Raw genomic sequence first — 57,671 nt, 5'->3', positions numbered from 1 at the left:
GACGGAGATTTGCACGATTTGGACCGTTTCCCGCCACATCTGGCCGGATTCGCGACTTATCTCCGTCGAATGGGGGAAAGCGGCTCCCGCCTGAAGCAGGCGAGCGGATGCCGGCACGTGAGCGCGACTCGACCCCGCTGCCAGGGCCTCCCCAGGTCGACTTCCGTACCGTTGTCGTGTCGCGAGTTTTGCTCAACATCCGCGATCGCCTTGCGTCGATTGTTGAACAATCGTATGCTTTTCCAGCATCAGTGGCCATCGGCGCTGACGATGCCCCCAAGGAAGTGAGCACGATGTCCACGACGATTACCACCCCCACGACGCCTCCGAAGAAACTCAAGAACAAACACCGCGGCGCCCTCGTCGGCGCGATGTTCCTCATGGCCACCAGCGCCGTCGGACCCGGCTTCATCGTGCAGACCACGAACTTCACGGTTCAGCTCGGTGCTGCATTCGCCTTCGCGATCGTCGTCTCGATCCTCGTTGACATCGCCGTTCAGCTGAATGTCTGGCGTGTCATCGGCGTGACCGGCAAGCGTGCCCAGGAACTCGCCAACACGGTGTTCCCCGGTGCCGGCTGGTTTCTCGCCGCACTCATCTGCCTCGGCGGACTCGTCTTCAACATCGGCAACATCGCCGGAGCCGGGCTGGGCGTCAACGCCATGCTCGGCATCGACCCGAAGATCGGCGGCGCGGTATCGGCTCTGATCGCCATCGGGATCTTCTTGAGCAAGCGAGCCGGGGTCGCCCTCGACAAGATCGTCGTCGTGCTCGGCGCCCTGATGATCCTGCTCATCGGCTACGTCGCGATCGTCTCGCGCCCGCCGCTCGGTGAGGCACTGCGCAACGCGGTCATCCCCGACAACATCGATTTTCTCGTCATCACCACCTTGATCGGCGGCACGATCGGCGGGTACATCACCTACGCCGGCGCGCACCGGATGATCGACGCCGGTGTGTCCGGCAAGGAGAACGTCGGCGAGATCACGCGTAGCTCGATTTTCGGAATCATCATCACCGGAGTCATCCGCGTGCTGTTGTTCCTGGCAATTCTCGGTGTCGTTGCCGGCGGCGTGACGCTCACCGGCGACAACCTCGCCGCCTCGGCGTTCCAGGCTGCGGCCGGGGACATCGGCCTGGTGCTGTTCGGCGTCATCCTCTGGGCGGCTTCGATCACCTCGGTGATCGGCGCGGCATACACCTCGATCTCCTTCGTGACGAGCGCGAAGACGAAGCCGCGCACCCGCAGCATCGCCACCTGCGTTTTCATCGCCGTATCGACCGTGGTCTACCTATTCCTCGGTCAGGCTCCAGCCACCCTGCTGATCATGGCGGGCGCCATAAACGGCCTCATCCTGCCCGTCGGCTTCACCGTCATCCTCTGGGTCGCCTGGCGTCGCCGCGACCTGCTCGGCGGCTACGTCTACCCGAAGTGGCTGCTGCTGCTCGGTGTCGCCGCCTGGCTGCTCACGCTCTTCCTCGGCTACCAGTCGCTCGGTGGCCTCGCCAAGCTGTGGGTGTAGCCGGCCCATGAGTGCAACGTCCTCCCTCACTCCCGCCGCCGCCCGGGCATTGTTCCGCGGTGGCCTGGTGGCTCCCACGGCCGGTTGGTCGCGGGGGTTCACCCAGGCGAACCTCATCATCGTGCCGCGGGAGCAGGCGGCGGACGTGGCGCTGTTTGCCGAGCGCAATCCGCAGGCCTGCCCCGTGCTCGGGGTGCTCGAGGCGGGCGAAACGAGCGGGCCGCTGCTCGCCGGGGGCGACATCCGCACCGATCTGGCCCGGTACACGGTCTACGAGCACGGCGTGCTCGTCGACACGCCGACTGACCTCTCAGCCTGGTGGCGCCCCGACCTCGTGACGTTCATCGTGGGCTGCAGTTTCACCTTCGAGACGGCGTTGCAGGATGCCGGGGTGCCGATCGCGCACATCGACCAGGGCAAGAACGTGCCGATGTACCGCACGAACCGGCGCTGCGTGCCGGCCGGAACTCTCAGCGGGCCGCTCGTCGTCTCGATGCGCCCAATTCCGCCGACCGGGTGGATGACGCGGTACGCATCACCGGACGTTACCCCGCGGTGCATGGCGCGCCGGTGCATGTGGGCGACCCCGCCGAACTCGGAATTACTGATCTCGGCTCGCCCGACTTCGGTGACGCGGTCGAGTTGCACCCCGGGGACGTTCCGGTCTTCTGGGCCTGTGGCGTCACCCCGCAGGCGGCCGTGATGGAGTCGCGCTCGCTTCTGGCGATCGGGCATGCGCCGGGTCACATGCTGATCACGGATGCCCGAGACTCCGACTACCTGGTGGACTAGCGACTTATCAGCTCATCGGTTCACGGGCTGACCATCCCGGTGATCGAGGAGCAGCCGACGGAGTCGGCCGCATCTCGAGATCCCGTAAGCCGATCCTCGGGCGTGGGTCGCGTTTGAAGGTCGGCTCACTGGGTCTCGAGACACGGGCTCGCTGCGCTCGCTCGCCCTCGACCAACGCGATAGGCGCGCAACCGCCAGCGAATCAACGATAGTTAGGCCGACTCGGCCACCATCGCATCGAGCAGCTGCGCCTCCGCGCGGCGCAGGTAGTCCCCCATCAGCTCTGCGGCCTGGGCGCGTTCCCCGGCGTCGACGAGTTCGGCGATGCGGGCATTCTCTTCGATGTACGGCTCGTGAAAGCCCGGGTCGGCCACCATCGAGTGGAAGACCAGCCGCATCTCGGCCAGAACCTGTTCCATCTGAATGTTCAGCCGTTCGCTTCCGGCGAGGGCGACGACCGCTTCATGGAAGCTCTGGTTCGCCCCCGCCATCTCTGACACCGAACCGCTCGCGCGGGCCAGACGCGCCCGGGCAACGGCAGCGTGCATCGGCCGGGTGTTGCCGTGCGGGGCCCAGAGCAGCGCGGCCGGCTCCAGAAACCGGCGCACCCGGTAGATCTCGCGGATGTCGTCGGCGGTCGGCTGCGCGACGAAAACACCGCGGTTGGGAATCCGCGTCACCACATGCTCGGCGGCGAGGGTTGAGAACGCCTCCCGGAGGGTATTGCGGGAGACCCCGAGCACTTCGCCGAGTGCCTCCTCGGCCAGCTTCGCGCCCGGCGCGAGCTGCCCGGCCGCGATGCGTTCGCGCAGCACTGACGCCACCCAGGTTCCGGTCTCCGCATGGCGCACCTCGGCGCTCTGCTGTCGCAGATCGGTCAGGATGTCTTCGAGAGTCATACGCCCACGATAGGGGTGAGTCAGCCGACGATTGATGCGACAGGGGAGTTCACGCTCACCGTGTCCCCCGTCTGCACCAGCTGGTCCTGCAGAATGCCGGGCCGGTGGGCTCGAATGGTCGACTCCATTTTCATCGCCTCAATCACGAGAACCGGCTCACCGGCGGCGACGGATGACCCCACCGGAACGAGCCATTTCACGACGGTTCCGCCCATCGCGGAGTGCAGTCTCTCCGGGTCGGCGACTGTCGCCGTTGCCGCGGCAAGGGCGGCGGCCGCGCCGATCGGAGCGCCTGCCTCCAGGCTTGCGAGCAGCGCGGCGGGCAGGCCGACCGCCATCCGTCGCCCGTCCAGCTCGATGCTGATCGTGCGGCGCGCGGCCTCGGGCGGCACAACACCGAGCGCCGGGTCTGGCAGGAGCTGCTCGGTGAACTCGGTTTCGATCCAGCCGGTGTACACCCCGAGGCGGTCGGGTGCGGTGAAGGCCGGCGACTCGACGACTGCCCGGTGGAAGGGCAGCACTGTCGCGAGACCCTGGATGTCGATCTCGGCGAGGGCCCGGCGCGCGCGGCGGAGTGCCTGCTGGCGATCGGCGCCGGTGACGATGAGTTTGGCGAAGAGCGAGTCGAACTGCCCGGGTACGAGACCGCCGGAGCGCAGCCCGGTGTCCACCCGGATTCCGGGCCCGGTCGGCGGAGCGAAGGCGGTCACCGTGCCGGGGGACGGCAGGAAGCCGCGCGCCGGGTCTTCGGCGTTCAGCCGGAACTCGAAGGAGTGTCCCCGCGCCTCTGGATCGCGCTCGACCGGCAGGGCGCCGCCGGCCGCGATGGCGAGTTGTGCCTGCACGAGGTCGATGCCTGAGGTTTCTTCGGTGATCGGGTGCTCCACCTGCAGGCGCGTGTTGACTTCGAGAAACGAGATGGTGCCGTCTTGGGCGAGCAGATACTCGACGGTGCCCGCGCCGCTGTAGCCGGCCTCCCGGCAGATGGCCTTCGCCGAGGTGTAGATCAGGTCGCGCTGGGCCGGGGTCAGGAAGGGGGCCGGCGCTTCTTCGACGAGTTTCTGATTGCGGCGCTGCAGCGAGCAGTCGCGGGTTCCGACGACGATGACGTTGCCCCGGCCGTCGGCGAGAATCTGGGCCTCGACGTGCCGCGGCTGGTGCAGAAAGCGTTCGACGAAGCACTCGCCGCGACCGAAGGCCGCCTGGGACTCACGCACGGCCGAGTCGAAGGACTCCTCGATCGCATCCATCTCCCAGACCACTTTGAGGCCGCGCCCGCCGCCGCCGAACGCCGCCTTGATCGCGATGGGGAGGCCGTGCTTCTCGGCGAAGGAGCGTACCTCTGCGGCGGTCTCGACGGTTCCTTCGCTGCCGGCGACAAGGGGCGCCCCGACGCGAATTGCGATCTCTCGCGCAGAGACCTTGTTACCGAGCAAGCGAATCGCTTCGGGGCTCGGGCCCACCCAGGTCAGACCGGCGTCGCCGACGGCCTGCGCGAAGTCGGCGTTCTCCGAGAGAAAACCGTAGCCGGGGTGCACGGCGTCGGCTCCGGAACGCCGCGCGATGGCGAGCAGCTTGTCGACGTTGAGGTAGGTGTCGGCCGGCGCATCGCCGCCGAGGGCGAAGGCTTCGGTCGCCACGCTCACATGCAAGGCGTCGGCGTCGACGTCGGCATAGACGGCAACGGACTCAAGCCCGGCATCGTCGCAGCCGCGGGCGATGCGCACGGCGATTTCACCGCGGTTGGCAATCAGTACTTTTCGCATGGGGGCTCTTTCAGTGCTGGGACGACACGGATGCAGCACGAGGGACTGCAAGGAAACGGATGTGGGCTCCGGTCGGCAATTGAGCCGCCCGGTCGAGGTCGCACTCAAGCACAACGCCAAGCACGGGGTAGCCGCCGGTCACCGGATGATCGGCGAGAAACAAGACGGGGAGGCCGGAGGCCGGCAGCTGGATGGCTCCGCTGACGGTGCCCTCGCTGGCGAGTTCGCCCGTCTTCTCCCGACGCAGCGCTTCGCCGGCCAGTCGCAAACCGATGCGGTTCGACTGCGCGGTGACCGTCCAGCTCTGTCGGCTGAACTCGGCGAGGGTCTCGGTGCTGAACCAGTCGGCGCGGGGGCCGGGAACGTAGCGGAGTTCGGTGACGGTCTCCGCTGACGCCGGATCGGTGGCGCAGGCGGAGCCGGTCTCAGGGAGCGAGGCAGAGCCGGTCTCCGGGGAACCGACGACACTCGTCGGCGGTGCCGGCAGCACCGCCAGGGCACTCCCGGCCACCAGCACCGCCGGGCCGATGCCCGACATCGTGTCGGTGGCCCGGCTTCCGAGCAACACCGGGGTGTCGAAGCCGCCGCGCACGGCGACGTAGCTGCGCACGCCCGTCGTCGGAGTTCCAATGGTGAGTGTCTCGCCCGCGAGCAGGGCGAACGGCGCGAATCCGGGGACCGAGCGCATGCATCCGTCGCCGTCGGTGACCTCGAGCGAAACCGTTGCTCCGGTTACCGCGAGCACCTCGTCTGACACAGCATGCAGCACCAGTCCGCCGAGCGCATTCTCGAGAACTGCCGCGGTGGCGGCGTTGCCGGCGAGCCGGTTCGCCTGGCGCACGGCGCCCCGGTCGAGGGCGCCGGAACCGGCCACACCGAGGCTCGCATAGCCCGGCCGGCCGAGGTCTTGCACGGTGGTCTGCAGTCCCGGATTGCGCACGATCAGGCCGGCGCTCGGCCGAACATCGCGCTGTTCGGCGGGATCGAGAGAGACCGGCGTTGCGGGGGCAGCGGGAGCAGCAGGGGCGGCAGCGGTGAGCAGGCTCGCCCGCACCGCCCGAAACTGCACGCGGTTGCCCGGGCGCACGAGCGCGGGTTGCGGTCGGTCGAGGTCCCACATCGTGGCCGTCGTGTGCCCGATGAGCTGCCAGCCGCCCGGCGATACCCGGGGATAGACGGCGGAATAGGTGTCGGCGAGCGCGACCGAACCAGCGGGAACACTCGGCCGGGGTGTGCTGCGGCGCGGCACCGCCAGCGTGCTGTTCTCCCCCACCAAGTAGGCGAAGCCGGGCGCGAAACCGCCGAACGCGGCGGTCCAAGTCTGGTCGCCGTGCGCGGCGATGACCGCCTCACGGCTCAATCCGGTGAGTCCGGCGACGTCGTCGAGGTCGAGGCCGTCGTAGATCGTGTCAATCGTCACGAGTGTGTCATCGGCGACGACCGCCTCGGTCAGGTCGAGGTGGCGGAGAGCCTCCGCGTAGCCGCGCGCCGCGCGAGCCGAGTCGGCGGTCACGAGAACCGTCGTGGCGGCCGCGACGACATCGACCTGGCCGGCGAGCGGATGCTGCTCCAGGTACGCCTGCAGACTGAGAACCTCGGCGAGGGTGCTGAGTTCAACGAGTACCGCCCGATCACCCACGGGGCGCAGGATCGACACCGGCCTGGTCGCCGCCACGCTAAACGAAGCTCCGGATGCTCACGCCGGCACCGAGCAGGGCCGTGCGAATCGCACCGGCCAGGCTCACTGCCTCGGGAGTATCGCCGTGCAGGCACAGGCTGTCGACCGACACGTCGATCAGGGTGCCGTCGATGGCACGCACCTGGCGGTCGATGGCGATGCGCAGCACCTGCTCGATCACGGCATCCACCGAGTGCAGCACGGCGCCCGGCAGAGTGCGGGAAACGAGGGAACCGTCGGCGTTGTAGGCGCGATCGGCGAAGGCCTCTGTAACAACCCGGAGGCCGGCGTCCGACGCCACCCGGGCGATCTCGGAGTTCGGCAGCACCATGAGCGGCAAGCTGGGGTCGACGGCCAGAATCGCCTCGGTCACCGCTCGCGCCTGCTCCGGATGCCGGGCGATGGTGTTGTAGAGGGCGCCGTGCGGTTTCACGTAGCGCACGGCAGTGCCGGCCGCGGCGGCGAGCGCCTGCACCGCACCGATCTGATAGATCACGTCGTCGGTGAGCTCGCTGGGCACCATGTCGATGAAGCGACGGCCGAAGCCGGCGAGGTCGCGGTAGCCGGGATGCGCCCCCACCGTGACGCCGGCGGCGGCAGCGGCGGCGCAGGTGGCCCGGATGCCGCTGGGATCGCCGGCGTGGAAACCACCTGCGACATTGACGCTGGAGACCGAGGCGATGATGGCCTGGTCATTGCCGAAGGACCAGTTGCCGAAGGACTCGCCTACGTCGCTGTTGAGATCGATAGTGATAGTCGGCATCCGTTCTCCATTGAAAGAAAAGTTCTACTCACTAGCCTGCACCATTTCGACGGATTGTTCAACAATCCTTCATCATTGTCGCCCGAGAGGTTGAGAGATGTGCCGGGCGGTCGACCTACGGTGTGTCGCTGAGCCCGAGAACGACAGCAGCATGCGCAGAATTTGCAGCGCTTCCGAAGATGCCGATACGCAGCATGCTCGAGAGGCCGTAGGCGAGGGCCAGAACAACTTCAGCTCGCGCCGTTGCTTCACCCGGCTCAAACGCTTCAGCCATTGCAGTCTCGATTGCGTGCAGAATGCGCTGATAGAGCGGTGTCAGCGACACGCCCGATCCCGGATTCGACGTGGCGTACGACGTCAGTGCATCCAAGACGATGTCGTCCTGTGGCCGGGCCCCCTGCCAAGTCTCACCGAACAATTCATCAAGAATGACCTGGCGCCTCATGCCGACCGGAGCTGCCTCGACGATGCGTTCTAGGGAGGCGGCGTACCGCTCGATGTAGGAGTCGACAAGCGCGTTCAGTTGGTCAGACTTGTTACCGAGGTAGTGCCTCACGTGCCCCCGGCTCCAGCCGGAACGGTCGGCGACAGCCTGCACGGTCAGGCCGTGGATTCCACTTTCCGTGATACAGGCGGCGAGCGCTTCAAGCATCTCCGCTTGACGCTCCGGGGCGAGGCTGGGTCGCAAACGTATTCCTTTCGAGGACGAAGATCGGGCGCGAACACGGCGGGCGTGCATACGGCGTGAACACAGAGTGTCACATCTTGCCGAATGGCGGCGAAAGACTGCCATGACGAGTTTATTGTCAGATTGACAATCTACTGGATGCTGTGTTTGTATTTCCCCCAATGCCGCAGTGAAGCGGCGCCTATCTCAAGGAGATTGACGTGTCCTCAAAGAAGAGATCTCGTCTGGTGGCCGGTGCCGCGGTACTCGCGGTGGCCCTGGCCGGCTGCGCCGGCACCAACGCGAACCGCACAGAGAAGCTTGAACTCGTCGAAACCACGGCCCCCGCCGTGGCCGGCCTCGACAAGCTGGTTTGGAACCTCCCCTACGGCGAGCCGTTTTCGCTGGACCCCGCCCAATCGGCCGGGGAATCCAACTCGACGGTCATCGGCAACGTCTGCGAGAGCCTCCTGCGGATCAACCCCGACTTCTCGGTTGAGCCGAACATCGCCGAGGTGGAGCAGGTCGACGACCTGCACTACCGAATCAGCCTGCGCGACGGCGTGACCTTCTCCACGGGCGCGCCCGTCACAGTCGACGACGTGATCTACAGCATGACGCGCTATTTCGACGTGGAACTGGGCTCCTCCTGGAGCACGAACTACACGTCGGTGACCTCGATTGACGCGACCGGGGACAGCGAGGTCACCGTGACGCTCTCCGAACCCGACGCGTTCTTCTACAACGGGCTGGCGCTGCCCTCTGGCGTCATCATCGACCGCACCTCGGTGGAATCCGCCGGAGACGCTTTCGGCACTCCGGCTGGCCTACCCGTCTGCACCGGCCCGTACGTGCTCGACTCCTGGGACAAGGGAGAGCAGATCACCCTGACGAAGAATGACGCGTACTGGAATGAGGAGCGAGCAGCCCTCACCCCGACGGTCGAGTTCAAGTTCCTTATGGACACCGCCGCGGCCACCACAGCGCTGAAGACCGGTGACATCAACGGCGCCTTCAACTTCCCGATCTCCTCGATCCCGCAGCTCTCCGGCGGGGCCGGCAGCATCGCCTACGGCCGAGGCCTCGGACTCACCTCGATCATCTTCGTGCACGTCGAGGACGGCCCGCTGGCCGATCCGAAGCTGCGCGAAGCCCTGACGCTCGCCGTCGACTACGAGGGAATCCGCTCCGGCATGTTCGCCAACGCGGCCGAGCTGAACAAAACCCTCACCCCCAAGTCCGCGTGGGGATACTCGGAAGACATCTTCCAGGAGGCCTGGGACGCCCTACCTGAGGTGACGACCGATCTCGAACGTGCCGCCGAACTCGTGAAGGAAGCAGGCCCGCAGTCGGAGCCGATCGTGCTCAGCTACATCAGCGGAATCCCGGAGAGCGTGCAGATCGCCACCGCGATGAAGGATGCCGCAGAAGGCATCGGCCTGAAACTCGAGCTCAACGCGCAGACCGAGGCAGAGAACATCGCCATGTACTTCGATGACGAGGCCCGCGTGGGCACAGACCTCATGCTCTGGGAGGGCTACCTGGATGTGCCGGACCCCGCCGCCTACTACGTGATGTACACAAGTGACACGCTCTTCAACGCCCCCGGCTTCAAGAATGCCGAGTTCGACCAGCTCGTCGCCGACGCCCGCACGACACTTGATGACGACGAGCGCGCTCGCATCATCACCGAGGCACAGCGGATCTACTCGGAGAACCTCAACATCATCCCGCTGGTCTCCCAGTACACCCGGCTCTTCCAGAGCGCGGGCGTGACCGGGGCGTCACCGACGCAGACCTTCCTCTACTCCCCATGGGCGGCATCTGTCGGAAAGGCGGCCGAGTAATGGCTGGACTTGAAACTGTTCCCCAGTCAGAGGCCGACGACCGCGCCCTGCACACCGTCGTCACCACCCGCGACGGCATCCGACTGGCTACGGATGTCTACCTGCCCGGCACGGGCAGCACGCCCGCGCCGACCGTCCTGATCCGTCTGCCGTATGACAAGACCGGGCGCTACACCTTCATTCCACAGATCGGCGCGCACTTCGCTGCTCACGGTTTCGCCGTTGTCACACAGGACGTCCGCGGAAAATACCTCTCCGAGGGTGAACGCAACCCGTTCGTCAACGAGGTGAACGACGGCGTCGACACCGTGGACTGGATCATCGCGCAGGACTGGTCAGACGGCAATGTCGGCACCTGGGGCGACTCCTACTACGGGTTCACCCAGTGGGCGCTTGCGAGTTCAGGACACCCGGCGCTGAAGGCGATCGTGCCCCGGGTGACCGGCCACCGGTTCATGGACATGAGCCCGGGGGGAGGCTTGCCGACCCTGACTCTCCTCGACTGGCTCATCGACGCGTGGTCCATCTCCGACCTCGTCTTGAACGGCGGCACCGACCACAGCAGCGTGCCGGCGATCGACATGGTGCACCCGGAGCTCACCGACGGCGACGCACTGTTCCGCCGGTACGTCCTCACCGAACTGGAGCAGCCGGAGGACCTCGTGCGCCGAGTGTTCCCGAAGGGCGACCCGGCCGCACTGCTGCCGGTCCCCGCGCTGCACACCGGCGGCTGGTTCGACAACCTGCAGTTCTGGCAGCTCGACGACTGGGAGTCGAGCCTCGGCTCCACGGCCGGCGCACACCAGTACCTGCGGATGTGGTCGAGCGACCACGAGGACTACCGTTGGCGGCCCAGGGCGACCCCGCTGGGTGCCGACTTCGGTCTCAGCTCCGACGCGCTCGCCGAGCACATCCCGGCACTCCTGGCCGAGCCGATCTCGTTCTTCAACCACTACCTGCGTGGGGGCGAGGGCCGCTGGGCTGCAGCACAGGTCAGCTACGAGCTCTGCGGTGTCGGCGACCGGGACGCCGCATCCTGGCCACCGGCGAGCAGCCGGATGCGCGTCTTCGGTCTCAGCTCAACCGGTGACCTGGTCGCCGAGGGAGAGGGCACCTCCGGCGGTGTCGTCGAGTGGGAACACCGCCCGGACGCCCCACTGCCATTCCCGATCGAGAGCGAGTGGGACCAGAACCGGGGCGGCGTGCCGGATGAGTCTGCTTTGTGCTCACGCGACGACGTCGCGACGTTCGACAGCGCAGCGATGGACGCGGACTACGACCTCGTCGGCCGCATCGAGCTCACCGCGCGGATCGAAGCGCCGAGTACCCGCACGCACCTCGTGGCCCGCTTGTACGACGTCGACCAGAGCGGTGACGCCCGGTTCATCGTCGGCAACGGTTTCGATGTGCTCGCCGATGGGCAGACCGAGTTCCAGTTGCGGCTCGGTGACACCGCCTACCGGGTGCCGGCCGGTCACCGTCTGCGCCTGCTCGTCGCCACGAGCCTGTCCGGGCAGTACCCGGTGCATCCGGGCACCGACGAGAACCCGTGGACGGCAACCGACCACCGCGCGGCCCGCCAGCGCCTGCTGCTGGATGGCGCCGCACTCACACTTCCAGAGGACTGCGGTTGACCGGCGCAGCGTCGATCATCCGTCTCGTTGCGGGCAGGATCCTGGGCGCAGCCGCCACGATGTTCGCCACCACGATCGTCGTGTTCTCGGCGCTCTACCTCGTGCCGGGCGACCCGCTCTCGATCCTGCTCCGCGGGCGCAAACCCACGCCTGAACTCGTCGAACAGATGCGCCTTGAGTACGGGCTCGACCTGCCGTTCGTCGAGCGGTACTGGAACTGGTTCACCGGGCTGCTCCAGGGCGACCTCGGGTATTCGATCCAGTTCCAGCAGAACGTCGCAGATCTGATCGCCTCCCGGCTGCCGACGACCATCTGGCTCGTCGGGTACACGGCCGTGCTCATCCTGATCGGCGGGATCGCGCTCGGCGTCTGGTCGGCCATCCGCGGCGGCCGCACCGACGCGACCGTGCTTGCCGCGACCTCGGCGATGTCCGCGCTGCCGGCGTTCGTGGCCGCTCTCGTGCTCCTCTTCGTCTTCGCCGGGGCACTCGGCTGGTTCCCCACCTTCGGCGGGGGCGGGCCGGATGTGCTCAGCCGGATCGAGCACCTCACCCTCCCGGCGGTCGCCCTGGCAATCAGTTATGTCGGGCTAATGTCGCGGATCACCCGGTCGGCGGTCCGTGCAGAACTGGGAAGCGACCACGTCGAATCCGCCCGGCTGCGCGGCCTCGGCGGCGCCTACCTGTTCCGCCACCACGTGGCACGGAACGCGACAGTGCCGGTACTCACCTATGCGGGTGTCCTGATCGCGGGCCTGCTCGTGACCAGCCAGCTGGTGGAGTCGGCGTTCGGGCTGAACGGCATCGGCGGCCTCGTCGTCGACTCCGTGAAGAACCTCGACCTCGCCGTCGTTCAGGCGGTCACACTCCTCGTCATCACGGCATTCGTCGTGACCAACCTTCTCGTCGACCTCGCCAACCCGATGATCGACGTCCGCCTCCGACGCACAGGGAGGGCCCGATGAACAGCATGGTCCTGACACGCAAGGTCACCCCGATGCGGACGGCAGGCGGTGGACGCGGGATGTTCACGATCGCAGCGGGCGTGCTCGGCGCCGTCCTGATCGCGGCGATCTTCGCTCCGTTGATCGCCCCGCACAGCCCGTTCGCCGTCAACCTCGGCCTGACGAACGCGCCCCCAGGTACACCGGATCACATTCTCGGCACCGACGGCAGCGGGCGTGACATGCTCAGCCGGCTCATTTACGGAGCGCAAACCAGCCTGATCGGGCCGACCCTTGCGATCGTCGTTTCCGTCGTTCTCGGCGTCGGCATGGGGGCAGCGGCCGCCTGGGCCGACGGATGGGTCGATACGGTACTCACCCGCATCATCGACTTCCTCCTCGCCTTCCCCGGACTGCTCGTCGCCGTGTTCGCGGTCGCGCTCTTCGGCCCCGGCCTCGTCGCGCCGGCGATCGGTATCGCCATCGCCTACGCGCCGGTGATCGCGCGGGTCACCCGCAGCGTGGTGCTGACAGAGCGGGGCAAGCTCTACGTTGTCGCCGACCGCGTGATGGGCTTCTCTTCCTGGCGCACACTCACCACGACGCTCCTGCCGAACATCGCCCCGCTGATCCTCTCCCAGTGCGTCGTGAGCTTCGGTTACGCGCTCGTCGACCTGGCCGCGCTGTCCTTCCTCGGCCTCGGCGTGCAGCCGCCGGCCGCGGACTGGGGCCTCATGTTGAACGAGAGCCTCTCCTCGCTGCTGCTCGGCGCGTGGTGGGTGATGGCCTTCCCGGCCGGATGCCTCGTCATCGTCATCGTGTCCATCAACGCAGTCGGCGAAGGGCTGCTCGAACGTTTGTCCAGGAGGTCGAAGTGAACGCGCTCATCGAAGTCGAGGGCTTCACCATGGAGCTCGGCGACGAATCCTTCCGCCGCCCTGTCCTCGAAGATGTCACCCTGCGCGTCGAGCCGGGACGCTGCCTCGGGATCGTGGGCGAGTCCGGCAGTGGAAAATCGCTGCTCACCCGCGCACTGCTCGGCAGCTTCCCGGCCGGGGCCACCGTCCACGGCCGGATCACCGTCGCCGGCACCGTGGTCACCGATGCCGCACCAGAGGCGGTGCGCGCGCTGCGCAGCAGTGATGTGGGCATCGTCTTCCAGGACCCGCGTGCGAGCGTCAACCCGCTGCATCCGATCGGCGACTTCCTCACTGAAGCGGTCGTGCGTTCCGGGCAGTTCCGTCCGGACGAGGCACGCACGCGAGCGGTGGAACTCCTTACGACGATGCGCCTGCCCGCCCCTGAGACGCTGCTCAAGCGTTACCCGGACGAACTGTCCGGCGGCATGCTGCAGCGCGTGGTCATCGCCGCGGCCATGATGCCGGCGCCGTCGATCCTGCTTTGCGACGAGGCGACCACCGCGCTCGACGTGACCACGCAGGCCGAGATCGTCCGGTTGCTGCGTGGACTGCAGGACGAGATGGGCATCGCACTCGTTCTTGTCACTCACGACCTGGAGCTGGCGGGCGACCTGTGCGACGACCTCTGCGTCCTCTATGCCGGGCAGGTGCAGGAATACGGACCGACCGACTCGGTGCTTGATGCGCCGAAACACCCGTATACGTCGGCGCTGCTCGCTTCCATCCCACGAATCGGCGACTGTGCCGAGCGCACCCTGCCGGTGATCCCGGGCAACGTGCTGCCGCTCACCGCGGAGTCGAAGGGATGCCTGTTCGCGCCGCGCTGCGCAGACTACGAACCGTCGGCCTGCGACCTGTCACGGATCGCGCTGCGACAAAGCGACGACCGCCAGGTCCGCTGCGAAAGGGTCTCCGCATGAGCGTCGTGGAATTCGACCGGGTGACCAAGGTGTTCCGCGGTCACGGTGTCGAACACACGGCTGTCAGTGATGTCAGCTTCAGTCTCGCGGCCGGGGAATCGCTCGGGCTGATCGGTGAGTCGGGATCGGGCAAGTCGACGATCGCGAAGCTCATCCTCGGGCTGGAGACGGCGACGAGCGGGACGATCCTCCTCGATGGGCATGCCCTTGGCGACCCGCCTCGCCGCCGCACCGACCGACTGGCGCACGCCAAACGTGTGCAGATAGTCTTCCAGGACCCGTACCTGTCGCTGAACCCCAGGCTCACCGTCGGGGCCGCGGTCGAGAGGGTGCTGCACCTGCACGGCCACGGCTGGGTAGAGTCACGCAGCCGGGCACGCGCCCTGCTCGCCGAGGTGGGCCTCGGGGAACGCGAGGCGGGCGCACGGCCTGACCAACTGTCCGGCGGCCAGCGACAGCGCGCTGCGATCGCCAAGGCGATCGCCGTCAGCCCGCGCCTGCTCATCCTCGACGAGGCCGTCGCGGCGCTCGACGTGTCGGTGCAGGCGCAGGTGCTCAACCTGCTCAACGAGCTGCGCGCGGCCGAGGGGATGAGCTACCTCTTCATCACCCACAACCTTGCTGTCGTGCAGTACGTCACCGACCGATCGGTCGTGCTCTGCACGGGCGAGGTCGTCGAATCCGGCGACACCCGCACCCTGCTCTCCCAGCCCAAGCACCCCTATGTGCAGGGGCTGCTCGATTCCGTACCCGGACGGGTCGGGGCGCGCCGAATGGTCAGTGCTGACCGCGCCGCCGCCCGAGTCTCGATCATCTAAAAGGAAGGCACCAGATGTCCCACACACCGAAACTCGACACGATTTTCGTCAACGGCAGGGCGTATTTCGGCGGTTCCGAACCGACGAGGAAGTGCGCTGTCGGCGTCGCGAACGGCACCATCGCCGCGATCGGCACCGACGCGGAACTCCTGGACCAGGCAACCGCGAGCACCACGATCGTCGACCTGGCCGGCGGCCTGCTCAGCCCCGGCTTCCGCGACTCGCACGTGCACGCCCTCTTCGGCGGAATCGGCTTGCGCCAGTGCTCCATGTACGACGTCGAGACGGCAGAAGACTGCTTCGACATCCTGCGCGCGTACGCCGACGCGCATCCGGACTCCGAATGGCTTGTCGGCGGCGGCTGGAACATGGACTCGTTCCCGAACGGCATCCCGACAGCGGCCATGGCCGACGAGGTCGTTGCGGACCGCCCGACCTACATGATCGAGCGAGGCGCCCACAGCGCCTGGGTGAACAGCGAGGCGCTGCGCCGTGCCGGAATCACCAGCGACACTCCAGACCCCGCGGACGGCGTGATCGGGCGGTACCCGGACGGCAGCCCGAACGGCATGCTGTTCGAGGGCGCTGCTTCGCTGGTCGCCGATCTGCTGCCCGAGTTGTCCCCGGCGGACTACGAAGCCGGCCTGCTCGCCGCGCAGGACTACCTGTTCTCCCTCGGCGTCACCGCCTGGCAGGACGCCCTGATCGGCGCCTACAGCGGGTTCGCCGACAACTGGGGCACCTACGATGCGGCCGACCGCGCTGGCGTGCTCAAGGCGGATGTCGTGGGCGCGCTCTGGTGGGACCGCAACCTCGGGCTCGAGCAGATCCCCGACCTCGTCCGCCGCCGGGTGGAGGCACACGGCGACCGGTTCCGCCCGACGACCGTCAAGATGATGGTCGACGGCGTCGTCGAGGCGAAGACGGCGTCGATGGTGCACCCGTACCTCGATCTGCACGGGCACCCGACCGACAACCACGGCCTCACGTTCATCGAGAAGGAGACCCTCGTCGAGGGCGCCGTGCAGCTGGACGCCCTCGGCTTCCAGCTGCACTTCCATGCGCTCGGCGACCAGGCCGCGCGGGACGCCCTGGACGCGATCGAGGAGGCCAGGCGCCGCAACGGCACCTCTGCGGGCCGTCACCACATCGCGCACCTCCAGGTGGTGCAGCCCGACGACATCGTCCGGTTCGCTGAGCTCGACGCGACAGCAAACATCCAGGCACTCTGGGCGTGCGCCTCACCGGAACGCGACGAACTACTCGTGCCCTTCCTCGGCCCGGACCGGGTCGACCTGCAGTGGGGTTACGGCTCGCTCGACCGTGCCGGCACGCACCTGGCCGTCGGTAGCGACTGGCCGGTCTCCAGCCCTGACCCGATCCTGGGCATGCACGTGACTGTGAACCGCCAGCCGCCGGTGGAGCTTCTCTTCGGCCACCCGCAGGTGCCCGCATTCCTGCCGGAGCAGGGGCTCGAGCTCGACCGAGTCTGGAACGCTTACACGCAGGGTTCGGCATTCACGAGCCACGCCGATCACCGAAGCGGCAGCATCCAGGTGGGCATGGATGCCGACCTGGTCGCCCTGAGCCGCGACCCATTCCTGCACCCGGTCGATGAGATTTCGTCGGCGACGGTGCAGCGCACATTCGTGCGGGGCGAGCAGGTGTACGCCGCACACTGAACTCGTCGCGCTAGCGTCAGTTGCGTTGCCGGATGCGGAAAACGTCGAAGAGCACGCGCAAAGTGAGCACCCCCGACAGAATCACCAGCATGTAGCCGAAGATCTGGAACAGTGTCAGCGTCGGGCTGACCTGCGGTCCGCCGGTACTGACGAGCAGCATCACCGCCATGATTCCGAAAGCCGCGGCCAGGAAGGTGACGGCGATGAGATTGACGAGATCGCGAATGAGATCGCGGTCGCGCCGATCCGCGAAGGGACGGATGTTGACGGTGAAGCGTCCGTCGACGAGCGCACCGGTGAGCCGGTCGATGCGTGCGGGAAAGCGGCGCACGAGGGGAAGCAGCGACATGACCTCATCGTTGATGCTCGTGAAGAGCGCGCGCGGCTTGAATCCCTCGGCGACCCGGTCGGCGGCATAGCCGCTCGCCTCGGTGAGAATGTCGAAGTCGGGGCTGAGGTGGCGCAGAGTTCCCTCGAGCGTGGCGACGGCGCGAAATGCCAGGGCGAGCTCGGACGGCACCGCGATGCGGTTCAGGGTCAGCATGCGCACCATCTCGGTGAAAACGGTGACGTCGAGGGAGGCTCCCGGGCCGAGTCGGGTCGCCACGAAGACGCCGATTTGGCGTCGGAGGCTGACTTCGTTGATCTCGTCCGGTAATTCGACGAACGCCAGCAACGCGTCGGTGAATGCCCCGGCATCGCCGCGGTAGAAGGCGAGCAGCACATCGCCGATTTGCGCGCGGAGCTGCGAGTCGAGTCGGCCGACCGACCCGAAGTCAAGAAGCACCAGTTCTCCGTCGCCGCGGAGGATGATGTTGCCCGGGTGCAGATCGGCGTGGAACACCCCATCGTCGATGATCTGAACGAGTGTCGAGCGCAGCAACCGGTTGGCCTGCTCGGCCCGCTCGGCGGCCGAGTGGTCGCGGAGCGCGCTCACATCGCTGAGAGTGTCGCCATCGACCAGCTCCATGACAAGCACCTTGCTGGTGCTGATCTCGGGATAGTGCTGGGGAATCCCCACCCGTTCGGCCCGCGCGTGTTTGGCCTGCGCCAACGCCATCGCCGTCATGTTGCGGGATTCCACGCCGTAGTCGAGTTCGTCGTGGAGGCTGGCCGCGAAGTTGTGGGCAAGCTCCTGCACGCCGAGTTCTTGACCCCACGCCGTCGAGCGCTCGAGCTGGGCGGCCAGCCGGAGCGTGATGTCGAGGTCCCGCTCGACCAGATTCACGATCCCCGGTCGTTGCACCTTGACGGCCACCGATTCCCCGGTGATCAGCGTCGCCCGGTGCACCTGCCCGATCGAGGCTGCGGCCAAGGGGATTTCGTCGAACGAGGCGAACACCGTCTCGACGGACTCGCCGAGTTCGGATTCGAGCAGACGGCGAACGTCGGTCCACTCCGCCGGCGGCACCCGTTGCTGAAGCAGGGCGAGCTCCGCGAGGAACTCCTTCGGGAGCAGATCGGTGCGGGTGGAGAGAACCTGACCGAGTTTCACGAACGCTCCACCGGCATCCTCGAGGGCCCCGCGCAGCGCTCGCGCTTGTTTGGTGCGCTCAGTGGCCCCGGCGACCGTCGGATCGGTGTTCAACCGAAATGGAATGAGTCCGTGCCGCAAGGCGATCCGGGAGATCTCGGTGTAACGGCGGGTGCGGGCATAGCGGGCCTTGAGCGACGGCAGCCAAAGGTCGGGTCGGGGAACGGTTCCGGTCGGCACGATGAGTTCGGCGATAACGAGGAACGCGACAGCGACGAAGAAAACGATGCCGATCTGCAGCGGAAGCAGGGCCGGGGTGTACTCCGTCATCCCCCAGACGAACTGAGACTCAAACCCCAGCTCGGCGCCGAGTCCGAGGATTCCGGCAAGAAGAAGCCGAACGATCCCGATCCGCACTCCGAGGATGCGGCGTGTGAACGAGGCAAGCACGATCATGAAGAGGACCGTGAAGGCGGTCATCAGAAGAATGCTCAAGAGTGCTGTCGCCATGTGTATCCCCGTCGTTGGCCGCTGTCGTCATCAAAGTTAGCGTGTGCGGCCGGGCTGCGTCGGGAGGTTTCCCGGAGAGCGGCCAGGATCCGACTTTTGGTTGATCGAAGGTTCAACCTCTTGCGCGATTCACTCGGCGCGCGCGAGTGATGAACTGCCACTATGCCTCTTGCTCCTCGCCCATCCTCGCTCGCCTCGCGCCTGACTTCCCGTCGGGGCGCCTGGATTTCCATCGTGTTGTCCTTGCTGGCCATCGTTGCCCTCTACGGAATGTTCGGTCGCGCCGAGGCGCCGGTCGGCAACGACGCCGCACCCCCGACATCCGAGTCGGCGCAGGTGAAAGCGCTGCTGGCCGAGTTCCCGGGCAGCGACGAGCAGTCGGTGCTTGTCGTCGCAACACGCGACGACGGTGGCGAGCTGACCGACGCCGACCAGACCGCGATCACGGGCCTCGTTCCGGTGGTCAGCGAGCAGACCGGGCACGACGCACGTCCCCCGCTCGTCAGCGAAGACGGCCAGGCGGCCGTCATTCAGGTGCCACTCACCGTGTCGGCCGACACCGGCCAGACCTCGGACGACGTGAAGGCTCTGCGAGCCGCCATCGGCGAGCAGTCGCTCCCCGGAATCACCACGCAGGTCACCGGTGGTCCCGCATTCGGTGCCGACATCACCGCCTCGTTTGACGGCGCGAACATCTCCCTGCTGCTGGTCACGATTGGCATCGTCGCCCTCCTCCTCCTGCTGACCTACCGCTCCCCCGTGCTGTGGCTGATCCCACTCACCGTCGTCGCGTTCGCCGATCAGCTCGCCGGCAAGATGACATCCGCTCTCGGCACTGAGCTCGGTCTGCAGTTCGACACCGGCATCATCAGCGTGCTCGTCTTCGGCGCCGGCACCAACTATGCGCTGCTGCTCATCTCGAGGTACCGGGAGGAGCTGCTCGAGAACGAGAACCACCGCACAGCCCTCGCCATCGCCTGGCAGAAGACCGCACCCGCCATCCTGGCCTCCAATGTCACCGTAGTCCTGGCCCTGCTCACCCTTGTGTTCGCCGTGATCCCGGGAACCCGGGGACTCGGCATCGCCTCGGCCGTTGGCCTGCTCGTCGCCCTGGCCTTCGTGCTTCTGGTGCTTCCGCCGGTGCTCGCCGTGTGCGGGCGCCGCGTCTTCTGGCCGTTCGTTCCGCGCCCCGGCCAGAACAAGAAGGTCGGACGCGTCTGGGGCGCCGTCGCGCAGAAGGTCGTGCGCCGCCCGGTTCCCGCTTTCGTGGCCGGCATCGCCTTGCTCGCCGTCATGGCCACCGGCCTGATCGGCACCACCGTCGGACTCACCCAGGTCGAGAAGTTCCGCGTCGCCTCCGAATCGGCCGAAGGCCTCACCACGTTCGGCGCCCACTTCGACGCCGGCGAAGCACAGCCGATGTTCATTGTCGCCAACACCAGCGAGGCGGATGCCGTGCAAACGGCAGCCGAAAATGTTGCCGACGTGGTTCGCGTGAACCAGATCGGCACGACCACCGTCGACGGAACCGACCTCACCAAGCTGATGGTGACCGGCACCCCGGCCCCCGGAACCGAGGAAAGCCTCAGCCTGGTCACCAACCTTCGTGACGCCGTTCACGCCGTTCCCGCTGCAGATGCCCAGGTCGGCGGCGCCGTCGCAATCGACGTAGACGCCCGTGCCGGCGCGCAGCATGACCTGTGGTTGATCGCCCCGCTCGTGCTCGCCGTCAGCTTCATCATTTTGCTGCTCCTGCTGCGTTCCTTCGTCGCTCCGCTGGTTCTGCTGACGATCAATCTGTTCAGCGCCGTCGCCGCGATCGGTGCGGGTGCGTGGCTGAGTCGGGTGCTCTTCGACCAGCCGGCCCTCGACCTCCAGGTGCCGATCCTCGCGTTCCTCTTCCTTGTCGCCCTCGGCATCGACTACACGATCTTCCTGGTGCACCGGGCAAAGACCGAAGCTGTCGTTCACGGAACCAAGCAGGGCATGGCCCGGGCCGTCGCGTCGACGGGTGGAGTCATCACGAGTGCGGGAATCGTTCTCGCCGGCGTGTTCGCCGCTCTCGGCATCCTGCCGCTGGTCACCCTGGGCCAGCTCGGTCTGATCGTCGGACTCGGCGTGCTCGTGGACACCCTGGTGGTTCGCACGATCATTGTTCCCGCCGTGTTCAGCCTGCTCGGCGACAAGATCTGGTGGCCGGGAAAGGTTCCGGCAGGCCGGAGCGCGGCAGACCAGTCCACGCTAGAGCTGACGACCGATGATGCCCCAGACCAGCCCGTCGACGCGGTTCCGTCCCGCTGACGCCGACGTGGCAACTGACAGGTAGCACCGCAGTGGTGGTGTGCTCGGCACGAGCGCACCAGCACCGCGGTGCTACCGTCGTCACAGGCCCCCTGTGACACCCCGCGCGGCAGGCGCACCGGCCCTCACGCCACTCGCGCATCCCCCTCTTCACATCCACACTTTGGAAGGATCCAGCACCGACGATGACAGTTTCAGTGCTGCTGGTCGACGACCATCCGGTGGTGAGGTCGGGCGTCCGCGCCTTGCTCGCGTCCGAGGCCGACATCGTCGTTGTCGGCGAGGCCTCCTCGGGTGAAGAAGCCGTGGAACTCAGCCGAGCCCTCCACCCGGATGTCGTGCTGTGCGATCTGCGCCTCGGTGCTGGCCTCGACGGGGTGGCGACAACGACCCTCCTGCGCAAGCTGGACCCTGCCCCCGCGGTCATCATCCTCACCACCTACGGCACCGACCACGACATCCTGCGGGCTGTCGAGGCCGGCGCTGCCGGCTACCTCCTCAAAGACGTGGCCCCCGAGACGATCGTGTCGGCGCTGCACGATGCGGCCGTCGGCCGCATGGTGCTGGCGCCGGCGATGGCCCAGCGCGTGCTCTCGAGCATGCGCACGACCCGACCGACGTTGAGCAGTCGCGAAATCGAAGTGCTTCGTCACGCCGCCGCCGGGGAGTCCAACCGGGAGATCGCGCAGACTCTGTTTGTCACCGCGGCCACGGTCAAATCCCACCTTGTGCACATCTACGCCAAGCTCGGGGTCGACAGCCGCACGAAAGCGATTGCACAGGCCCGCGAGTTGGGGATCATCGCGTAGCGCCTGAACCACACCCCGTCGGATGCCCGCCCCGCTGGCGCGGACATCCGTCGTCGGGTGGTGCCAGTGCGTGTCACTCTTCGGGTTCTGTGTGACGCGCTGGGGCCGCGTCGAGCCGGGGCATTTGTCACCGTCAGCCGGGGTACCGAATTCAGGAGCGGAGTGCGTGTCGCAGCATCGGGTGCCCGTCAATCCGCGGGTGCACCCCGGCCGACACACCTCCACTCCTGATTTTGGTACCCCCCACACACGCGCCTGTGCCCCTGACTGCGCCTGGTCCGCGCTGATCTCCCCGTGACCCGAGCTAGGTGAGTGCCCGCAGCAACAGCTCGGCGGTCGCTGCCGTCGCATCCTCGACGGTCACTCCGTCGAGGAGTCCGCCCGTCGCGAGGGACGCGACACCGTGCACGCCGGCAAATACAACGAGGGCGAAGCGCGCCGGGTCGCCGTCGACGACTTCCCCGGCGGCCTGCGCCTCGGCGATGATCGCGACCACGCTATCCATGCTGCTCCGGCCGGCAGCGAGCAGGGATTCACTCGCGCCCTCGGCATGCTTCACGGCATACATCAGCCCGAGTAGCGCTGCGTTGTCCACGGCAAACTGCACGTAGGCAGCGGCAAGTGCGTGGAACCGGGCTTCGAACGACGTGGCGACGGCCGGGATGTCGGTCAGTTCGTGATTCAGCCGTTCGAATCCAGCGAAGGCGAGCGCATCGAGCAAAGCCTGTCGGTCGCGGAAGTGTCGCGCCGGGGCCCCGTGGCTCACGCCGGCATCGCGCGCCAGCTGGCGCAGCGACAGCGACTCGACTCCGGTCGTGCGCACTGTCGTCTCGGCAAGCTCAAGCAGCGTCTCGCGCAGATTCTCACGGTGATAGCTGGGCATCGACATGCATCGAGTCTAGAGATCAATGTTGACATTGACAACATCGCTTGCGTGGCGCATGATGTTGTCATTGCCAACATCAATGGATCGGAAGACAGAAATGCCCTTGAACCACCGCGGCACGACCGCCATCATCACCGGCGCGAGCTCCGGGCTCGGCGCTGAGTTCGCCAGGACCTTCGCCGCACGCGGCGCCAACCTCGTGCTCGTTGCCCGTCGTGCCGAGCGCCTCGCCGAACTCGCCACGGACATCCGCTCGAAGCACGGTGTCGAGGTGCACACGATCGTTCTCGACCTGACCGAACTCGGCGCAACCGACGCGCTCGTCGCCGCGGTCAGGGAGCGAGGGCTCTCCATCGACACCGTGATCAACAATGCAGGCTTCGGCATGCGCGGCGCTCTTGTCGACGCAAATGCTGCCCGCCTCGACGAGCAGGTGCGGCTGAATGTCGGCGCGGTTGTGTCGATCACCCGCGCATTCCTGCCGGAGATGGTTGCCTCCGGTCGCGGTGCGCTCGTGAATGTGGCGAGCACCGCGGCGTTCGTGCCCGTACCGCTGATGGCGGTCTATGGCGCAACGAAGGCCTTCGTGCTGAGCTTCACCGAAGCCGTGGCTTTCGAGACCCGCGATTCCTCACTGCGCGTCACCGCAATGTGCCCGGGCGCCACCCGCACGGAGTTCTTCGACGTCGTCGGCACTGAAGACGCCGCGGTCGGAAGCTTTCAGACTCCACCTCAGGTCGTTGCCACCGCCATGCGTGCCCTCGACGCCCGTCGCACTCCGGCGGCGATCGTGTCGGGTCGTGCGAATCGCGCCACCACCGTTTTTGCGCGGATCATGCCGCGGGGAATCGTGGTGCCGCTGACCGCGCGAATGATGGAGCACTAGCGCCGCGGTTGAACGCGTCACCGGTCGGAGCTGGATTACCACGCCCGGGAGAGGTAGTCGCGCAGCAATGGAAGAACGACATCACCGTGCATCGCACCCAGGTGGTCGAGCCCGGGCAGCACGTCGACGGCCCATCCGGCGGACTCCAGTTTGTCCCGGTCGCGCACCAACGGCTCGGCGATGCGCACGGTGACGCCGCCCCATTTCGGGCTGTATTCGATTGAATCGTCGCTGCCCGCGAAGCAGAGCCGCGGCATCCGGAGGTCCGCCTGAATCGCGGCGTCGTCGAAACCGTCCAGCGCTTCGTAGAGAGTGACGAACTGCCGGGTTTGCGCCTCATCGGTGTGGATGGCGGCGGAATCCCAGTCGCCGGGCGTGACCTCGCCGGCGTCCTCTCCCGTGCCGTCTGCCGCCGTCGCCTCCTGGCTCGTCGACGCCCGATGCGCCGCGCGGGTCACCGCGAGCATCGCCGCATACGGGCCGTCGAGCGGCGGGAATCCGCCCATCACGAGCGCCCAGAGCCGGTCGGTTCGAATTGCGAGCTGCAAACCCGCGAGGGCCAGCCAGGAGTAACCGTAGTAGGCAAACCGGTCGGCGCCCGCCGCATCCGCGATGCTGAGCAGGTCGGCCGCCAGATTCTGCGGGGTCAAGGTGTCGGCGGCGGGGCGCTGCAGCCGATGGCCTTCGTAGTCGGCCGCGATCACCCGAAAGGATGTCGACAGCCCGGCGATCAGCCGCGGTCCCAGTTCCGGATCGGCGCCCCACTGTCGCATAGTCTCGGCGGTGGCCGGATCGTGCGGGGTGGAGCGAACCGGCAGCAGCAGGTTGTTCCCCTCCCCCTCGACGTGGATCCGGATCGTCGAGCCATCGTGCAGAACGGCTTCGGTCTCGTTCACGAGCTCCTCCTTCGCATTTCACCGCTGTGATTTCGGTGCGACCTGCACGGGCGACCGAACGAATCCGCTCGTCGCAGCATCGGTTACCCGTCCGAACCCGCACGGTCCGCGGTCCACGCCCGCGCCATACCCATGGCCTGGACGAGAGAATCTCCCACGCGTGGCTCGGCAACGAACACCCGGTCGGCTCCAATCTCGGCGAGCACGCCGGTGACGGCCAGCTGATCGCGCACCTTCCCGCTCACCCCGACGAGCATCAGCGCGGCACCGGCCGCGGCAAGAGTCGCGGCATACTGCGCGACGATCTTGAGAAAGGTGCTGCCGAGTTCGTCCTTGCCCCGCAACCGGATGATCACCACCGTGCCCTCGCAGCGGTCGGGAACCTGCGGGAGCTGAGCTTCGAAGACCGGTGCCGCGGCGAAGAACAGGCTTCCGTAGGGCACGAGCACCACCAGCTCGCCGGGCTCCAGGCCGGCCGGCGGGTCGGTCTCAACCGGCAGGGGGCGGCCCTCCTCGAACACCCACCGACGGATTGTGATCCGGTTCGACTGGCGAGCGATGTGCAGAATCACCGCGAGGCCGACGCCGATGAGCACGGCGTACTGCAGCGGGATGACCAGGGTGAGGATGAAAGTCACGGCGAGGATCGACGCCTGGACCGGGCCGGTGCGCCACACCATCAGAATGTCGTGCAGCTTGAAGGTGCGAATGCCGACGAGGATGAGCAGGCCAGCCAGCGCCGGCATAGCGATGTAACCGATCGCCGGTCCGAGGGCGAGGATCGTGACAGCCATGACAAGGCCGGCCGTCAGGTTCGCGAGGGCACTCTTCGCGCCTGCGGCCTTGACGAGAGCGGTGGCCGACATGGATCCGCCAACGGGCATGCCCTGGAATAGTCCCGTGGCGAGGTTGGCGATGCCCTGCCCACGAAAGTCGTTCGAGGCATCCGGATAAGTGCCGTCGGGGTTCGGGACCGATCCGCTGATGGCGGCCCCCTGCACCAGGCCGACGAGAGCGAGCGAGAGGGCGGGGATGAGGAGCGTGGTCATCAGGCTGAGATCCGGCAGCACGAACCCGGGCAAAGTGTTGGGGACAGTGGCAACGCTGGCCACCAGCTGAATCGGCTGGCCGGGAAACAGGATGCCGAACAGGGCTGCCAGGCCGGATGCGACGACGATCGCCACCACCATCGCGAGAGCTCCCAGCTTGGTGCGCTCGAGCAGCAGAATCAGCCCGATGGTGACCGTTCCCACCGCGACGGTGGGCCAGCTGAACTGAAACAGGTGAAGCAGCGTGTCGAAGCCCTTCACGATGCGGTTCGCACCCTGACTCTCGTAGCCGGTGAAGTTGTCGAACTGCCCCAACACGATGTTGATGGCGACGGCGTTGATGAACCCGACGAGAACGGCGGTGGGGATGAATCTGACCAGCGAGCCGAGCCGGGCGATGCCGAGGATCAACATGATCACCCCGGCCATCAGGGCGAGCGTGGCCAGCGCTCCGCTCGCGTTGTCACCGGATTGGGTCTGCGGCACATCGGAGATCACGACGGCCATCGCGCCCGTGGCCTGCACCGTCATGAAGGCAGAGCCGGTGGCGAGTGCGCCGCCCAGGGTGCCGGCGAGGTAGCCGTAGAGGCCGTGCAGCGGGTTGACTCCGGCGAGGAGCCCGGCCGCGAGTCCATCCGGCACGCTCTCGACGCCGAGCACGAGCCCGGCCTTCAGGTCGGCGCCCACCGTGCGCGTGGTGCCGAACCGGCTCAGGTAGCTGCGCAAGGTGTGGCGCACGCGCCCCGGCCACGGCATCCGTTTCACCGCCATGGGAATCCGACCAGTGCATTCTGGATCTGCATGATCGCGACGATAGCAAGGAGAACGGCGATAGGGGCGCTGTTTCGGTCCTGAGCGCGATTCAGGGAACGTCGACTGATCCGGTGAGCAGCGCACCCTCCGTCGTGGATGCGGCTTCCCTGAGTGCCTTGACGTACTCGGGGGCCGCGGCCTTCCTGAACCTCGCCGTGGGGATGGCCGTTGTGTAGGCGGCGACGGGTTTTCCGGTGGCGTCCCGAATACAGACACCCAGGCCGGTCACCCCCTGTCTCGTCTCCTCCAGGCTCGATGCGTAGCCGGCCTTGCGGACGGCCGCCAGTTGGCGCTTGAGCGCGGGCAGGGTGTGGATCCTCGCGGCGGGCCACGGCGTCAGGCCTTCGCGGTAGATCTGCTGCACTTCCACGGTGCGGAGCTCGGCCAAGATCGCCTTGCCCCCGGCGGAGCAGTAGGCCGGCATGAGATCCCCCATCCTGGCCCTGACGCTCAGCACCTCTTCGGACTCGAGGCCGTCGATGAAGCGGATGTTGGGGCCGGTGAGCACCATGAGCTGGACCGTGTCGTTGACGTCTTCATAGAGTTTCAGCAAGGCCGGTCGGGCCACCTGCCGCAATTGGTTCACGGAGAAACGGCTCTCGCGGTGAGGCGCCAGCTGGGGTCCCGCGCGATACCGCCGCTCCCGGTCCTGCACCGCGAAGTCCCTGGCGACGAGCGCACCGAGCAGCCTGTGGGCTGTCGACGGCGCCACGCCGAGACGTTCACCGGCGGATTTGACGCTCATCACCTCCCCGTCGCGCAAGTGGAGGAGCAACTGGAGGGCGCGGTCAACTGATTCGAGCTTTGGGACTGTTTCAAGATTTCGCACAGCAGAATGATCTCACACTGTGATTACCCAGTGCCAGGGAAGCTGTTGGAAGTCTGCACAGAATTTTCGGGTTTCTGAGGAGTTAAATTCCGCGAACCTGATTTCGCTGATCGAAACTTCACACAGACTTGTGGACGGTTGCGCGCTGCTCTCACTACGATCGCGATGTTGCCAATGACCTTTTAAGTTTCATGAAAGAAGACATGGACGTCTTAACTCAGATCCGCCAGTCGCGGATGACCCGTTTCCAGGTGATGGCGATCGTGATCGCCCTGACGCTCATCCTCATTGACGGGTTCGATGTCGCAGTGATGGCCTACGCAGCCCCCAGCCTCTCGCGGGCCTGGGGACTGGATCCGGTCACACTGGGATTCCTGCTCAGCGCCAGCCTCTTCGGCATGGCCGCCGGCTCCCTCTTCCTCACCCCGCTCGCTGACAAGATCGGGCGCCGGAAGCTCGCACTGATTTCCCTGGTCATCATCAGCGTCGGCATGATCCTCTCGGTCTTCGCCGCTGACGCGATGCAGCTGATGGCCTTCCGGGTCATCACGGGCCTCGGCGTGGGCGGCATGATGGCGAACCTGAATGTACTCGTCTCCGAGTACGCCTCGGACAAGCGGCGCGGCACCATCATCGGGATTTATGCCGCGGGCTATCCGATCGGCGCCACCGTCGGCGGACTTGTCGCCGCACCGCTCATCCCGCTGTACGGCTGGCACTCGGTCTTCATCGTGGGAGCGGCCCTGACGGTGCTGATGCTGCTCGTGTCCTGGCGTTTTCTGCCCGAGTCCCTGGACTATCTGCTGACTCGCCGCCCCGTAGGCGCCCTGACTAGAATCAACGGCATCCTCGCCAAGATCGGACGCCCGGCACTGAATGACCTGCCCGCCCTCCCCGAAGCCATCCGCCAGCAGAGCGCCGTTTCCGAGATCCTGAGCGGGTCTACCCGGTACCGCACCCTGGCATTGTGGATCGGGTACGCCTGCCTCGTTGCGGCCTACTACTTCGCGAACACCTGGACTCCGAAGATCGTTGCTGCGGCCTCCGGAAATGACTCCCTCGGGGTCAGCATCGGCGTGATCGCCAACGCCGGCGGCATCCTCGGCTGCTTCATCTTCAGCGCGCTGGCCATCAAATTCCGCAGCCGACCGCTGCTGGTCTGGGCGCTGGGCGCCGCGGCGGCAACGTATCTGCTGTTCGGCCTGGTGTTCACTCACACCAACGTCGCCCTCGTGGTGGCCCTGTTCCTGGGAATCCTGACCACGGCCGGGATCGCCGGCTTCTACGCCGTCGCACCCGAGGTCTACACCGCACGGGCACGTGCCACCGGCATCGGCTGGATGATCGGCCTCGGCCGCTTGGTGTCTATCATCGCGCCGATTCTCGTGGGCTATCTCGTCTCCGGCGGGTGGCAGCCCGAGAACATCTTCTTCCTCTTCGCCATTCCGCTGGCCGCTTCTGCGCTCTGCATCGTGGCCCTGGGCATTTCCATCAGGCGGTCCGGATCAGCAGCACCGGCACCCGTCGCGGGGTCTCCCGTCACCAGCGCGGCCTAGACCGCCAAGCTTTCACCTCGTCCAAGAATCGTTCAGAAGGAATCCCATGCGCTCTCTTGAAACCGGCACACTGCTCAAGGCAGCCCCCGCCAGGGAGGACTGGCCCCAGTTCCGGATGGGTGTCTTCCTGGCGGAAATTGAAGCGAGGACAGGACGGAGTTTTGCCGACTATGAGCACGCCTGGCGCTGGTCGGTGGACCACCTTGAGGAGTTCTGGGTTGCGGTCTGGGAGCACTTCGAGATCATCACCCACACCCCGTACGAGACGGTGCTGAAGGAGCAGACGATGCCCGGCGCCGACTGGTTCCCCGGCGCAACGATCAACTACACCGAACACATTGTCCGCGCGGTCGCCGCCCGCCGTGACGATGTCATGGTCACGTCCCGCAGCCAGACCAACGGAAGCACGGAGTGGACGGGTGCCCAGTTGCTGGAGGAAATCGGCCGCATCCAGCAGGGGCTGATCCGTCACGGCATTACCGCCGGTGACCGCGTGGCCGGGTATCTGCCCAACATTCCCCAGACCCTCGCGGCCTACCTCGCGACCGCCGCGCTGGGTGCCATCTGGTGCTCCGTCCCTCCGGAGATGGGCCCCAAGTCCGTCCTTGACCGGATCAGCCAGCTGGAACCATCCCTGATCCTCGCGATAGATGGGTACCGGTGGGGCAATAAAGACCTGTCACGTGCCGACGATCTTGCCCGGATCCGCGAACAGCTCCCGCAGACACCGGTCGTGCTGCTGCCGTACCTGGATCAGGAGTGCGAGATTCCTGCCGGCGCCACCGCCTACGCCGACTTCACGCGCGACCCGGGGGAAATCCGCTGTGAGCCGGTGCCCTTCTCTCACCCGCTCACGGTACTTTTTTCGTCCGGAACCACCGGCAAACCCAAGGCGATCGTGCACTCGCACGGCGGCCTGCTGCTGGAGCATTCCAAAGCCCTGGGCCTGCACAGCGACCTGGGCCCGAAAGACACAGCCTTTTGGTTCACGACCACCGGATGGATGGTGTGGACACTGGGGGTTTCCAGCCTGCTGACCGGCGCCGCCATAGTGCTCATGGATGGCGACCCGAACTGGCCTTCGCCGGGCGGTGAGTGGTCCCAATGGGCAGTGGCAGCCGACACTGAAGCCACCTATCTGGGCACCAGCTCCGCCTACCTCGCCGCGTGCGCGCATGCGGCCATGAAGCCCGGCGCGAGCTGGGACCTCAGCCGGCTGCGGGAAATCCAGTGCTCCGGCTCCCCGCTGTCGGCGGACGTCTCCGGCTGGGTTTACGACGCCGTCAGCCCGGATCTGCTGCTGGCCCCCACCTCCGGGGGTACCGACATTTGCGCAGCCTTCCTCGGCGCCAGCCCCCTGACCGGAGTCTCTGCGGGCGAGATGTCCTGCCGGCCGCTGGGCGTCGCGGTGGAGTCCTGGGACCCGGAAGGCCGGCCGCTGCACGGCGCCGCCGGAGAACTCGTGGCCACCAAGCCCATGCCGTCGATGCCTGTCTTCTTCTGGGGGGACGAGGACCAGGAACGCTACCGCGACAGCTACTTCGGTGCCTATGAAGGAATCTGGCGCCACGGGGACTGGCTCATCGAGACCGAGCGGGGCACCTGGGTGATCTCGGGCCGCTCCGATGCCACCCTCAACCGGGGAGGCGTCCGCCTGGGCACGGCTGAGTTCTACGCTGTGCTCGACGGCCTGGCCCAGGTCAACGACAGCATGGTCCTGCACTTTGAAGATCCCGACGGCGGCATGGGCCGGCTCGTTCTCCTGATCGAACCCCAGGACGGCGCCGACCGGGTGGAACTGGAGACTCTGCTGCGGCGGGCGCTGCGGACTGAACTCTCGCCCCGGCACCTCCCGGACAATGTCGTCTTCGTCCCCAGCGTCCCTCGCAACCCTTCCGGAAAGCGGCTGGAAATTCCCCTTAAGCGCGTCATCCAGGGCGCCGTCCTGGGCGATGTCCTGGACCCCGGAGTGCTCGTGAAGCCCGGCGATCTCGAAGAGACCGTCCGGATCATCACAGAGGCAATTGCCGCATGAACCGAATGTGAATGCCAATGCTTGCATCCCCACCATTCACTTCCGCTCGAGGCCGGAATTGTGTGCTGGCGCATAACGCAAAGTAGGAGATTTCGCGACTCGCCGAACCCGACCGGCGGTTTCACGTGGCGGGTCACAGATTCTCCTCCGATAGGTTCCCGTGGGCTGGGCCTCACCGGGGCGGCCGCGAACGGCCCGCCAGTAAACTGGTGAGCGGAAGCCGCAGGGGCGAATACGGTCCGCGTGACTGCGACAGCTGAGGAGCATCGTGACCACGACCGAAACGGCGCACTCCGACAAGCTCAGCGTCCCCGCTCTCACCGCCTTGGTCGTCGGTTCGATGGTCGGGGCCGGAGTCTTCACTCTGCCGCAGCGATTCGCGGCAGAAACCGGCGTCGTCGGTGCGGTCATCGCGTGGGCGATCGCCGGGGCCGGCATGCTCACCCTCGCCTTCGTTTTCCAGAGCCTCGCCGTGCGCAAACCCCTGCTCGACAACGGCGTCTATGTGTATGCCAGCACGGGCTTCGGCAAATATCCCGGCTTTCTCTCGGCGATCGGCTACTGGGCCAGTTCGTGCGCGGGGAATGCGTTCTACTGGGTTCTGATCACCTCGACACTGAGTCCGTTGATCCCGGCCTTCGGCGACGGCAACACGGTGTCGGCGATCCTCGTCTCGTCGGTCTTCGTGTGGGGCTTCTACCTGTTGATTCTGCGCGGGGTCAAGGAGGCTGCCGGCCTCAACGCCATCATCACGGCGGCCAAGATCATCCCGCTGCTGCTGTTCGTCGTGGTGACGATCTTCGCTTTCAAACCCGACGTGTTCATCGCCAACCTCAGTGGCGGAGCCAGCGCCGGCGGCACCAGCCTGTTTGAACAGGTGAAAGGCACGATGCTCGTCACCGTTTTCGTGTTCCTGGGCATCGAGGGCGCCAGCGTGTACTCGCGCTACGCCCGAAAACGGAAGGATGTCGGGCGGGCGACCGTGCTGGGATTCGTCTCGGTACTCGCCCTCTTCGCAACCGTGTCGATCATCTCCTACGGCATCCTTCCCCAAGACGAGCTGGCCACGCTGCGCCAACCGTCCGTCGGCAGTGTGCTCGAGGCCGTCGTCGGCCCGTGGGGAGCCTGGTTCATCAGCGCCGGCCTGATCATCGCGGTGCTCGGCGCCTACCTTGCCTGGAGCCTGATGGCCGCCGAAGTGCTGTTCGCCGCGGCGAAAGACAAAGATCTGCCGCAGTTTCTGGCGAAGACCACGAAAAAGGATGTCCCCGGGAACGCCCTGCTCCTGAGCACGCTGTTCATCCAGCTCCTGCTGATTCTCGTGTACTTCGCCAGCGGAGCCCTCGACTTCATGCTGGATCTGACGGCGGCCCTGTCGCTGGTGCCGTTCGTGCTCGTCGCCGGCTACGCCCTCAAGATCGCGATCGAGAGGGATGGCTATGCCGGCGTTCCGCAGCGCACACGCACTCGGGAGCTCGTCGTCGCCTCCATCGCCGTCGTCTACACGCTGTTTCTCGTGTTCGCCGCGGGAACGCAATTCCTGCTGCTCTCGTGCATCTTGCTCGCCCCCGCGACGCTGTTGTACGCGATTGCACGCCGTGAACAGTCCGGAAAGCTTTTCACGACGCCCGGCTGGGTGGTCTTCATCGTCGTGTTGATCGGTGCGATCGCGGGAGGCGTCGGGCTGGCGACGGGGTTCGTGAGCATCTAGGCGGCAGGAGCTTGCCCCGGTGCGTCTCCGGCCGCCCCTGCACGGCCAACCTGTGATTGTCTGGAACTGCAACGACCGAGAGGAAGACCATGTCACGCATCGCAATTGTCGGCGGCCACGGAAAAGTGGCGCTGCACCTGACCCACGTGCTGGCCGAAGCGGGCCATTCCGTCAGCGCGATCATCCGCAACCCTTTGCAGAGTGACGACGTGATCCGGGCCGGCGCCACTCCGGTGGTCCTGGATGTGGAGCAGGCCTCGACCCAAGATTTCGCAGCGGCATTTGCCGGTCACGACGCCGTGGTGTGGTCGGCGGGCGCCGGCGGTGGCAATCCAGCGCGCACCTGGGCGATTGACCGGGATGCCGCCATCCGTTCAATGGATGCCGCACGCGCCGCTGAAGTCGACCGGTACGTCATGGTGTCCTATTTCGGTGCGAGCCTCGACCATGGAGTTCCCTCAGACAACCCCTTCTTCGTCTACGCCGAGGCCAAAGCCGCGGCGGATGAGTATCTGCGCAGCACCGCGCTGTCGTGGACCATTCTCGGTCCCGGCACGCTCACCCTCAAGCCCGCCACCGGCTTGATCGACGTCGGCGATGACGCTGCGGGCGGCCGGGTCAGCCGAGAAGACGTGGCGCTGGTGGCCGCGTCGGTGCTGGAGCGGCCGGCCACTGCCGGAATGTTCATCCAGTTCAACAACGGGACGACGCCGATCGACGATGCGTTGGACCTGCTGACCGACTGACCTCGAATCACAGCGTTCATTAACGACGAAGAGCCCGACACTTCGTGCCGGGCTCTTCATCGTTGGTGGAGCTAAGGGGATTCGAACCCCTGACCTTCTCATTGCGAACGAGACGCGCTACCAACTGCGCCATAGCCCCAAACTGCTTATGCAGAATATCACGCGATTCGGAGTACTTTTCGCCAGATCGCCGTTCCCGGCCTACTTCGTGTCGCCAATTTCACCCCAGGAGTCCGATCACGCAGGCGGAGGGAGCGCTCCGCCGCACTTCGGGCACACCCCCACCGACGGATCGTCGACAGAGGCGCCGCACTCCGGGCAGACATTCGCCAGCCAGCAGGCGGGATCCCCGCCCAGATCCTCAGAAGAATCGGCAGGCAGATTGGCCGGGTCTTCGCTATCCGGCTGCACGGCGACGACGCAGCACATCATCGAGGTCGCTCATGCCGGATTCGGTGTCGCCGACGATTCCCATCGAGGCGAACTTGCTTGACGCAGCGGGCGCAGCGGATGCGGCCGGCGCGGCCACGCGGGTCGGCTTGGTGATCGGGGTGACTGCCGCGGCAAACGCAATCTCACGTTCTGCGGCACGGCGGGCCAACTCGGCTTCTGTGGCCGCCTTGCGCAACTCGGCGCCGGCATCCACCGAGGCCATGGCGGTCTGCAACACCGATCCGCGCGTGAGGTACATCGGGCGCGGAAGCGGCTTCGGAGTCCAGGTGGGGGCGGCAACCGGCGCCTCGTCGAAGTGCACCGGCTCGAACCGCTGAACGCGCTGGCGCGGAGCCGGCTGTTCGACAACGACGTGCTGCGAAGCAACTCGCTCGGCGCGGGCAACCCGGGCCAGACGCGATAGTCCGCCAAGCGCCCAGACCGAGGCGACCGCCCCGAGGCCGAACAGCAACCAGGTTCCGCTGACGACACCGACGACGATGCCGGCCACTACCGACACGGCGCCGACAAGGAGGAGGAGCGCACGACGCGCACGTTGGGCGCGCAGGCGACGCTTCGAGGCCTGCGCGATGTCGGGGGTGAACTGGCGTGCAACGGAGCCGGCGGTTGCCGACACGGACGCCGACACCGTCGTAGCGGTCGGCAGCGCTGCGGCAGCCTTGACCACCGCGGCCCGACGCGCTGCGATTGCAGCGTTCGTCGACGCTTTCAACTCGGCACGGGCTTTCGCCTCGGCCTGGGCCAGCAGCTTCTGCTGACTCGACACCGTGCGAGCGTTCGCTTCGAGCCTGACCTGCGTCGGGATCTCGGCCGTCTCGGCAAGAATTCGCAGGGTCTGCTGCAGGCGAACAGCGTTGCGTTCCATTGCGTTGTACTGCCTTCGGCGTGCCCAGGTGGGCATGAAATAGGCAACCCACAAGAGGGCAGCCACCGCCACCATTACGCCCCCGCCCAGCACCTCACCGCTCATGTTCCTTACGGTATGAGTTCCCGGGCAGTGCGTGGCTGATTACCGGGGGTGTGTCATCGATCAATAATGGGCAATTGATGCGCCGCCGCGGCACGATCTTCGGCGGTCACCGTCGCTGCATGAGGCGGGACGACCCCGGCCCGCCACCGCTGCAGCACACCCTGCTGCAGCTCCTCAGCCACCAGCCCGAAACAGAAATGGTCGCGCCAGTCGCCATTGATGTGGATGTAGCGCCGCCGCAGACCCTCGTAGCGGAAGCCGAGCTTCTCGACGACGCGCAACGACGCCTCGTTCTCCGGGCGGATGCAAATCTCCATCCGGTGCAAACCGAGCTGGTAGAAGCAGTAGTCGGTGGCCAGGGCCACCGCGGTCGGCGTGATCGACTTGCCGGCGAACCGCTCCCCCACCCAGTAGCCGATCGTCGCGCTGGAGAGTGAGCCCCAGCTGATCGACGAGACGTTCAGTTGACCGGCAAGCTGCCCTTCATACTCGACGATGAACGGCAGCCCGTGTCCCGAGCGAGAATGCGTGAGCAGGCTCCGGATGCTGGAGCGGGTGTCGAACGACATCGGCGCGTAGGGGTTCGTTGCTTCCCACTTGCGCAGCCAGCTGCGGTTTGCCATCAGTTCGCTGTCCAGCGCCCGCGCGTCGCGCACCCGGATCGGTCGGAGGGTAATAGATCCGTCGCGGAGCGTCGGGATCGTGATCGCCATTGCTGGGTGCCTCTTTAGTCGTTAGTCGAGGGTCGCGGCGAAATCGCGCAGCCACGGACGCAGCTGTTCGCGCAGGTCGTCGCGGTCGACGGCGAGCTGCACGATTGCCTTGATGTAGTCGACGCGGTCGCCGGTGTCGTAGCGGCGCCCCCGGAAGATGACGCCGTAGACGCCGCCGGTGGTTTCCGGCGTGATCGCCATCTCCTGCAGCGCATCGGTCAGCTGAATCTCATTGCCCTTGCCGGGCTTGGTGTGCTCGAGCACCTCGAAGACCTCGGGGCGCAGCACATAGCGGCCGATGATAGCGAGGTTGGAGGGAGCATCCTCAGCCGACGGCTTCTCGACCAGGCCGGTCACCCGAACCACGTCGGGGTCGTCGGTCGGTTCGATGGCAGCCGCACCATACATATGGATCTGCGACGGATCGACTTCGAGCAGCGCGATGACACTGGTGTTGCGGTTCTCCTGCTCGGTCAACATCTTGTCGAGCAGCGGGTCGCGGGCGTCGATGATGTCGTCACCGAGCAGCACCGCGAACGGCTCGTTGCCGACGTGCATCTTTGCACGCAGAACGGCGTGGCCGAGCCCGAGGGGATCGCCCTGACGCACGTAGTGCATGTCGGCGAGGTCGGTCGAGGCGTTGACCTTGGCCAGGCGTTCCCGATCGCCCTTCTGCTCGAGCAATGCCTCCAGCTCGGTCACCCGGTCGAAGTGGTTCTCCAGGGAGTTCTTGTTGCGCCCGGTGACCATCAGCACATCGTGCAGCCCCGCGGCGACGGCCTCCTCGACGACGTATTGGATGGCCGGCTTATCGACTACCGGCAGCATCTCCTTCGGCATCGCCTTCGTTGCCGGGAGGAATCGTGTACCGAGCCCCGCCGCCGGTATTACTGCCTTCGTGATCTTGGTTCCCATGGCCCCTACGTTATCGGCATCTAGGATGAAAGGCATGGTCTCTGACATCGGTCACCGAAAGAGGGCGCTCCGCGCGGAATTGCGGGAGCGCCGTTCTAACCTCACCTCGCGTGAACGCGATGCGGCGACCGCCGGATTCACCGAAAACCTTCAAAGTTTGGTGATCGACCTGTCCGCACGGTCAATTTCCTGCTACCTCTCAGCTCGCAATGAGCCGAACACGCGCCCGTTCCTCAACTGGGCCGAGGCAGAGGGCATCCGCATTCTGTTTCCGGTCTCCCGAGAAGACGGTCTGCTCGACTGGACGGTCGGCGAAGAACAAGAAGAAGTCGAAGGCATCCACGGGATGCCGGAGGCCGCCGGTCAGTTGCTCGGTCCGATCGCCATCAATGATGTCGACCTCATCATCGTGCCGGCCGCCGCCGTCGACGAGAAGGGTGTGCGCATGGGCTGGGGGCGCGGCTACTACGACAAGACCCTCGGGTCGATGGAGAAAAGCCCACCGGTATACGCCGTCGTCTACGACAACGAGTTCGTCGATGAGGTTCCCCACGAAATACACGATCAGGCGGTCAACGGCCTGATCACCCCGACGAGAATTCTCTCGTTCTAAACGTTCGACGCGCACCCGCCCGTCGAGACCCTCAGCTGGAGATTCAGTGCCCACCTATTCTTACCGTTGCACCGCGTGCGACACCGCCTTCGACATTCAGCAGGCATTCACCGACAACTCCCTCACCGTCTGCCCCACCTGCCAGGGCAAACTGCGCAAGGTCTTCTCGTCGATCGGCGTGACCTTCAACGGTTCGGGCTTCTACCGCAACGATTCGCGCGACTCCGGCAAGTCGACAATCAAGGCGTCGTCGGGCAGCTCCTCTTCTGACTCGGCCTCGAAGTCGGCCGCCACGTCAACTACAGCTGCACCGAGCACCTCCGGTAGTGTCTCAAGCTCAGCATCTGCATCAACGAGCACGAGCGCGGCGGCACCTTCAGCTTCATAGGTCCCTCCCGCTCACCGGAGGAACGGCCATGATTCAAGGCTTCAAAGAATTCATCATGCGCGGCAACGTCATCGACCTTGCCGTCGCCGTGGTCATTGGCGCTGCGTTCACCGCCGTCGTCACGGCGCTCGTCAACGGAATCTTCAACCCGCTCATCGCGTCGATCTTCGACTCCAAAGATCTCGCGAAGGCACTGGTTCTCCCTCTTCCGGGCGGCGGAGGACTGGCCTTCGGCCTGGTGCTCGCCGCAGTCATCAACTTCCTGTTGATCGCCGCAGTCGTCTACTTCGTCTTCGTCATGCCGATCAACAAGATGAAGGAAGCGCAGGAGCGTCGTCGCAACGGTGGCAAGCTGCCGGTGCCCGATGCCGCTCCCGCATCCGAGGTCGACCTGCTCGTCGAGATCCGTGACCTGCTGGCAGCCGGCGCGCCAAGCGGGTCGAGGCACACGCTGTAGTTGTCGGTGCCGTCTAGCGGCCGTTGACCGCCGTGATGATCGCCGCCACGATGGCGATCACGACAAAGCCGCCCAGCGCGAGACGCCGCAGCAGCACGTCGGCGAGCGCATAGCGCGAGCGACGACGCTTCTTCGGCGCGGGCTGCGGAGCATCCGACGGATCGGTTGGGGCATCTGCCCTCGGCTCGTCCACGGTTGAATCCAATCTTTTGCCCACACTCAAGCCTAACCGTCTGCGACTGGGCCGAGGCCGGCATCAGGCTCACGGCGCTCAGGGCTCAGTGAGGCCTGAGCTCAGGCCCCGTATGACTCGATCACTTCACGCATTCGCGGCATCCCGAACTGGTCGGCGATCTGAACTCCCGTCGGGGTGCCGAGAGCCGGATTCGCGCCGGCATCGAGCAACGCCCGCAGGATCTCTTCGTTGCCCCGGAACACGGCGCAGGCGATGGCGGTCTGGCCCATTCCGTTGACGACCGAGGCGTCGGCTCCGCGTCGCAGCAGCTCCGCGACGGTGTCGCCGTGCTGCTGGTAGGCGGCAACGATCAGCAGGGTGTCGCCACGACCGTTACGGATGTCGAGGGGCACGCCCGCATCGATCATCTCGCCGAGCTCGTCGGTTGCGCCCACACGCGCCAGGTCGAAGACACCGTCCACGATCTGGGCGTTCAGGTCGACATCGGTGGGTTCAGAATTCTCGTCACGCATGGTTTCTATTATTTCGTTCATTCGGCCGAGCGAACTCCGGCCGTTCGGCCGATGCCGCAACCGAGCGCTCCGGCGAGGCTCGAGCCATGACATCACGCGCAGAAGCCTCGCCCGGTACCTTCCTCCCGATGAAAAGGTCGACGAAGACGACATCGACATCTCGCCGGCCCCAGTGGCTCGCTCCCACCGGGCTGATCTTGCTCAGCCTGATCCCGGTGCTTGCCGGGGCGTCACGACTGACCGAACTGACGAGCGGCGCCACCGTGACAGCAGACAACTCCCGCTTTTTCGACTCCCCGATCCCCGTCGTGCTGCACATCATCGGCGTCACGGTGTTCAGTCTGCTCGGCGCCTTCCAGTTCGTGCCCTCCCTGCGACAGCGCCGGTCCTGGCACCGGATTGCCGGACGCATTCTGGTGCCCGCCGGTCTGATCGCCGCCCTCTCGGGGCTCTGGATGTCGGTGTTCTACCCGTTGCCGCCGAGCGACGGCCAGATTCTCCTCGTCCTGCGGCTGATCTTCGGCGGGGCGATGCTGGCGAGTCTCGTGCTCGGCCTCGTCGCAGTGCGTCGACACAAGTACGTGCGCCACAGCGAGTGGATGACCCGCGGCTACGCCATCGGCGTCGGTGCCGGAACCCAGGCGCTGATCATGCTTCCCTGGATGCTTCTGATCGGCGCGACCGACGCCACGACCAAGGCCCTACTGATGGGAGCGGCCTGGGTGATCAACCTGGCGGTCGCTGAGTACGTCATCCACCGCCGTCGCGCCGGGTCATCGCGCGGGCTGTCTCGTACTTCCGGCCGATCCGCACGGTCCGATGCGCTCGTATCATAAGAGCATGGTCGCTCCGCTGCGCTCGATCTGGCATGCGCCAGGCGCCACCCCACCACCGCCACGGCGTGTGTGGCGGGATTGGGCATTGGTCGCGGCGGTGACCGCTCTCGCGGTGATCGAGGGCATACTTCGGCCGAACATTCCGGCGCCGGTGCTCTCAGTGATTGTGCTGATCGCAGTGGCCCCGACCCTGCTCTGGCGCCGCACGTATCCACTTGCCATGATCGCGATCGCCTTCATCACGACGGGCGTCGTGTCGGCTTTTCTCGGCGGGTCGATTCAGCTGTTCACGAGCGTTTTTCTGCTGCTACTGCCGTATTCACTCGTGCGGTGGGGCAACGGACGAGCCTTGGTCATCGGGCTCCCCCTGCTGCTGGCCAGCGCGGCCGTCCCGCTGCTCACCAGCACGAGCGTCGCGGATGTCGTCGGCGGGTTGACCGTGCTTCTGGTCACGATCAGCCTCGGCCTGGCCTTCCGATTTCGGGCGAGCTCGCGGCAACGTGAGCTGGAGAGCGCCCGGTTGATCGAGCGCGAGCAGCTGGCCCGCGATCTGCACGACACCGTCGCCCACCACGTGTCGGCCATCGCCATCCGCGCCCAGGCCGGACTGGCCATGGCGCCCGGATCCCCCGAAGCGGCGACCGACGCCCTGCGCGTGATCGAAGCGGAGGCATCCAAGACGCTGTCAGAGATGCGCTCGATGGTTCGCATCCTGCGCCAGGACGAGGCCGCAGCGTTGACGCCGAACCCGCGGGTGGCCGACCTTGCTCTGCTCGCTCAGCAGCCCGGGCAGGGCAGCGGTGTGACAGATGGACCCGCCGTCGATGTGCACATCACCGGCGACGTCGAGAGCATCCCTCCCACGGTCGCCGCCGCGATCTACCGGCTCGTGCAGGAATCCATCACCAACGCCCGCCGCCATGCTGTGCATGCGACGCGGATCGCCGTGCTGGTCGACGCCGACGAAGCCCGCGTCAGTCTGAGCGTGAGCGACGACGGCGAAGCCGGCCCGCCCGCTGTGCCGGGCTACGGCATCCGGGGCATGATCGAGCGCGCGACCCTGCTCGGCGGAACCTGCCAGGCCGGCCGCGCGCCGGGAAACGGATGGGTGGTCAGCGCGGTCCTGCCTCGGGCAGGCTGGTCGACATGACAATTCGTGTGCTCGTCGCCGACGATCAAGAGCTCGTGCGCACCGGACTGCGGATGATCCTCAACGCGCAGCCCGACATCGAGGTGGTCGGCGAAGCGGTCGACGGGATTGAAGCCGTGCACCTCGCCCGCGAGTTGCGCCCCGATGTCTGCTTGTTCGACATCCGGATGCCCGGCCAAGACGGCATCGAGGCGACCCGGGCTCTCGCCGGGCCCGGCGTTCCCGATCCGCTCGCGGTGGTGGTGATCACGACCTTCGATCTCGACGAATACGTCTTCGCGGCCCTGCGGGCCGGTGCCCGCGGATTCCTGTTGAAGGATGCCGGCACGGCGCTGCTGGCCCAGGCGGTGCGTGCGGCCGCGGCCGGCGATGCGCTGATCGCGCCGAACGTCACGGTGCGGCTGCTGGAGGCTTTTGCCGGTGCCACCCCGAGCACAACTCGGGCGCAGCCGATAGAACCGCTCACCGACCGCGAAGAGCAGGTGCTCGGCACTGTCGCACGGGGGCTCAGCAACGGTGAGATCGCGAGCGAACTCTTCATCACGCTCAGCACGGTCAAGACGCATTTGGCCAGCCTGATGGCCAAGATCGGCGCCCGCAATCGGGTCGAGGTCGCCATCTGGGCGTATCAGACCGATCGCGTCGACAAGCGCTCCTGATACCTACCTGTGCTTCGCGAGCAGCACGGCGACCGGTGCGGCGACCGGTGCGGCTGTCAGAGCGGCTACCAGTGCGGCGGACGGTCTAGACGGAGGCGGTCGTCGTTCTCGCCCTTCGACGCGGGCTTGTCCCCGCTGACGGATGCGACGCCACCCTCTTCACGTTCGACCGGAACGTCGGGGCTGGGGTCGGTGTTCGGTGCCGGTTCGAGCCGCGCGCGCCGTGAGCGGCCGCCGGCTTTCACGATCGCCTGACGCGGTACGTCCAGCCGCGGGGTGCCGGGCGTCGGGTCGTCGGTGCTCATCCTTCAAGGGTACCGGGACAGCATCGCCATCTCGGTGGTTGAGCTTGACGAGACCCGCCGAGCTTGACCGTTTCGGTCGAGTTTGCCCGGCAAACCGGGGAAACTCGACCGCAAGTGTCAAAGTCGGCGGATTCGACGCGGCAGATTTGGCCCACCACGTCTCGGTACCTTCGACAACCGAGGGCTACTACTCCGGCCGCACCCCGACCAGCGCCGCCACCCGCGCCGCCACGGCATCCGGGTTCGTGAACAGATCGAAACTGTGCACCCGCAGGTAGTGCCAGCCGAGACGGCGCAGCACTTCGGGGCGGAGGCGCAGCGATTCGCGCAGGCTCGAGCGACCGACGACCGCATCGGTTTCGACGGCCACCGCCCGCCCGTTGTACGACGCCGCGAGCGCGAGTTTGCCCCGGTGCCCGAGTGAGACGCGCAGCCCGAGACCCTCGAGCCGTGACGCCAGGTCGACCAGCAGCGCCTCACGCGCATCCGGTGCCGATACCTCACTGGCTGCTGTTTCGGTCTCGCTGAGCACCTGCGCCAGCGCGAGAATCCCGTAGCGCTGGCGATCGATTTCGATGTCCGACGGCCGGAAGCACGACACGATATCCATCGACCGGCGCGCCCGCGTCATGCCGATGGCCAACAGGCGTTCTCCCCCGGGCTCGCCGAGCGAGCCGAAGTTCGAGAGCATCCGTCCGTGCGGCGTGCGCCCGTAGCCGATCGAGAAGATCACCCGATCGCGGCTCTGCGCGACCGCCTGCTCGAGGGTGAGCACGGTGAAGGGCTCGGCCCGGTCTTTCAGTATGAAGTCAGACAGATCGGTGCGCTTGGCAAACGCCGCGAGCACGGCCTGGTGCACCCGCACCGCATGGCGGGCGCTGGCCGTGATCACCATGAGCGACTCGCGTGGGCGCTTCATCGCGTGCTCCATCACGAGAGCGACGACCTGCGTCACCTCGGCGTCAACACTCTCGACGGCGCCGCTGTCGGGGTCGGGCATACCGTGGCCGCCGGCGACGTAGTTGAGGGTGAGGCTGCCGTGACCGAGAAAGCTTCCGGCCCACGGATGCGAGTCGATGCGGCCGCCGTAGAAACGGTGGTTGACGAGCTCGGCGAGGTCTTCGCCGCCGGCCCGGTAGCTGCGCGTCAGCGTGAGCGTCGGCAGCAGTTCGCCCAGCCGGGCCAGCGCCGAGTCGGCGTGCAGCGCGTCGACGTTGGTCTCCTGCGCGGGCGGAGCCGACTGAATGAGGTTTGAGTCCGCGGCATCCGTCAGCGCCGTCGTGAACGGCGACGGCGTCTGCGTGACCGGGTCACCGAAGGCGACGATCTGCTTGCCGCGGCGAATCGCACCGAGGTTCTCGGCCAGGGTCGTCGCGCCGGCGTCGACCAGCAGCACCGAGTCGAACTGGGCCGCGTCGGTCAGGCTGGCGACTTCGTAGGGTGAGGCGAGCCAGACGGGGGCGAGCACGCGTCCGAGGTGCGGAGCCTCGGACTGCAGCAGTTCGGGGGTCGCCCGGTCGGCACGCAGCATCCGGCGCAGCGAGTTCGCCTCGTCTGGCCAGTCGACGACACCGATTTTCCAGGTTTCCCCGAGCATCCAGGCGAGCAGCTGACCGGTGGTGGATGCGTGCGCCTCGTCCACGAGTTTGAAGTCGGCTTCGAGACGGTCGAGCACCTGAGTGTTCGCGTTCAACAGTGCCTTGTCGGCCGAGAGCATTGTCTCCAGCACCGACTGCCACCAGGCGAGTTCCAGCTCGGCGGCGACATCCTGTTCGGAGACGTGACGGCGCGACAGGTCGGTCATCAACGGGTCGAGGTTGCTCTCGCGCAGTGTCGAGAGCAGTGCGGTGCGCTCGTGCAGATTGGCGAGCACCTCGCTCTCGGCGGCGAGACCGGCGATCGTGTGCACGAGCTCCTTGACCGGGCGGTTGGCAAGCTGCCGGGGCGTGCCCGCAATGCCGAGCGGGCCGTCCAGTTTCGCCAGGTCTTCGGCCACCCGGGCGTAGGCGACGTGCACATCGGCGATGCCGACCGGCACCTCGGGTGTCGATCCGGCCACGACGTAGCGCTGCCAGAGCGTGCGCTGCTGCTGGATGCGACGCAGGCTCTCGTTCATGTCGCTGACATGAACGCCGGCCCGCAGGTACTCCTCCGCCAGCTTGCGCAGACGTCGACGGCTGGCGCCCGACATCTCGGGTGCATCGCGCCGGGCCGCCGTCGCGGCGATCAGCTCCGTCAGCGGACGGTCGAAAACGGCCGGTTGAAACCGGTCAAGCGTTTCGCGGATGTCGAGCAGCAGGCGCAGGTAGATGCCCAGCTCGGTGATCGTCTCGAAGGGGCGCAGCTTGGTCTGCCCGACGAGTCCGTTGGCGCGTTCGAGCAGGCGCGGCAGCTCGTGCTGGTTGATGCGCTTGGCCAGCTCGTGCGAGGTCGACGCCTCGTTCGTGTTCGCGAATGCCGCGCCGTACCAGGGTGAGTCGCCGGGTCCGTAGCGGAACTCGCCCAAGGCAGCGGCCTTGATCAGCGTCTCTGCGGCGGTGGCCCGGTCGTGGGCGAGAAGCTCGAGAGCCCGGCGGTCGAGGCGTGCAGTGGTGGCCGGCGGCGAGGGAAGCTGGGCCAGACGAGCCAGCTCGCCCAGGGCGTCGAGCACGGAGACGCCGAGCATCGGGTCGCGCCGGGTCAGAGCACCGCGGTAGTCGAGCAGCACCTTGCGCAGACGCACGAGCGCGTCGTCGACATCGCCGACCTGCGGCTGGGTGACCTTCTCGTTGCGGGTGATCGACTGAATCAGGTCGCGGCGGAGCGTCCGCGGGCTCACCGCGACACCCTGCAGACCGACCTGCTGCAACCGGTGCGCGATGCCGTCGAGGCTCGACCGACGCGCGCTGACCACGAGCACACGCTTGTGCTGCGCGATGAGCGCGCCGATGGCGTTGACGATCGTCTGGGTTCCGCCGGTGCCCGGCAAGGTCTTCACCACGAGCGAGTTGCCGGCCGCGATCTGGCTGACCACGTTCTCTTGCTCGGCGTCGGCGTCGAGCAGCAGCGTGTCGGTGGCCGGCGGGCGGGCATCCTGACCCACCGGGGCGACCGGCTGGTAGGCCGACTCCACGACGCCGCGGGCACGTGGGTTGCCGGCGACCGCGTCGAGCAGCGGGTGCTCGAGGTTGGCCGCATCGGCGGCGAGCGCCCGGCCGACGTCGGCGAACGACGACACGACCAGGCGGGGAACCACGTTGAACCAGGGCAGGTGCGAGGTGAGTCCGCGCAGGCGGTCGATCACCGGCTGCGGTTTGAACGCACCGTTCGTGATCGCCAGGGCCACGAACGCGTCGGCGTCGAGAGTGATCTGGAACTGGTCGTGCAGCGCACGCGCCAGCTCCGGGTTGAGGTAGGGGGCGCCGTTGAGTTTGAGCTCGAAGTCACGGCCGTAGCGACGGATGGCCATGGGCCGCAGCAAGACGGGGGCATTGAAATCGACGTTGCCGTGTCGCCATTCGGCCAGTCCGATCGCCAGGTGCACCGATTCGATGCCGCGCATCGAGCGCAACTCGATGCCCTTCTGAGTGATCTCTCCGGCGGCGAGGCGGGCGTTTCGGAGGGCGAGCTCGTCACGGATCAGGTTCGACAGCAGTGTGGTCTTGCCGGTGATGAATTGGGGCAGACCGCCCGGATGCGAGGCGCTCAGTTCGATGCGTGTGCGTGGACTGTCAGAGAAGTGCAGCAGCGGCGAGCGCCCGCCGACCTGAGCCAGTTCGTCGCGCCAACGCTGCCAGACCGGTTCGGCGATGTTGCCGGCGAGCAGGGTCGGATCGCCCAGGCTGATCGCGTGCGGCGACGTCTTGCCGTTCGGATCGGGTGCAGGCGCGCCCGAGTACTCGGACAGATTGTCGTCGTCTTCTGGTTTTCTATCGAGGCGCCACACAGGCCTACCCTAATTCGCCGAAGCGGCATTTGCCGTGAGGCGGTGCGGGTTTCGCGGTTTCTCGCCCTTATTTACTGGTCGGGCGTGTTGGTTGGAGTCTCGTGAGGGGCCTCCCGGAACGGCCTCTCGGGGGCCGCCGAACCGGCAGAATGGAATGATGGCACTCCCCCTGGTTGAACTGCACCTGCACATCGAAGGCACCCTCGAGCCGGAACTCATCTTTGAGCTCGCCGCCCGCAACAACGTGACCCTCCCCTGGGCGTCGCTCGACGAGTTGCGCGCCCAGTACGAGTTCAGCGATCTCAGCTCTTTTCTCGACCTGTACTACCGCAATCTCGATGTGGTGCGCGAGCGCGTCGACTTCGCCGATCTGACCCGCGCCTACCTGAAACGCGCCGCAGCGGGCGGGGTACGTCACGCCGAGATCTTCTTCGACCCGCAAGCGCACACCAGCCGCGGCATCCCGTTGGCGACCGCGCTCGGCGGCGTACATGATGCGCTGGCAAACTCGGCGGCCGAGTTCGGGGTCAGCACCAAACTGATCGTCACCTTCTTGCGCGATCGCCCGGCAGCCGAGGCGCTCGCGATTCTGCGGCAGATTCTCGCCGGCGACGTGGCCGATGGTGTGACCATCGACGGGATCGGACTCGATTCGGCCGAAGTCGGCTACCCGCCGTCGCTGTTCACCGAGGTGTTCGAGTTGGCCCGCGCGAACGGCCTGCACGTGGTCGCGCATGCCGGCGAGGAGGGCCCGCCCGCCTACGTCTGGGAAGCCCTCGACCTCTTGAAGGTCGAACGCATCGATCACGGCATCCGCAGTCTCGAAGACGACGCGCTGGTCGAGCGCCTCGTCGCCGAGCGCATTCCGCTCACCGTCTGCCCCCTCTCGAACGTGCGCCTGCGCGTCATCGACACCCTGGCCGACCACCCGCTGCTCGGCATGCTCGAGCGGGGACTTCTCGTCACGGTCAATTCCGACGACCCGGCGTACTTCGGCGGCTATGTCGACGAGAACATGGCGGCGTTGACCGCCGAGTTCGATCTGGATGCCGCGCAGCTGGCCCTCCTGGCCCGCAACGGAATCGAGGCGTCGTTTCTCACGGCCGCCGAGAAGGCTGCGCTGGCCGAGGAGGTCGACACCTGGGTGCAGGCGCAGGCCTAGAGCCAACCGCGCTTCTTGAACACGAAGTAGAGCCCGAACCCCATCCCCACCATCAGCGCGAGGGCGAACGGATAGCCGTACTGCCACTCCAGCTCTGGCATCACCCGAAAGTTCATGCCGTAGATCGTTCCGACCAACGTCGGTGCGAAAAGGATCGCCGCCCAGCTTGAGATCTTCTTGACCTCCTCGCTCTGCGCGAGGCTCGTCTCCGACAGGCGGCGCATTTCGTCGTTCTGTCGCTGCCCGACGAGGGTCGAGTGGGTGGTGAGGGCGTTCTGCAAGAGCTGCCGGAACGAGTCGCCGCGGTCGACGAGCCGTATGGTGTGGTCGAGCACGTCGCGCAGTCTTCGCTGCAGTTCCAGGTCGACGGCATATTTGTCGAAGCCGCGTTGCAGAGCTTCGAACATCCCGACCATCGGCTGGGTCGCACGCTGAAGCTCGATGACCTCGCGAGACAGCGCGTAGATGCGCCGGGCGACGGCCGGATCGCCGTCGAAGAGCTGATCTTCAATCTCGTCGATATCGTTCTGCAGGCCCGCCATCACCGGCGCATACTCGTCGACCACCTGGTCGAGAATCGCGTAGAGCACGGCCTCAGCCCCCAAGGCGAGCAGCCCTTCTTCGGCCTCGAGCCGGTGGCGAACCTTCGCGAGATCCGGCGACTCCGCATGACGAATTGTCACCACGAAGTCGGGGCCGACGAACACATGAAGCTCGCCGAATTCCACGCGCTCATCGACATCCATGTACCGGGCGGGGCGCAGCACGATGAACAGCACGTCGCCGTACCGTTCGAGTTTCGACCGTTGGTGACCCTTCAGCGTGTCTTCGACGGCCAGGTGGTGCAGGCTGAATTCCTCGGCCACCGACCACACTTCGTCGTCGGTCGGCCGGTACAGCCCGATCCAGGCGAAGCCGTTGTGGGCCTTCATCACCTCGTACGTCTCGTCGAGGGTGGCCGGCGTTGCAACACGCTTGCCTCCCACATAGATCGCGTTGTCAATCAGCGCCATCGGGTCTCCTCACTCGCGGTACCAGTGTGTCAGGCAGATGAGGTTGTGCCGCGCAGCGGCTTTCGCCGACCGTGCCTCAGCAACTACCCTGAATCCATGGCCGACGGGGGATGGACGCGCACTGCGCTCGTCGTCGAGGACCAACCGTTCATGCGTGCGCTCATCGCCGATGCGTTGCGTCACGCCGGATTCATCGTGCACGACCGGGACTCGGCGAGCCGAGCACTGGCCGACCTCGACGATCTCGACCCCGATGTGCTGATCACCGACATCGATCTCGGATCACGCCCGAACGGCATCGAACTGGCGGTGATCGTGAATGCGAAGGCCCCACACATGGCAATCGTCTTTCTCACCAACTACCCGCGGGCCGGCACCGCACCCGGCGCGGCCAACGCGCCCGTTGGATCGGTGTTCGTGAACAAGGCAGCGATCGAGTCGGTTGATGCCCTCATCCAGGCAGTGAATGCGGCGCTCTCCGCGACTCCGACGTCACCCTCGTCGGCGCCGTCGATCGAGGCTCCGATCGATCGGATTGCCCGTCTCACCCACACCCAACTCGACACCCTGCGGCTCGTGGCGCTCGGTTCGTCGAACGCGGAGATCGCCCGCCGGCGCGGAACGAGCCTGCGCGCGCTGGAGAAAACGCTCACCCGCACCTTCGACGCTCTGGGCTTGACGCACGACGCATCGATCACACCGCGGGTCGCTGCGACAAACCTCTACCTGCGGGTCTTCGGCTTTCCGCTTCCGGTGGCCGCCGACGTCGCATCGTCAGAGTCGCCCGGATGACCCGCCGCTTTCGGTGGCTCGACCGGGCGTTCGGTTCCAACGTTCTGACGATTTGGTCGTGGTTGCTCACGTTCCCGTTCGCCGTGACCGTGATGGGCGGGTCAGAGTACGTCGACACGACTCCGGTGCGCGGAGCCGAGTTCGCCGTTGCAGCGATCGTGCACGTGCTCACCGGGGCGGGAATGTTCGCCGCCCGCTACACCGTGCTGCGGCCCGGCCAGCGACGCCATCGTCGAGCACGGGCGCTCATCGTCTTCGCCGTTCTCGGCGCCTCGCGGCCGTTTCTTTTGATCGTGGTGTCGGATGCCATCGGGCTGCAGATGCAGCCCGGCGCCGTGTTCACCCGCGTGGCGATCAATGTCGTGTGCACGATCACGATGCTGACCCTCATCGCGTTGCTGATCGATGTGCTCCGGCGGCACCAAGCGGTGCAACGGCGTTTGCGCTCAGCCCTGACCACGCTGAATCTGCAGCGCGAATTCGATGAGCAACAGTTGGAGGGACTGCGGCGTCAGTACGTCGACGATGTCACCGTGCGCATCGATGCCACGCTCGATTCGCGGCGGGCCGAGCCTCTCGACGCAACGCAGGCATCCGCGCTGTTGCGGGCGATCGCCGACGACATCGTACGGCCGATGAGCCACGAGCTCTATCGCGAAGAAGGCCGAGCGGTCGCGCCCCCGGCCATCGGCGGTCCCGTGTCATTCATCGAGCGGTCGTCCCGCATCCTGGCCGCACTGCAACCAGCGCCGATTGTGCTCCCGTACCTGTTGCTCGCTCTGGTCTTTCTCCCTCACCTTCTCACCAACGTCAGTGTGACTTTCACCGTGATTCAGCTGGTGCTGGGCGCCGGGCTCTATCTGTCCGGCAGCGCCCTGACAGCAGTGCTCACGCGCATGGTGCAGAACCCCGGCGCGCGGATCGCCGTGCTTTCGCTCGGCTACACCTCCACTGCGATCGTGGCCACCCTCGTCATGCACTGGTCGGCGCACACCGCTGGGTACTCGCCCACCATGAACTGGTCACCGGCGTTCATCTATCCAAGTTTCGCGCTCGCGCTCAGCATCATCGCCGCCACCGCGGCGGAACTCGCCAGCGACGAGCAACGACTTGCCGAGCTGCTGGCGGAAGAAGTGCAGCACACCGCACACACTCATAGTCGGCTGCGGCTGGCACGCAAGCGCACGGCACATCTCTTGCACACGGCGGTGCAGGGCGAGTTGGTCGCAGCGGCGCTCTCACTTCAACGCCGCTCCTCGGCAACCACCGACCCGCTGTCCACCAACGCGTGGGGCGACGTGATGACCACCATCGCGCGAATCAAGCACGAGGTCGCGCAAGACGACGTCGTGGACCCCACACCGGCAGCCGAACAAGTCAAGGCGCTCATCACCATGTGGGGTAGCGCGCTGCGCATCACGGCGCGGTACGACGACGAGATCTGGCCGGTGCTCGCTGCCGACGCGGCGCGCACCGAGATGGCGGTGGATGCCCTCTCCGAAGGGTTCACGAACGCCGTGCGACACGGAAACGGGCAGCGTGTCGACGTGCACCTGGGCGTTGCCGGCCCCCTCCCCCGTGCGATCATCACCGTCAGGTCGGCTGGCGTGATCTCGTCGGGGCCGACGAACGGTCTCGGACTGCGCTCCCTCCAGAGCTCCGCGAGCGCCGTGACGCTGAGCGAATCGCGCGGCGAGGTGTCGCTCATCGTCGAGTTGGCCTGATCGACCACTTCGAAGTGACCTCGTAAGTCGACCTCCGGACGCAACCAGGTTCAGAGATCGGCTCGCCTGATCTCGAGACGCKGCCTCCTCCGTCGGCTGCTCCTCGATCACCGACAATGAAAAGGTCGCGTTAACCGAACACCCTCGAAGTCTGCGCATGCCGCTGTCGTAGTCTGCACAGGAGGGGGGACTTGTGGAATCTACGCACAGCATCGGAGTAGTCGCCGACACCGAATTCGGTGCCGTCCGCGGAACTCTCGACGGCTCCACCAATGTGTGGAGGGGCATCCGCTACGCCGCGCCGCCTCTCGGAGAGCTTCGTTTTCGCGCACCGCAGCCACCACCGCTCGCCGGTGCCATCGTCGATGCGACGGAATTCGGGTCGCAGTCGCCCCAACCCCGCTCATCGGTGTTTTCCCGCACGGCCGCCGGACGTATGCATGAGGACTGCCTGACCGTCAACGTGTGGTCGCCGTCGGGTGGCACCTCCCGCAAGCCCGTCCTGTTCTGGATTCACGGCGGCGACAACCTGCAGGGCGCCGCGAACGTGCGCCCGTTCTCCGGTCGATCACTGGCCGAGAACGGCGACGTTGTCGTGGTGAGCGTCACCTACCGACTGGGGATCCCCGGTTTTATCGACTTCTCGTCGTTTGCGACGCGTCAGCAACCGTTCGACTCGAATCTCGCCGTGCGCGATGTGATCGCCGCGCTTGAGTGGGTGCAGAGCAACATCGCCCAGTTCGGCGGCGACCCGAGCCGGGTCACCATCGGCGGGGAATCCTCCGGCGGCGCCATTGTCACCACCCTTCTCGGGGTGCCGACGGCCGCCGGTCTCTTTCACCGAGCGATCGCACAGAGCCCACCGGCCGTCACAGCGCACAGCGCCGTCGACGCCGCGAACACCGCACGCACGGTCTTGGCGATGCTCCGCGTGCACCCCACCGACATCCACCTGTTGCGCGAGAAGCCGTCAGTCGCCCTGGTTGCTGCGGCGGCCCGGCTTGTCGCGGCGACGCGCCTTTCCGAGGCCACCCGCCCTTCTGAAGCGCGCACCCTGTCAGCAGATGCCGGCACTCCGTTCGCCGCAGTCGTCGACGGAACGCTGGTGCCCGAGCATCCGCTCACCGCGCTGGAGAACGGCCGGGCTCATCGCATCCCCCTCGTGATCGGTTCGAACCACGATGCGGCAACGGGGCTGGCCGCGGTGCTGTCGAGCAAGCACGATGGGCACGCGACGACGACGGGAACCGACCCCCGGTTGGCGGCGCTCGCGATCGCCGACGCCCACAGCCGGTTCGCGCCGGTGTGGCTCTATCGATTCGACTACACACCACTATCTCGACGGGCGTTCGGCAGCCGAGCCCCGCGTTCCTCTGAGCTCCCCTACCTCTGGGGCGCCCTCCCCCGTGGCCCGATCGCACGGCTCGAAGCACTCGCCTCCGATTCGGCCGCACAGCGGCTCTCGGCGCGGTTCCAGCACCGCTGGTTGTCGTTCGCGAAGCTCGGCATCCCCACGCACGCGGGCGGCGAACCGGTCTGGACGTCATTCGACGAGCATCGCGCGACGATGATCTTCGACGGCCAGGATGCCCTGGTCGACGATCTCGACGCCGAGTTGCGGCTGCAGAACGACACCGCGCGACAGTCCGCAGGGGCACCGCGACACTGACCTAAGCTGACCCCATGGCCAACGCTGACGCTGCTCACCCATTCGCTGAACGCGTTTTTCTCGGAACCGTGCTCACCCTGGATCCCGAACATGCGGTCGCCGAGGCCGTCGCCGTGCTCGGCGAGCGCATCGTTTACGTGGGCGATCGGGCCGGTGCCGACGCGCTGATCGGGACGCACACTCAGGTGAGCGAGCTGGGCGACGCGGTGCTGTTGCCGGGATTCGTCGAAGCGCACGGGCATCCGCTCTCTGAAGCGGTGTTCATCAGTCCACGGATGGTCGACATCCGACCGGTCGTCGCCGCGACGGCTGCGCAGGCGCTCGCGATTCTGCACGCCGCGATTGACGTCGCCGGCCCCGGCGGCGTCTACGCGAACGGCTGGGATCCCCTCCTGCAGGTCGGCCTGCCGACGCCGACCCTCGACTGGATGAACGAGCTCTGCCCCGACAAGCCGTTCGCCATCTTGCACAATTCGGGCCATTCGGCATGGTTCAACTCCGCCGCCGCCACCTTCAGCGGGGTCACCCGTGAGACGCCGGACCCGGTCGGCGCCTCCTTCGGGCGAGACGAAGCCGGCGACCTCGACGGTAGCCTGCAGGAGGTCGGCGCCGCCGAGCTCATCTTCGGCCCGGCGCTGGCCATCGAGCCTGACGAGTTCGTGGCCCTTCTCGCCGCCGAATCCCGCCGGTTGAACGCAGCGGGAATCACGACCATCGGCGAGCTCGGTTTCGACCCGAGCAGTCGCGCCCGGCTCGACGCAGCGCGGCAGGCCGGCGCATTGACGGTGAGACTGCGGCTCTACGAGATGTCGACGGCGGCGAAGACGAGCGCCGCGCAGCCCGGCGACGGCGACGACATGGTGCGGCAGATCGGTATCAAACTCTGGGCGGATGGTTCGCCCTGGGTCGGTAACATCGCCACGTCGTTCCCCTACCTCGACACCGCGGCCACCCGCGCGCTCGGACTCGAACCGCACCACCACGGGCACGCGAACTACACCGAGGCCGAGATCGAAGAGATCAGCGAGGCCTATTTTGTCGCAGGCTGGCAGCTCGCCTGCCATGCGCACGGCGACCTGGCCATCGACGCGGTTCTGGATGCCTGGGAGCGGCTGCTCGCGCGGCACCCGCGAGCCGATCACCGGTTGCGACTCGAGCACGTCGGTGCAATGACTCCCGAGCAGTTCGATCGGGCCGCACGCCTCGGCGTCACGACGAGCCTGTTCATCGATCACCTCTACTACTGGGGTGACGTCTTGGTCGAGGGCCTGTTCGGACTCGAGCACGGTGCCGTCTGGGTGCGTGCCGGGTCGGCTCTGGCCGCCGGGGTGCGGATCTCCTTCCACAACGACGGCCAGGTGACTCCGCCGGAGCCGCTGCGCAATATCGAGATCGCGGCGACCCGCCGCAGCCGGTCGGGGCGGGTGTTGGCGCCAGCAGAGCGCATCAGCGTCGCGCAGGCGCTGCGGGCGCAGACCCTCGACAGCGCGTATCAGCTGTTCTCTGAGCACGAGGTCGGCTCGATCGCGGTCGGAAAACTCGCCGATTTTGTGGTTCTCGGTTCGTCGCCGCTGGCGACGGATGCCGTCACCTCGCCTGCGGGAAGCATCGCGAACATCCCGGTGCTGGAAACCGTTCTCGGCGGAAAGACGGTCTTTGAGGCTTCGTTGGTCGAGCCGATTTCGTAGCTCGAGCCGATTTCGTAGGTCGAGCCGATTCCGCTGGTCGAGCCTGTCGAGACCTCGTGAGCCGATCCGCAGACCGGGTTACCGGATCTCGACAAGCTCGATCACCGGGAGCACCCAGCCCCGCTGGTCGAGCTTGTCGAGACCACGCACGTCGGCCTCGAGACCTGGTCACCGGATTTCGACAAGCTCGATCACCGAGCCCACTCGATCACCAACGCCCCTTACGCCCCCGAGTGAGACCTGAACGACCGCAACCGCAAGCTGTTGCTCACCACGAAGACGCTCGAGAACGCCATCGCCGCGCCCGCCAGCATGGGGTTGAGCAGTCCGGTCGCAGCCAGTGGAATCGCCGCCACGTTGTAGGCGAACGCCCAGAACAGGTTCACCTTGATCGTGCCGAGCGTGCTGCGGGACAGCCGGATCGCATCCGCTGCCGCACGCAGATCACCCCGCACCAGCGTGAGATCGGCGGCCGCGATGGCGGCGTCAGTGCCGGTTCCCATCGCCAGTCCGAGATCGGCCTGGGCGAGCGCCGCGGCATCATTGACGCCGTCGCCGACCATCGCCACGACCTTGCCCTCGGCCTGCAGCCGCCTGATCACGTCGAGTTTCTGCTGCGGCATGACCTCGGCGATCACCTGGTCGATCCCGACCTCTGCGGCAACGTGCTCAGCCACAGCGGCATTGTCACCGGTGAGCAGCACCGGGGTCAGGCCGAGCGCCTTGAGCTGGCGAATCGCCTCGGCGCTCGTTGCTTTGACGGCGTCAGCGACCACGAGCACCCCGCGTGCTTCGCCGTCCCAAGCGACCACGACCGCTGTCTTACCCTCGGATTCGGCGCGTGACTTCGCGAGCGCCAACTCTTCGCCCAGAGTGATCGACCAGTCGGCTAGCAGCGACTCACGGCCAACGAGAACGGTGTGCCCGTCGACGACGCCCTGCACGCCCTTACCCTCGACATTGACGAAGGATTCGGGCACCGGCAGCGCTCCGACCCGTTGCGTGGCGCCCTTCGCGATGGCCCGGGCGATCGGATGCTCCGACGCGTCTTCGAGGGCACCGGCGACACGCAGCAGCTCGGCCTCGGTTGTGGCGTCGGACGTCGACGCGGCAGTGATCACCTCGAGCAGGGTCATCGTGCCGGTGGTGACGGTTCCGGTCTTGTCGAGGACGATGGTGTCGACCGTGCGGGTCGATTCCAGAACTTCTGGCCCCTTGATCAGAATGCCGAGCTGCGCGCCGCGGCCGGTTCCGACCAGGAGGGCTGTCGGGGTGGCCAGCCCGAGCGCACACGGGCAGGCGATGATGAGCACGGCCACCGCCGCGGTGAACCCCATCGAGAGCGGAAAGCCGGCACCGATCCAGACACCGAGCGTGGCCACCGCGATCGCGAAGACAATCGGTACGAACACGCCGGACACCCGGTCGGCGAGACGCTGCACCTCGGCTTTGCCCGACTGCGCCTCTTCGACAAGCCGGGCCATCTGAGCCAGTTGGGTGTCGGAGCCGACCCGCGTCGCGCGAATGACCAGGCGACCACCCACGTTCACCGTTGCGCCGGTCACGGGGTCACCGACTGCGACCTCGACCGGCACCGATTCGCCGGTGAGCATGCTCGCATCGACGGCCGACCGCCCGTCGATGACCACGCCATCCGCCGCGATCTTCTCACCGGGGCGAATCACGAACTCGTCGCCGACGGCCAACTGCTCGGTCGGGATGCGGGCCTCGACGCCGCCGTGCAGCACCGCGACATCTTTCGCACCGAGCTCCATCAGCGCGCGCAACGCGGCCCCCGCCTGACGCTTGGAGCGTTTCTCGAAATAGCGCCCGGCGAGCACGAACATGGTCACACCGGCGGCGACCTCGAGGTAGATGTTGGCTGCGCCGTCCGAGCGGGTGAGCGCGAAGTCGAAACCGTGGGTCATGCCGGGCACGCCCGCGGTTCCGAGGAAGAGAGCGTAGAGCGACCAGAGGTAGGCGGCGATCGTGCCGACCGACACGAGGGTGTCCATGGTGGCGGCTCCGTGGCGCAGATTCATCCAGGCCGCTTTGTGGAACGGCCAGGCCGCCCAGACGATCACCGGTGAGGCCAGGGCCAGCGACGCCCATTGCCAGTAAGTGAATTGCAACGCCGGCACCATCGCGAGCACGATCACCGGCACCGAGAGAATGATGCTGCCGATCAGGCGCTGGCGGAGTGACGTTAATTCGGGGTCGGCCGGGGCGCGGTCGCCGCCGGAGCCGGCACCGCTCCCGGCGGCATCCGCTTTCGTGGCGGGGAGCGCTGCGGTGTAGCCGGTCTTCTCGACTTCGGCGATGACAGCGGATGCGTCGACCCCGGCGGGCACGAAGACGCGCGCCTTCTCGGTGGCATAGTTGACCGTCGCGGTCACCCCGTCGAGTTTGTTGAGCTTCTTCTCGATGCGCATCGCGCAGGAGGCGCAGGTCATTCCGCCGATCTCGAGTTCGATGCGGGTGCCGATCGGTGTCTCGAGCGAGGTCTCACTCATCTGATATTCCTCTAGTGATTCACGTCGTCGTTGTGCTCGGGCTGAATGGTCGGGGCGATGCTCGGGCCGACGTTCGAACCGACGCTCGACTCCGCATCCGGCCCGATGACAGGGGCCAAGGCTTGGCCGACGAGCAGGCTACCGGCGAAGATCGCAGCCAGCCCTGCGCCGAACAAACCCAATGTGGCGGGTGCGCGCATGGTTAGGCCCGCACCGCCTGGTAACCCGCCTCGTCGACGGCGGTGATCACGGCAGCGTCGTCGAGGGGCGCGGCGCTGGTGACCACGAGTTTTCCCGTTGCCGCGCTGACGTCGACCGCGGTCACGCCGTCGAGCTGGGTGACCTCGGCGGTGACCGAACGCTCGCAGTGTGAGCAGGTCATCCCCGTTACGGCGAATTCAGTGGTCGTCATCTGTTGTCTCCTTCGTGCACACGTTGTCGATAAAGTACCCCTAGGGGGTATCACCTGGATCAACCTTAGACCCATGCGGGGTATTCCCCACAAGTCCTGCAGCACTCAAGTGCAGCGCTGATCGCGCACCAGCGACCAAGCCCCTTAGTGATTGAGTCGCGATTGAGCTTGCCGACGCTTCTCGGAGGGATCCTGTATTCCGGTCTCACAACCGTCAGAACGGTGGAATTCCGACCTCGGCCGGGAGCGATTCAGAGCGCTCTTCGGGCGGCGTGCTGGGCCCGATCCGGTGTTCGGGTTCGGTCGTGTACCGGTGCCCAGTCGGGGAGGTCCAGGTGATCGTGCCGGTGTCGTCTTGCACGTAGGACCAGCCGATTTCGTGTTTGTCGCGGTGGTTCTTCGGGCACAGGCTCGCCAGGTTGGTCAGGTTCGTTTCGCCGCGGTGGCCGTTCTCCCAAAACGGGATCGAGTGGTCGATGTCGCAGTCCGCGGCGGCCCGGCTGCACCCGGGTGACCGGCAGGTCGCGTCCCGGAGCCGCAGTGCCGCCCGCAGGTCGGCCGGTGGGGTGTAGCGGTCGCGGCCGACGGAGAGGAACGCCCCGGTTTCCGGGTTGGTGAGCACCCGCAACCAGCCGGGCGAGGTGCCGGCGAGTTCCCGGGCGGTGTCGAGGTCGATCGGCCCGTACCCTTCGAGCACCGCCGGCTCGACGCTGCGGCCGAGCAGGGTCAACGCCGGGACCAGGATCACCACGTCCGCCTTGATCCCGCGGCGGCGCTTCCGGCGGGTCCGGCCGGTGCCCGCTGCCGCCGCGCCGTCGCCGTCGGTTTCGTTCCCGTCGTCGTCCGCGTCGTCGTCGGCGGTGTCGCGGTCGAGGATCAGGTCGGCGAGCACATCCGCCTTCAACTGGGTCAGGGTGCGCGGTTCGTCGGCCCGCTGCAACCCGCGGGCCGTGCTGGTCAGTCGGGTGCAGATCGCCTGCGCCTGCCCGGCGGGCAGGAACGCATTGAGGTAGGCCATGCCGTCGGCGGCGGGTTCGAAGAACACCGCCCGGTCGGCGACGCTTTTCTGATGCCGGGCGGTGATCGATTCCGGGTCCAACCGTTCCCGGGCTTTGCGGGTCTTCTGCGCGAACCGGGACACGATCAGGTTCCCGGCGCCGGGCAGCACCGCCTTCTCGAGCGCGGCCCGGTCCTCCGGGGTGAGCGTGAACGTCTGGTCGGCGAGCACGGTGGCGTGCCGGTAGCTGATCTG

48 protein-coding genes, 1 tRNA gene and 2 pseudogenes are annotated in these 57,671 nt (G+C 66.7%); 27 read left to right on the top strand and 24 right to left on the bottom strand.

The genetic code is table 11. The features are described from left to right. The first annotated feature begins 293 nt into the window (after positions 1-293). Both AB4Y63_RS18410 and AB4Y63_RS18405 read left to right on the top strand, forming a co-directional pair. Complete coding sequence (locus AB4Y63_RS18410) at positions 294-1,523, top strand: NRAMP family divalent metal transporter (RefSeq protein WP_441792518.1); 1,230 nt, start codon at positions 294-296, stop codon at positions 1,521-1,523. A gap of 7 nt (positions 1,524-1,530) precedes the next feature. Continuing rightward, a pseudogene (locus AB4Y63_RS18405) lies at positions 1,531-2,315 on the top strand (putative hydro-lyase). A gap of 212 nt (positions 2,316-2,527) precedes the next feature. On the opposite strand, the gene AB4Y63_RS18400 reads toward AB4Y63_RS18405, so the two are convergent. The 5 genes from AB4Y63_RS18400 to AB4Y63_RS18380 all read right to left on the bottom strand — a co-directional run bounded on the left by AB4Y63_RS18400 (position 2,528) and on the right by AB4Y63_RS18380 (position 8,109). Beyond that, complete coding sequence (locus AB4Y63_RS18400) at positions 2,528-3,214, bottom strand: GntR family transcriptional regulator (protein WP_441792517.1); 687 nt, start codon at positions 3,212-3,214, stop codon at positions 2,528-2,530. A 20-nt stretch (positions 3,215-3,234) separates the two neighbouring features. Next, positions 3,235-4,980 (bottom strand): acetyl/propionyl/methylcrotonyl-CoA carboxylase subunit alpha, encoded by a 1,746-nt coding sequence (locus AB4Y63_RS18395; RefSeq protein WP_441792516.1) that lies wholly within the window; start codon positions 4,978-4,980, stop codon positions 3,235-3,237. Between the two features lie 10 nt (positions 4,981-4,990). Then, positions 4,991-6,655 (bottom strand): 5-oxoprolinase/urea amidolyase family protein, encoded by a 1,665-nt coding sequence (locus tag AB4Y63_RS18390; protein ID WP_441792515.1) that lies wholly within the window; start codon positions 6,653-6,655, stop codon positions 4,991-4,993. Between the two features lies 1 nt (position 6,656). Then, positions 6,657-7,421, bottom strand: coding sequence for a LamB/YcsF family protein (locus AB4Y63_RS18385; RefSeq protein WP_441792514.1), 765 nt, complete (start codon positions 7,419-7,421; stop codon positions 6,657-6,659). A 115-nt stretch (positions 7,422-7,536) separates the two neighbouring features. Further along, entirely contained in the window at positions 7,537-8,109 is a 573-nt protein-coding gene (locus AB4Y63_RS18380) for a TetR/AcrR family transcriptional regulator (protein WP_441792513.1), read from the bottom strand. A gap of 200 nt (positions 8,110-8,309) precedes the next feature. On the opposite strand from AB4Y63_RS18380, the gene AB4Y63_RS18375 reads away from it, so the two are divergent. From AB4Y63_RS18375 to AB4Y63_RS18345, 7 genes are read left to right on the top strand one after another with little or no spacing between them, the layout of a single operon-like run. Next, positions 8,310-9,935 (top strand): ABC transporter substrate-binding protein, encoded by a 1,626-nt coding sequence (locus AB4Y63_RS18375; protein WP_441792512.1) that lies wholly within the window; start codon positions 8,310-8,312, stop codon positions 9,933-9,935. Beyond that, positions 9,935-11,569 (top strand): CocE/NonD family hydrolase, encoded by a 1,635-nt coding sequence (locus AB4Y63_RS18370; RefSeq protein WP_441792511.1) that lies wholly within the window; start codon positions 9,935-9,937, stop codon positions 11,567-11,569. Before AB4Y63_RS18375 ends, AB4Y63_RS18370 begins: the two co-directional genes overlap by 1 nt. Next, positions 11,566-12,534: an ABC transporter permease gene (locus AB4Y63_RS18365; protein ID WP_441792510.1), complete on the top strand. Its 969-nt coding sequence runs from the start codon at positions 11,566-11,568 to the stop codon at positions 12,532-12,534. Before AB4Y63_RS18370 ends, AB4Y63_RS18365 begins: the two co-directional genes overlap by 4 nt. Then, a complete protein-coding gene (locus AB4Y63_RS18360) occupies positions 12,531-13,391 on the top strand; it encodes an ABC transporter permease (protein ID WP_441792509.1) in 861 nt (286 codons plus the stop codon). The genes AB4Y63_RS18365 and AB4Y63_RS18360 overlap by 4 nt, the downstream gene beginning before the upstream one ends. Next, a complete protein-coding gene (locus AB4Y63_RS18355) occupies positions 13,388-14,353 on the top strand; it encodes an ABC transporter ATP-binding protein (protein WP_441792508.1) in 966 nt (321 codons plus the stop codon). The genes AB4Y63_RS18360 and AB4Y63_RS18355 overlap by 4 nt, the downstream gene beginning before the upstream one ends. Next, a complete protein-coding gene (locus tag AB4Y63_RS18350) occupies positions 14,350-15,171 on the top strand; it encodes an ABC transporter ATP-binding protein (protein ID WP_441792507.1) in 822 nt (273 codons plus the stop codon). The genes AB4Y63_RS18355 and AB4Y63_RS18350 overlap by 4 nt, the downstream gene beginning before the upstream one ends. Before the next feature lie 14 nt (positions 15,172-15,185). Then, positions 15,186-16,853, top strand: a complete 1,668-nt coding sequence (locus AB4Y63_RS18345) for an amidohydrolase (RefSeq protein WP_441792506.1) — start codon at positions 15,186-15,188, stop codon at positions 16,851-16,853. A 16-nt stretch (positions 16,854-16,869) separates the two neighbouring features. Here the strand turns inward: AB4Y63_RS18345 and AB4Y63_RS18340 are convergent, their stop codons facing one another. Beyond that, positions 16,870-18,837, bottom strand: coding sequence for an ABC1 kinase family protein (locus tag AB4Y63_RS18340; RefSeq protein WP_441792505.1), 1,968 nt, complete (start codon positions 18,835-18,837; stop codon positions 16,870-16,872). 162 nt (positions 18,838-18,999) lie between these two features. Between AB4Y63_RS18340 and AB4Y63_RS18335 the strand changes: the two genes are divergently transcribed. Further along, on the top strand, positions 19,000-21,138 hold the full coding sequence (locus tag AB4Y63_RS18335) for an MMPL family transporter (protein WP_441792504.1): 2,139 nt from the start codon (positions 19,000-19,002) through the stop codon (positions 21,136-21,138). Between the two features lie 185 nt (positions 21,139-21,323). Beyond that, complete coding sequence (locus tag AB4Y63_RS18330; RefSeq protein ID WP_441792503.1) at positions 21,324-21,947, top strand: response regulator; 624 nt, start codon at positions 21,324-21,326, stop codon at positions 21,945-21,947. A 304-nt stretch (positions 21,948-22,251) separates the two neighbouring features. On the opposite strand, the gene AB4Y63_RS18325 is transcribed toward AB4Y63_RS18330, so the two are convergent. After that, positions 22,252-22,836: a TetR/AcrR family transcriptional regulator gene (locus AB4Y63_RS18325; protein WP_441792502.1), complete on the bottom strand. Its 585-nt coding sequence runs from the start codon at positions 22,834-22,836 to the stop codon at positions 22,252-22,254. A 94-nt stretch (positions 22,837-22,930) separates the two neighbouring features. On the opposite strand from AB4Y63_RS18325, the gene AB4Y63_RS18320 reads away from it, so the two are divergent. Continuing rightward, positions 22,931-23,719, top strand: coding sequence for an SDR family NAD(P)-dependent oxidoreductase (locus tag AB4Y63_RS18320; protein WP_441792501.1), 789 nt, complete (start codon positions 22,931-22,933; stop codon positions 23,717-23,719). 35 nt (positions 23,720-23,754) lie between these two features. Here the strand turns inward: AB4Y63_RS18320 and AB4Y63_RS18315 are convergent, their stop codons facing one another. The 3 genes from AB4Y63_RS18315 to AB4Y63_RS18305 form a co-directional block, all read right to left on the bottom strand. Beyond that, positions 23,755-24,615, bottom strand: a complete 861-nt coding sequence (locus AB4Y63_RS18315) for an alpha/beta fold hydrolase (RefSeq protein WP_441792500.1) — start codon at positions 24,613-24,615, stop codon at positions 23,755-23,757. 83 nt (positions 24,616-24,698) lie between these two features. Further along, complete coding sequence (locus tag AB4Y63_RS18310; RefSeq protein WP_441792499.1) at positions 24,699-26,435, bottom strand: SulP family inorganic anion transporter; 1,737 nt, start codon at positions 26,433-26,435, stop codon at positions 24,699-24,701. A gap of 91 nt (positions 26,436-26,526) precedes the next feature. After that, positions 26,527-27,306, bottom strand: a complete 780-nt coding sequence (locus tag AB4Y63_RS18305) for an IclR family transcriptional regulator (protein WP_441792498.1) — start codon at positions 27,304-27,306, stop codon at positions 26,527-26,529. 203 nt (positions 27,307-27,509) lie between these two features. Here AB4Y63_RS18305 and AB4Y63_RS18300 point away from each other — a divergent pair, with 203 nt between their 5' ends. The 4 genes from AB4Y63_RS18300 to AB4Y63_RS18285 all read left to right on the top strand — a co-directional run bounded on the left by AB4Y63_RS18300 (position 27,510) and on the right by AB4Y63_RS18285 (position 33,354). Further along, complete coding sequence (locus AB4Y63_RS18300; RefSeq protein ID WP_441792497.1) at positions 27,510-28,862, top strand: MFS transporter; 1,353 nt, start codon at positions 27,510-27,512, stop codon at positions 28,860-28,862. Positions 28,863-28,908: 46 nt separating this feature from the next. Then, a complete protein-coding gene (locus tag AB4Y63_RS18295; RefSeq protein WP_441792496.1) occupies positions 28,909-30,897 on the top strand; it encodes an acetoacetate--CoA ligase in 1,989 nt (662 codons plus the stop codon). 268 nt (positions 30,898-31,165) lie between these two features. Beyond that, positions 31,166-32,608: a basic amino acid/polyamine antiporter gene (locus AB4Y63_RS18290; protein ID WP_441792495.1), complete on the top strand. Its 1,443-nt coding sequence runs from the start codon at positions 31,166-31,168 to the stop codon at positions 32,606-32,608. An 89-nt stretch (positions 32,609-32,697) separates the two neighbouring features. Further along, the gene (locus tag AB4Y63_RS18285) at positions 32,698-33,354 is read left to right on the top strand and encodes an SDR family oxidoreductase (protein ID WP_441792494.1); all 657 of its coding nucleotides are present in this window, start codon (positions 32,698-32,700) and stop codon (positions 33,352-33,354) included. Between the two features lie 63 nt (positions 33,355-33,417). Here the strand turns inward: AB4Y63_RS18285 and AB4Y63_RS18280 are convergent. The 4 genes from AB4Y63_RS18280 to galU all read right to left on the bottom strand — a co-directional run bounded on the left by AB4Y63_RS18280 (position 33,418) and on the right by galU (position 36,405). Then, positions 33,418-33,493 (bottom strand) — tRNA-Ala (locus tag AB4Y63_RS18280). A 258-nt stretch (positions 33,494-33,751) separates the two neighbouring features. Continuing rightward, a complete protein-coding gene (locus AB4Y63_RS18275) occupies positions 33,752-34,777 on the bottom strand; it encodes a hypothetical protein (RefSeq protein ID WP_441792493.1) in 1,026 nt (341 codons plus the stop codon). Between the two features lie 53 nt (positions 34,778-34,830). Continuing rightward, on the bottom strand, positions 34,831-35,490 hold the full coding sequence (locus AB4Y63_RS18270) for a GNAT family N-acetyltransferase (protein WP_441792492.1): 660 nt from the start codon (positions 35,488-35,490) through the stop codon (positions 34,831-34,833). Between the two features lie 21 nt (positions 35,491-35,511). Then, positions 35,512-36,405 (bottom strand): UTP--glucose-1-phosphate uridylyltransferase GalU, encoded by an 894-nt coding sequence (gene galU, locus AB4Y63_RS18265; protein WP_441792491.1) that lies wholly within the window; start codon positions 36,403-36,405, stop codon positions 35,512-35,514. A 34-nt stretch (positions 36,406-36,439) separates the two neighbouring features. Between galU and AB4Y63_RS18260 the strand changes: the two genes are divergently transcribed. Both AB4Y63_RS18260 and AB4Y63_RS18255 read left to right on the top strand, forming a co-directional pair. Beyond that, positions 36,440-37,018 carry a 5-formyltetrahydrofolate cyclo-ligase gene (locus AB4Y63_RS18260; protein WP_441792490.1) on the top strand — a complete coding sequence of 193 codons (579 nt, stop codon included), beginning with the start codon at positions 36,440-36,442 and terminating at the stop codon, positions 37,016-37,018. Between the two features lie 46 nt (positions 37,019-37,064). Next, positions 37,065-37,205: pseudogene (locus AB4Y63_RS18255) on the top strand (FmdB family zinc ribbon protein); the annotation flags it as partial. Between the two features lie 14 nt (positions 37,206-37,219). Here AB4Y63_RS18255 and AB4Y63_RS18250 read toward each other — a convergent pair. Continuing rightward, on the bottom strand, positions 37,220-37,378 hold the full coding sequence (locus AB4Y63_RS18250) for a hypothetical protein (RefSeq protein ID WP_441792525.1): 159 nt from the start codon (positions 37,376-37,378) through the stop codon (positions 37,220-37,222). Positions 37,379-37,434: 56 nt separating this feature from the next. Here AB4Y63_RS18250 and mscL point away from each other — a divergent pair, with 56 nt between their 5' ends. After that, entirely contained in the window at positions 37,435-37,863 is a 429-nt protein-coding gene (mscL, locus tag AB4Y63_RS18245) for a large conductance mechanosensitive channel protein MscL (protein ID WP_441792489.1), read from the top strand. A 13-nt stretch (positions 37,864-37,876) separates the two neighbouring features. Here mscL and AB4Y63_RS18240 read toward each other — a convergent pair whose 3' ends face one another. Then, positions 37,877-38,056: a hypothetical protein gene (locus AB4Y63_RS18240; RefSeq protein WP_441792488.1), complete on the bottom strand. Its 180-nt coding sequence runs from the start codon at positions 38,054-38,056 to the stop codon at positions 37,877-37,879. 101 nt (positions 38,057-38,157) lie between these two features. Continuing rightward, positions 38,158-38,571: an ankyrin repeat domain-containing protein gene (locus AB4Y63_RS18235; RefSeq protein ID WP_441792487.1), complete on the bottom strand. Its 414-nt coding sequence runs from the start codon at positions 38,569-38,571 to the stop codon at positions 38,158-38,160. Between the two features lie 86 nt (positions 38,572-38,657). Here AB4Y63_RS18235 and AB4Y63_RS18230 point away from each other — a divergent pair, with 86 nt between their 5' ends. The 3 genes from AB4Y63_RS18230 to AB4Y63_RS18220 are packed head-to-tail and all read left to right on the top strand — an operon-like array spanning position 38,658 to position 41,216. After that, a complete protein-coding gene (locus AB4Y63_RS18230; RefSeq protein ID WP_441792486.1) occupies positions 38,658-39,407 on the top strand; it encodes a DUF2306 domain-containing protein in 750 nt (249 codons plus the stop codon). Positions 39,408-39,411: 4 nt separating this feature from the next. Beyond that, complete coding sequence (locus AB4Y63_RS18225) at positions 39,412-40,557, top strand: sensor histidine kinase (RefSeq protein ID WP_441792485.1); 1,146 nt, start codon at positions 39,412-39,414, stop codon at positions 40,555-40,557. Beyond that, positions 40,554-41,216 carry a response regulator gene (locus tag AB4Y63_RS18220; RefSeq protein ID WP_441792484.1) on the top strand — a complete coding sequence of 221 codons (663 nt, stop codon included), beginning with the start codon at positions 40,554-40,556 and terminating at the stop codon, positions 41,214-41,216. The genes AB4Y63_RS18225 and AB4Y63_RS18220 overlap by 4 nt, the downstream gene beginning before the upstream one ends. A gap of 65 nt (positions 41,217-41,281) precedes the next feature. Here the strand turns inward: AB4Y63_RS18220 and AB4Y63_RS18215 are convergent, their stop codons facing one another. Beyond that, positions 41,282-41,521 carry a hypothetical protein gene (locus AB4Y63_RS18215; RefSeq protein ID WP_441792483.1) on the bottom strand — a complete coding sequence of 80 codons (240 nt, stop codon included), beginning with the start codon at positions 41,519-41,521 and terminating at the stop codon, positions 41,282-41,284. A 187-nt stretch (positions 41,522-41,708) separates the two neighbouring features. Then, entirely contained in the window at positions 41,709-45,446 is a 3,738-nt protein-coding gene (locus AB4Y63_RS18210; protein ID WP_441792482.1) for an AAA family ATPase, read from the bottom strand. Positions 45,447-45,600: 154 nt separating this feature from the next. Between AB4Y63_RS18210 and AB4Y63_RS18205 the strand changes: the two genes are divergently transcribed. Beyond that, positions 45,601-46,608, top strand: coding sequence for an adenosine deaminase (locus tag AB4Y63_RS18205; protein ID WP_441792481.1), 1,008 nt, complete (start codon positions 45,601-45,603; stop codon positions 46,606-46,608). Here the strand turns inward: AB4Y63_RS18205 and AB4Y63_RS18200 are convergent. Continuing rightward, complete coding sequence (locus tag AB4Y63_RS18200) at positions 46,605-47,621, bottom strand: magnesium and cobalt transport protein CorA (RefSeq protein ID WP_441792480.1); 1,017 nt, start codon at positions 47,619-47,621, stop codon at positions 46,605-46,607. The two genes, AB4Y63_RS18205 and AB4Y63_RS18200, sit on opposite strands and share 4 nt — an antisense overlap. A gap of 96 nt (positions 47,622-47,717) precedes the next feature. On the opposite strand from AB4Y63_RS18200, the gene AB4Y63_RS18195 reads away from it, so the two are divergent. The 4 genes from AB4Y63_RS18195 (at position 47,718) to AB4Y63_RS18180 (ending at position 53,494) form a co-directional block, all read left to right on the top strand. Continuing rightward, a complete protein-coding gene (locus tag AB4Y63_RS18195; protein ID WP_441792479.1) occupies positions 47,718-48,413 on the top strand; it encodes a response regulator in 696 nt (231 codons plus the stop codon). Then, a complete protein-coding gene (locus AB4Y63_RS18190; RefSeq protein ID WP_441792478.1) occupies positions 48,410-50,137 on the top strand; it encodes a hypothetical protein in 1,728 nt (575 codons plus the stop codon). The genes AB4Y63_RS18195 and AB4Y63_RS18190 overlap by 4 nt, the downstream gene beginning before the upstream one ends. 193 nt (positions 50,138-50,330) lie before the next feature. After that, positions 50,331-51,806 (top strand): carboxylesterase/lipase family protein, encoded by a 1,476-nt coding sequence (locus AB4Y63_RS18185; protein WP_441792477.1) that lies wholly within the window; start codon positions 50,331-50,333, stop codon positions 51,804-51,806. Between the two features lie 14 nt (positions 51,807-51,820). Beyond that, positions 51,821-53,494 carry an amidohydrolase gene (locus tag AB4Y63_RS18180; RefSeq protein ID WP_441792476.1) on the top strand — a complete coding sequence of 558 codons (1,674 nt, stop codon included), beginning with the start codon at positions 51,821-51,823 and terminating at the stop codon, positions 53,492-53,494. A 221-nt stretch (positions 53,495-53,715) separates the two neighbouring features. Here AB4Y63_RS18180 and AB4Y63_RS18175 read toward each other — a convergent pair whose 3' ends face one another. The 4 genes from AB4Y63_RS18175 to AB4Y63_RS18160 form a co-directional block, all read right to left on the bottom strand. Further along, positions 53,716-56,007 carry a heavy metal translocating P-type ATPase gene (locus tag AB4Y63_RS18175; protein ID WP_441792475.1) on the bottom strand — a complete coding sequence of 764 codons (2,292 nt, stop codon included), beginning with the start codon at positions 56,005-56,007 and terminating at the stop codon, positions 53,716-53,718. An 11-nt stretch (positions 56,008-56,018) separates the two neighbouring features. After that, on the bottom strand, positions 56,019-56,207 hold the full coding sequence (locus AB4Y63_RS18170; RefSeq protein ID WP_441792474.1) for a hypothetical protein: 189 nt from the start codon (positions 56,205-56,207) through the stop codon (positions 56,019-56,021). Between the two features lie 2 nt (positions 56,208-56,209). Beyond that, positions 56,210-56,419, bottom strand: coding sequence for a heavy-metal-associated domain-containing protein (locus tag AB4Y63_RS18165; RefSeq protein WP_441792473.1), 210 nt, complete (start codon positions 56,417-56,419; stop codon positions 56,210-56,212). 214 nt (positions 56,420-56,633) lie between these two features. Then, a partial coding sequence (locus AB4Y63_RS18160; protein ID WP_441792472.1) for a DUF222 domain-containing protein occupies positions 56,634-57,671 on the bottom strand: 1,038 nt, incomplete at its 5' end.

The sequence above is a fragment of the Leifsonia sp. YAF41 genome (assembly GCF_052113185.1).
GTDB lineage: Bacteria > Actinomycetota > Actinomycetes > Actinomycetales > Microbacteriaceae > Cryobacterium.
This window is presented reverse-complemented; position numbering and strand designations above follow the sequence as displayed.

Coding starts and splice junctions, on each gene's coding strand:
- AB4Y63_RS18410 (WP_441792518.1), top strand. CDS start 294: ATGTCCACGACGATTACCACCCCCACGACGCCTCCGAAGAAACTCAAG.
- AB4Y63_RS18400 (WP_441792517.1), bottom strand. CDS start 3,214: ATGACTCTCGAAGACATCCTGACCGATCTGCGACAGCAGAGCGCCGAG.
- AB4Y63_RS18395 (WP_441792516.1), bottom strand. CDS start 4,980: ATGCGAAAAGTACTGATTGCCAACCGCGGTGAAATCGCCGTGCGCATC.
- AB4Y63_RS18385 (WP_441792514.1), bottom strand. CDS start 7,421: ATGCCGACTATCACTATCGATCTCAACAGCGACGTAGGCGAGTCCTTC.
- AB4Y63_RS18370 (WP_441792511.1), top strand. CDS start 9,935: ATGGCTGGACTTGAAACTGTTCCCCAGTCAGAGGCCGACGACCGCGCC.
- AB4Y63_RS18360 (WP_441792509.1), top strand. CDS start 12,531: ATGAACAGCATGGTCCTGACACGCAAGGTCACCCCGATGCGGACGGCA.
- AB4Y63_RS18350 (WP_441792507.1), top strand. CDS start 14,350: ATGAGCGTCGTGGAATTCGACCGGGTGACCAAGGTGTTCCGCGGTCAC.
- AB4Y63_RS18345 (WP_441792506.1), top strand. CDS start 15,186: ATGTCCCACACACCGAAACTCGACACGATTTTCGTCAACGGCAGGGCG.
- AB4Y63_RS18340 (WP_441792505.1), bottom strand. CDS start 18,837: ATGGCGACAGCACTCTTGAGCATTCTTCTGATGACCGCCTTCACGGTC.
- AB4Y63_RS18335 (WP_441792504.1), top strand. CDS start 19,000: ATGCCTCTTGCTCCTCGCCCATCCTCGCTCGCCTCGCGCCTGACTTCC.
- AB4Y63_RS18330 (WP_441792503.1), top strand. CDS start 21,324: ATGACAGTTTCAGTGCTGCTGGTCGACGACCATCCGGTGGTGAGGTCG.
- AB4Y63_RS18325 (WP_441792502.1), bottom strand. CDS start 22,836: ATGTCGATGCCCAGCTATCACCGTGAGAATCTGCGCGAGACGCTGCTT.
- AB4Y63_RS18320 (WP_441792501.1), top strand. CDS start 22,931: ATGCCCTTGAACCACCGCGGCACGACCGCCATCATCACCGGCGCGAGC.
- AB4Y63_RS18310 (WP_441792499.1), bottom strand. CDS start 26,435: ATGGCGGTGAAACGGATGCCGTGGCCGGGGCGCGTGCGCCACACCTTG.
- AB4Y63_RS18300 (WP_441792497.1), top strand. CDS start 27,510: ATGGACGTCTTAACTCAGATCCGCCAGTCGCGGATGACCCGTTTCCAG.
- AB4Y63_RS18295 (WP_441792496.1), top strand. CDS start 28,909: ATGCGCTCTCTTGAAACCGGCACACTGCTCAAGGCAGCCCCCGCCAGG.
- AB4Y63_RS18285 (WP_441792494.1), top strand. CDS start 32,698: ATGTCACGCATCGCAATTGTCGGCGGCCACGGAAAAGTGGCGCTGCAC.
- AB4Y63_RS18275 (WP_441792493.1), bottom strand. CDS start 34,777: ATGAGCGGTGAGGTGCTGGGCGGGGGCGTAATGGTGGCGGTGGCTGCC.
- AB4Y63_RS18270 (WP_441792492.1), bottom strand. CDS start 35,490: ATGGCGATCACGATCCCGACGCTCCGCGACGGATCTATTACCCTCCGA.
- galU (WP_441792491.1), bottom strand. CDS start 36,405: ATGGGAACCAAGATCACGAAGGCAGTAATACCGGCGGCGGGGCTCGGT.
- AB4Y63_RS18260 (WP_441792490.1), top strand. CDS start 36,440: ATGGTCTCTGACATCGGTCACCGAAAGAGGGCGCTCCGCGCGGAATTG.
- mscL (WP_441792489.1), top strand. CDS start 37,435: ATGATTCAAGGCTTCAAAGAATTCATCATGCGCGGCAACGTCATCGAC.
- AB4Y63_RS18235 (WP_441792487.1), bottom strand. CDS start 38,571: ATGCGTGACGAGAATTCTGAACCCACCGATGTCGACCTGAACGCCCAG.
- AB4Y63_RS18230 (WP_441792486.1), top strand. CDS start 38,658: ATGACATCACGCGCAGAAGCCTCGCCCGGTACCTTCCTCCCGATGAAA.
- AB4Y63_RS18225 (WP_441792485.1), top strand. CDS start 39,412: ATGGTCGCTCCGCTGCGCTCGATCTGGCATGCGCCAGGCGCCACCCCA.
- AB4Y63_RS18220 (WP_441792484.1), top strand. CDS start 40,554: ATGACAATTCGTGTGCTCGTCGCCGACGATCAAGAGCTCGTGCGCACC.
- AB4Y63_RS18215 (WP_441792483.1), bottom strand. CDS start 41,521: ATGAGCACCGACGACCCGACGCCCGGCACCCCGCGGCTGGACGTACCG.
- AB4Y63_RS18205 (WP_441792481.1), top strand. CDS start 45,601: ATGATGGCACTCCCCCTGGTTGAACTGCACCTGCACATCGAAGGCACC.
- AB4Y63_RS18200 (WP_441792480.1), bottom strand. CDS start 47,621: ATGGCGCTGATTGACAACGCGATCTATGTGGGAGGCAAGCGTGTTGCA.
- AB4Y63_RS18195 (WP_441792479.1), top strand. CDS start 47,718: ATGGCCGACGGGGGATGGACGCGCACTGCGCTCGTCGTCGAGGACCAA.
- AB4Y63_RS18190 (WP_441792478.1), top strand. CDS start 48,410: ATGACCCGCCGCTTTCGGTGGCTCGACCGGGCGTTCGGTTCCAACGTT.
- AB4Y63_RS18180 (WP_441792476.1), top strand. CDS start 51,821: ATGGCCAACGCTGACGCTGCTCACCCATTCGCTGAACGCGTTTTTCTC.
- AB4Y63_RS18175 (WP_441792475.1), bottom strand. CDS start 56,007: ATGAGTGAGACCTCGCTCGAGACACCGATCGGCACCCGCATCGAACTC.
- AB4Y63_RS18170 (WP_441792474.1), bottom strand. CDS start 56,207: ATGCGCGCACCCGCCACATTGGGTTTGTTCGGCGCAGGGCTGGCTGCG.
- AB4Y63_RS18165 (WP_441792473.1), bottom strand. CDS start 56,419: ATGACGACCACTGAATTCGCCGTAACGGGGATGACCTGCTCACACTGC.